This is a genomic window from Aetokthonos hydrillicola CCALA 1050 (assembly GCF_017591665.1).
In the GTDB taxonomy this organism is placed as follows: domain Bacteria; phylum Cyanobacteriota; class Cyanobacteriia; order Cyanobacteriales; family Nostocaceae; genus Aetokthonos; species Aetokthonos hydrillicola.
In genome coordinates, this window is sequence record NZ_JAAKGC010000034.1 from 1 (window position 1) to 57,671 (window position 57,671).

The window sequence follows — 57,671 nt, forward strand, 5'->3', positions numbered from 1 at the left end:
ATACGACCACATCGGATCCAGTAAGGGATCGTCTGGACGAAACCCCGCATACATCGGCAGCAGCTTGATGCCTTTCATGCCAAGCTCCTGATGCCCGCGTCGCATTTCTTTTTCCCAGCCTGGCTGAGTCGGATCGAGGCACAGAAAACCAATCATCGTATCGGAATGAGCGGTGACATAATCAGCCACGTATTGATCATCGACCCACTGTCCGCTGAGTTGTGCTTTCCCGCCGAAGACGATTGTCTTCGTGTCCGCAGGGCAGGTGGCACGGTAGTCTTCGTAGCGGACCGTCAGATCGACAATTTTTCCTGCTCGGGCGCGAGAGGCTTGCGCCAGAAAGTCTTCGCCAAAATGTTTGGGAAATTCCCACACGTGACTATGCACGTCGACGATCATTGTTGTTGCTCCACTACCTGGCCGAGAATTTCGAACAGTCGATCGACTTCCTGACGTGTTTCATCATCAAGGTGGAAGCCACGAGGGCCACGAACAATCGTGTTCTTAAAGATGCCTTGTTTGACAAGCAGATATTTTTCGATCGCAAGAAAGGCATCCAGTGAATGTTGCAGAGCGACCAGCGAAGAGATGGGCAAGGAAAGCTGATAAGCTCGATCAAAATCATCAGCCGATAAGGAATTCCACAATGCAACGATCCCCTGGATCAGGTCGGCGCCGGGCATCGTGCCAACGATCCCACGACGATAGGAGTCCAGGAGCGCAATTCCTCCGGTCCCTTCGAAAACTTTGGCTTTTCCTTGCGTTCCCTCACGGAGTTGAGAGAGTCGTGGACCAATCGGTGTCGCCTCAGGTTTGAACAGAACACGGTCCGGGCCGAATGCGTTCAGTAGGCTGGACTGAAATTCGATCGACATGGGACGTCCAACATAACCGCTGGCATCCTGGACGATGACAGGCAGAGGCGTTGCTTGAATAATCTGGTCAAAGTAGACCGAGAGCTCACTCTCAAGAGATGCGATCGATACGGGGGGAATCGCCATCAATGCTGTGGCGCCACATTCGTAGGCCTGTCTCGAGAGTTTCACAGCCGTGCGAGTACTCTCAGCTCCGACGCTGATCACAACGGCACCGCGGCTTTTCGCGAAGCGGCAGGCAATCTCTGCGAGCTGATGTCGTTCCGATTCACTCAGTCGGAGAACTTCTGACACCATCGCCATGACGATACCATCGCTGCCACATTCGAACAGCCAGTCGATTTCTCGCTCGAGTGTTTCCTCATCAATCGACTCGTCTTCATGAAACGGAGTCTGAAAGACCGGGAAAACGCCTTTCAGTAATTTCTTGTCGTTGCTGCTCATATCGTTTTACCTCGTGTATCAACGGGGATCGCTTCTAAACGCTGACCGGAATGCTGTAGCCACAAAGAGTCCGTGAGGTTCACACAGGGGCAGATGTGGTTGGGGATAATCGTGATTCGCTCCCCCAGCTTTGGCGACTCGCGGGACTCGCGTAGATCGAGTTCGCCGTGCTCTTCGCTGAGACGGGTCAGACGGAGATGGGGATATTCCAGACAGATCCCGTGACCGGATTCAGGCTGCGTCACATTGCGATCGCTTGTGAAGACTTTTGTCCCTGCATCGATGACGGCTTTCCCGGGGACCGATGTACTGACAACCGTGCAGACGATCGCAGCGGCACAGTCATCAGGCTGGCAGAAACCGGCACGCAGTGTATTGGCATCGTTGAAGAGATACGTTCCGGGGCGAATTTCTGTCTGGACAGGCACAAGGTGCGAGTGATACGCCGTCGGCGTGGAACCTCCGGAAACGATCGGCAGGGCGATTCCGGAACGACGACACAGATCTATAGTCTCTTGCAGCAGTGAATTGATCTGCTTGAGATTAGCGATCTGTTGGGCGCCAGTGCTCCAGACATGACCCGGATAGAAGAAAAGACCGTCAAGACGAAGGTGAGGGCTCCAACTCGTCACCTGACTGGCAAGTTCAAAGGCCGCGTGAGGAGTTTGCATGCCGGTTCGATGAAACCCAACATCCTGATCCACGAGAATGCCGATGCACGAGCCAGCCTGTCTCGCTGCTGACTCATAAAGGTCGAGTCCGTACTTGGAATCGATCGCGATCCTGACTGTTCTGCTGCGAGCCAGTTCCGCAAGTTGGGTTGCGCGATAGGGATCAATAGCAGGATAGGCGACAAGGATGTCCTCATCGACATCACCCATCACGATGGCTTCCCCGACCTTGGCGACCGTCAAGCCGCGAGCGCCGAGCTTCTTTTGCAGTCCAGCAAAGAAACGCGACTTATGCGTCTTCGTGTGCGGACGAATGCTGATATTTTCCTACCTTAGTTTATCTCGGATAAAATCCTAGAAATTGCACTCTAATATCTTTGCTCTAGCGTCCTGAGTTGACGAACAATGGGATCGATTAGCTGATATGGTTCGGCAAGAAATTGTGAACGGTGATACGGTTCCATTAGACGAAGTTTTTCCGGTCAAGCAATGAAATCGAGTGTTACCAAAGCATTTCGTAAACAGCTTAACCAACTTCCTGCAACGGTGCAAGAGCAGGCTGAAAAAGCCTACGACCTCTGGCGTGAAGATCCGTATCACAGCAGTTTACAATTTAAGCGAGTAAGTCAACGCCAGCCAATTTATTCTGCTCGTGTCAGTCTAAATTATCGAGTTTTGGGGTTTCTAGAGTCAGATTGTTACATTTATTGGTTCTGGATTGGGACGCACGATGAGTACGATGAGTTGATCAAAAGACTGTAAAAGAATAAAAAATAGAGATGCGATCATTATTAAAAACCCTAGAAGTGCTATTACAGGAACAGCTCTGGTATGGCAGGGAATCAAAGGAGACATAATCTCTGTGCCTAACAGTTTTAGTTCTATAGGACTCCTATTTGATTTTATAACTCGATTGAAAATGGGAAAAACGGGAGTTAAAATATCTAGTATACCGGAATTAATAATCAACAATAATGCCTAGAACCAAGTTCCAGCCAGATAATGAAGTCGCATACGACAAAGTCCCAGTTCAATTTAAGGTTTTGCCTGGGGTAAGAGAAAAACTTAAAACAGTTCCGAACTGGCAAAAACTGCTTAGAGCTTATGTCGACCAGTTAATATCCGAAAACCCTAGTCTAAACGATGAGTCATAACTTTGGGACATTTATTTTGTAGAGCGAGCATCTTGCTCGCTTAATTCATTCAGATATATCCAGAAATAATGTAAGGGCGTTTCCCTTTAGGGGTTCCCGCAGGGTAAGCCGTAGGCTACGCCCCTACATTCAATGTGTTTAACCAACGAGCTGTTTTTCCTGTACAACTTCGCCGTTAGCTTCTACGCTATCAGCTTCAGAAGGTGGAACTACCTGCCAGAATTTTGGTAAAAATTCTTGCCAGTTATCCAAGATGAGTTCTGCTTTTGGTGAATTTGTGCGTTCTACATGCGCTTGAATTAACTCTCGCAGTTGCCTTTCACCAGCTTTTGTGATGACTCGCTGTATCTTCACAATTTCCTTGTTTACTAATTCAGGGAAGCCACCGTCTTCATCTAAGAAATAGGCAAGCCCGCCAGTCATCCCGGCTGCTACGTTGCGTCCTACTTTTCCGAGAACAACAATCACGCCACCAGTCATATACTCGCAGCAGTGATCTCCTGCTCCCTCAATTACCGCTGTCCCTTTGGAGTTACGTACAGCAAAACGTTCTCCAGCTAAGCCGCTAGCAAACAAGACTCCACCAGTTGCACCGTAGAGACAAGTATTGCCAACTATCACGTTTTCTGAAGGTTCATAGGTAGCGTTAACAGGAGGCTTAATAATGATCTCCCCTCCGTTCATCCCTTTACCTACATAGTCGTTTGCTTCCCCTTCCAAAGTCAGAATCATTCCGGGAATATTGAATGCACCAAAACTTTGCCCAACACTACCTTTGAAGTTCAGGTTAATTTGTCCTTCAAAGCCATTGTCACCATACACAGAAGCGATCGCACCAGCTAACCTTGCACCCACTGTTCTATCAGTGTTGACAAGATTCAAACTCTTAGTAGCACTAGATTGCTGGCGAATTGCAGCTTGAATATCTGGATCAGCAAGCAATTGATCATCTAAAACAAAGCCGTTGCTGTGTACTTCTTCATGATTTAACCAGCTTCGGTTTTTGGTAGCATCTGGTAGTTGAACTAAACAATCAAGGTTTAGCCCTTGTACTTTAGTTAGATGAACATTTTCGCGCACTTTTAACAAATCCGCCCGTCCTACGATTTCTGATAAGGAACGGTAGCCGAGTTTTGCTAAAAGACTGCGTACTTCCTCAGCAATAAAATAGAAGAAGTTGACAACGTGTTCTGGCATACCAGTAAAGCGCTTCCGCAAATCTTCCCTCTGAGAAGCAACACCCACTGGACAGTTATTAGTGTGGCAAATCCGTGCCATGATACAACCTTCGGCAATCATTGCAATAGAACCAAAGCCGAATTCTTCTGCACCCATCAACGCGCCCATTACCACATCCCAGCCGCTCTTCAATCCACCATCTACACGTAGAATGACGCGATCGCGCAAGCTATTTTCCATCAACACACGATGGACTTCTGTTAAACCAAGTTCCCAAGGTGAACCAGCATGTTTAATCGACGATAGGGGTGAAGCTCCTGTACCGCCATCATGACCAGAGATCTGAATGATATCAGCATTTGCCTTTGCTACACCAGCAGCAATTGTCCCGATCCCGATTTCTGCTACCAGCTTCACCGACACCTGCGCTTTCGGACTAATTTGGTGCAAGTCAAAGATTAGCTGTGCTAAATCTTCAATAGAGTAAATATCGTGGTGCGGTGGTGGTGATATCAAGGTCACTCCTGGTTTAGAGCGCCGCAACATAGCAATGTATGGACTAACCTTTTTACCTGGTAGCTGTCCACCTTCACCTGGTTTTGCACCTTGGGCAATTTTGATTTCTATTTGTTTAGCACTAACTAAGTACTCTGGTGTAACGCCAAAGCGTCCCGATGCAACTTGCTTGATGGCGCTAGAAGCCTGATCTCCGTTTTTCAATCCTTTTAAGTGCGGTAAAGTCGGTGAGTGACCAGACTCATCTACATCATCTAAGATTGTGAAACGTATTGGATCTTCGCCACCCTCGCCGGAGTTAGACTTACCACCAATCCGATTCATTGCGATCGCCAGAGTTTCATGAGCTTCCCGTGACAATGCTCCCAAAGACATTCCTCCAGTACAGAAGCGCTTGACAATATCACTCACGGACTCTACTTCTTCAATAGGAATAGAAGTGCGATCGCCTGCAAGATCCAGCAAGTCACGTAACGCTGTTACGGGTCTGTCTTGTAAGTATTTCTTGTAAACTTCGTAATGATCGTATTTCTTACCATCCAAAGCTTTATGCAAAGCTTTTACCATCTCTGGGCTATTCATGTGATACTCACCACCAGGACGGTACTGAACAAAGCCGTAATTTTCTAGTTTCTTTGTGGTAAGTTCTGGGAAAGCTTTGCTATGGAAAGAAAGCACCTCACCAGCTAGTTCTTCCACACTTAAACCTCCCACACGGGAGATTGTGCCAGAAAATCCCAGATCTAACAAATCCCGACCAATTCCAATAGCTTCAAAGATCTGCGCACCTTGGTAACTAGAGAGCAGAGAAATTCCCATTTTAGAGAGAATCTTTAACAAACCTGCTTCTACTGCTTTACGGTAGTTTTTCACAGCCTGCTCTAAACTAATAGCAGGAATTTTAGTCCCAATCTCCATTAATTTCTGAGTTTTGGGATCAGACCACCAGTCGCGCACAGTTTCCAAAGCCATGTAGGGGCAAACAGCAGTAGCACCGTAGCCAATCAGACAAGCAAAGTGGTGAGTACTCCAGCATTGTGCAGTATCGACAACTAAAGATGCTTTGGTTCGCAATCCCTGACGAATTAAGTGATGGTGAACTGCACCTACTGCTAACAGAGGAGGTATATAGCTGTATTCAGTACCGATTCCAGTTGAAACAGAAGCTTCTCCAACAAGAGGGCGGTCACTCAAGATTAAAATCTTAGCTCCAGCGCGCACCGATTCAGCTGCTTGAGATTGCAAAGTTTCTACAGCGGCTTTCAAACCTTTTGGCCCGTGAGAAATGTCAAACAATGTTGACAAATCAGCCGTTGCAAATCCTGACTGCTTGATCTTCAATAAATCTGCACTGCTGAGTACAGGTGATTCTAGTTTTAGCCTACGAGCGTACTCTGGCTTCGGCTGTAATAAGTTCCCTCGCTCACCTAATTCTACTTTTAACGACATCACCAAGCTTTCTCTTAGGGGATCAATTGGTGGGTTCGTTACCTGAGCAAAGCGTTGTTTGAAATAGTCATAGAGCAGGTGAGGTTTTTCTGACAACACTGCTAAAGGAATATCATCCCCCATACAGAAAGTTGACTCTTTGCCTTCTATAGCCATTGGCTGAATGACCATTTCCACATCTTCTGTGGTGTATCCAAAGGCTATTTGGTGGCGAAGCAGTGTTTGTCTATCAATCTGTTGATAAACAGTGTGATGCCCGTTACTTTCACCAGTTGTCCCTAAAGACTGATCATTTACTAATTCTCGGCGGTACTGTTTTAACCATTCTCCATATGGATTGCTTTGGGCAATGCGCTGCTTGATCTCCCAATTTTTGAGTACTTCATTGGTTTCTAAATCTACAGCGATCATTTGGCCTGGTCCAAGCCTACCTTTCTCAATAATATTAGCTTCGGGAAAGTCAACTACACCTGCTTCTGATGCCACCACAATGTAGTCGTCATTAGTAATGACGTATCGTGCTGGACGTAGACCATTGCGGTCTAAAGTAGCACCAACTTTGCGCCCGTCGCTAAACACTAAAAGTGCTGGACCATCCCACGCTTCTTGCTGACCACTATAGTATTCGTAGAAATCAATGATTTCTGGGTAATCTCGTAAAGAAGGTTGATTCTGGTAAGCCTCTGGAACCATAATCATTAACGCTTCCAATGGGCTACGTCCAGAATGTACTAGTAATTCTAGTACGTTATCAAGGTTGGCTGAGTCACTGTTACCAATGTAGACAAATGGCTTGAGTTCATCTAAGCGAGGTTTCCCTTGGGAATCGTTCCACACTGGATGATCCAAAGAAGCTTCTCGTGCCATCATCCAGTTGATGTTACCTAATAAAGTATTAATTTCACCGTTGTGACCCAAAAGCCGCATTGGTTGAGCCAACTGCCACTTAGGCATTGTGTTGGTGCTAAACCGACGGTGATATACAGCAAAGGCGCTTGTGTAAGCCGGATTTTTTAAATCGAGATAAAACTCTCCTAAAACTGCTGAACGCACCATGCCTTTATAGACAATTGTGCGGCTTGAAAGAGAACAGATGTAAAATTCCTCTGACCAGCTACAATTTAAGCTGAGGATAGCTTTAAAAATTCGGCGACGTATAATATAAAGTTGCCTTTCTAGCTCATCGCCGCTTTTGTCTTTTGATGCTACAAAAACTTGTGAGATCTGGGGTTGATGCTCTCTTGCTTGCACACCCAGTAGATGAGGCTGTACTGGAACTACTCGCCAGCCCAATACAGTTAAATTTTCATCTTCTACCACTTGTTCAACTGTTGCTTTAGCTATTTGCGCAGCTTCTTGGTCTCGTGGTAAAAAGAGCATTCCCACTGCAATATTACTATTGGATGAAAGTTCTATACCTTGTAGAGAACACTCTTGTTGAAACAAATTCCAAGGAATTGCAGTCAGTATTCCCGCACCATCACCTGAGTCTTGATCTGCACTACAACCACCTCGGTGTTCTAAGCAGGTTAAAGCTGCTAAAGCTTTTGCGATAACTTCGTAATTTGCTTGATTTTGGCGATGCGCAATAAAACCAACTCCACAAGCGTCTCGTTCCTCAACCAACCATTTTTGACCCTGATATATATTGTTTGTTTGTTGCTGATGCATCCTTGTGTCATTCATAGCTATCCCTGAAGTCCTGAGTTATAAATCTTGTCACTGCTCGTGAGAAACATTTTCTAAATTTAGAGAAAAAAAATTTTAACGTCGGGGTTTGTTTTTCTTCCACCCGTGTTAAAATCATTGCGGTGTCTTTATGTATTTATGCTGCTTTAAGTAAACTTTCCTACGTAAATTCTGAACTTGTGTATTTTCCCAATTCCCTCTGACCTTATAAAGATGTTTACTGGCTAAAGTCCCTCTGGGTTTAGCTGGAATGAAACTCCCTCATAATGCTGCCCCGGCTGTTGTTGCCAAAAATCCCCCTGATTCAGCTACAAAATCAGCGTATTACACTATATGCCCATTTGACAATTCCTATGGTTTTTCTGGTTCTATTGGTCGTTACTGGATGTTGCAGGAATGCAAAAGCACTTAAGTAGCAAGCAGTAAGGACGGGAAATGTGAATCTCAATTATATGATCTTAAGTACAATTTCATTCAGTTTTGCATTGGTGTTAGTTAACACGCTCAATTCTTTTCAAATATAAGAAGCCCATATATCTATTATTATCACGTTCTTGCTCGTAAATCAAAGTCATGGTTTCCGAACATTTTTAGAGATTGAATAAGCTTATGTCTAGAAAAATGGTTTCGCAGAATACCTAGCCAATCATGGTAAAAATACGTAATTACTGGCAAGAGCAATATCTGACCAGTATCAAAAATCAAATTAATAGCTCTTTGCTCAAGTTTCTCGTACTGCCAATACTTCCAACATTACTATATTTAACAGCTATCTGTACTGCTAGGGCTGGGGAGGTTGTTTCTTTAACAGCTTCGCAAAGTTCCGAGAAAGAAATATCTTATGGTGATCAAATTTCTCTCAATGGTCGTATATTACCTGGGGCTTGGTTGCAGAACCGTAGCACAGGGGGTTTCAACACTCAAATTAGCGATGCTGCTGCTAGGCAATTAATTGGGGTGGTTTTATTAAACAGCGCTAATCCTCTCAAGCAACCAATACAATGGTTTTCGTCACTGACAAAGCCTGTGGTTTTAACCAGCTTGTTTGTAGGTGGATATCGCTACTTGGATATTACGGATTTTGCGAAAACAGCAGGATGGCAGTTGCAAGTTAATGGCAATACGTTGATGATTTCTAGTGCGATCGCAAAATTAACCGATATTCGTCAAGCTAAGCAAAATATAGGCGATGCCAATGGCAACCCGCCCTCTGAGCGTCTACGCATCGTTCTAGATTTAGATAAACCAGCTTTGTGGCGTCTAACAAAAGAGTCACCCGTAAAAGTAAGCGACTTGCCCGATTCCTCGAATACAGAGTGGACAATTGCCGTAGATGGAGTAGCTGATCCAACTTTAATAGGACGTGTAGCGGAGAAATCGTCTTTAGGTAAACAAGTCATTAAACAGCTAGAGGTGATTCAAAACCAAACAATCATTCATCTGAGTGTTCCGTTAGGTTTGTCTCCTCAAGTCAGCACTTTACCCAACCCCAATCGTCTCATTATCGATATTGCACCAGAGACGATGGTGCAACGAGATATAACTTGGGCACCAGGATTACGCTGGCGAGAGCAGCTGGTGAGTTTAGGTGAGCAACGCTTCCCCGTGGTTTGGTTGGAGGCGAATCCTCGTAGTTTTGGAATAAAATTAAAACCGATATGGGCTAATCCTAATACCCTTGTTGGTACTGCTCCTTTGATCAAAACTGCACAAAGTCAGTTAGCAGTAGCAGCAATTAATGGAGGTTTTTTTAACCGGAATAACCAATTACCTTTGGGTGCAATTCGTCGAGACAACCAATGGGTATCAAGTCCAATTCTTAACCGGGGGGCGATCGCGTGGAATGATGCTGGACAATTTTACATCAATCGTCTCACCCTTCTAGAAACTTTAATCGCGGCACCAAATGGAAATAGCCAACAAGTGCAGTTACCGATTTCTACTCTCAACAGTGGCTACATTCAAAATGGTATTGCCCGTTATACTCCTTCCTGGGGGCTAACTTATACTCCTCTAAGCGACAACGAAACTATTATCGTTATTCAAGATAACCAAGTCATTAGCCAATTACCAAACGTAAGATCAGGTTCAACCGCGATTCCCATTCCCCAGAATGGCTACTTATTGACCTTACGTGGTAGCGTTGTGACTAATGCTTCAACTCTACCTATAGGTTCTTCCGTCAAGATTATCAGTTCTACCAGTCCCTCTAATTTTAGTAGTTATCCTCATATAGTAGGAGCTGGACCACTATTATTAAAAAATGGCCAAATAGTGCTTGATGCTAAAGCTGAACAATTTAGTAATGCTTTTAGTTTACAAAAAGCAGTTCGTAGCGCCATATGCACCACTGCAACAGGAAGTGTAGTAATCGCCGCTGTACATAATCAAAATGGCAGAGTTGGCCCAACTTTAGCGCAACACGCCCAACTTATGAAGTTTCTGGGATGTGTCGATGCCTTAAATTTGGATGGGGGTAGTTCTACCAGTCTTTATTTAGGAGGTCAACTACTTGACCGTTCACCTAATACTGCTGCCCGTGTTCATAACGGAATTGGTATTTTTCTAGAACCGAGGGATGGGGGTTAGGGAGCAGGGGAAGCAGGAATTAGTCAAACATCCAATGCCCCATGCCCAATCTGGCAGGTTATTACTCATCAACTTTAAAGTTAATATAAGCCCTAAGAGAGTTTAATGAAGAATTTGTATAGACATATTATTTTTGGCAGTTATTGATTACACCCAAGCTTTTAATTCTGCTATCTTGGGCAAAGGTGGCGTAAATTACCTAAGAACTACAGGATAAATATATTACCGATTTTCATATATCAAAGCCTTAGATATCATAGGTTTTACCGAGTGAAATGGTACCTTTTTTACGGGTAGTTCCTAATTCTCACGGTTGCCACTTCGCGCCATATTTTTCATCAATTGTTTAGAGTACTGGGCGTTTCTCATCTACGAAAAACGTGTCAAAAACCGAGGTAACTATGGCTCAATTTCAAGAAGCAACACAAGTTAATACACTGCCTCTACCCCCATCCGTTACGCCCAAAGGCGTCGCAGCAACTGAACTACGTCCTTGGGGTTCTTTTACGATCTTAGAAGAAGGGCGCGGCTATAAAATCAAGCGCATTGAAGTTAAGCCCGGACACCGTCTCAGCCTACAAATGCATCACCATCGCAGTGAACACTGGATCGTGGTTTCTGGGACAGCTAGAGTCGTTTGTGGCGAAGCAGAAGTGCTGCTAAGCAATAATCAGTCAACTTATGTACCTCAATGTACACCTCACCGTCTTGAGAATCCTGGTGTAATTCCCTTGGTGTTGATCGAAGTCCAAAATGGGGAATACCTTGGAGAAGACGACATTATCCGTTATCAGGATGACTACGCCCGTACCGAAGATTCAAAGCAAAAATTGAGCGCTGTTGTATAGCAATATAACATCACAAAAAACAGGACTCATTGGTCACAAGTACCTGAGTTCTGTTTTTTTATGTTTAGTGTTAAGATCTATAGAAGGAAGACTCTGGAATAAGCTTGTCAAAAAGCACGGGATAGTTAAATATCCTGACATACCAAAGATAAACTTAACAAATATTCTCAATGATTCACCTGAGCACAGCAGCCGTTAGTGAGATAGAGCGAGTTATGTCAAAGCAGCAGCAAAAGCCGTTGTTTCGATTAGCGGTTAAACCTGGAGGCTGTTCTGGGCTGTTTTATGATATGGCTTTTGAATCAGTGGTAAACGATAATGATATCGTGCTTAACTCCCATGGAATTCAAGTAGTAATAGATACTCAGAGTTTCCAGCGCATCGAAGGCTTGCATTTGGATTATTCAGAAGATCTCATGGGTGGAGCTTTTCGTTTCCACAACCCGCAGGCAAGTACAACCTGTGGTTGTGGCAACTCCTTTTCGATAAATTAATAATAATTGACAGAAAAATATATAAACTGGTATAATGGTGATTTGTTAAAACTTAAATTCATACAACAGCTTCACGCGCTGTAACTCATGCCAACCATACAGCAGCTTATACGTAGTGAACGCGAACAAGCGCGTCAAAAAACCAAGTCCCCAGCTCTAAAACAATGCCCACAACGTCGGGGTGTTTGTACTAGAGTTTACACAACCACTCCAAAAAAGCCTAACTCAGCTTTACGCAAAGTCGCAAGGGTGAGACTAACTTCCGGATTTGAAGTCACCGCTTACATTCCCGGAATTGGTCACAACCTGCAAGAGCACTCGGTTGTAATGATTCGTGGTGGTCGGGTTAAGGACTTACCAGGCGTGAGATACCACATTATTCGTGGCACGTTAGATACAGCCGGAGTTAAAGACCGTAAACAAGGTCGTTCCAAGTATGGAACCAAGCGTCCGAAGAAGGCTTAGAGCAAGCTTACGAAAGAACGGAGCGGGGAGCAGAGGAGCCAGCACCGTGCTTTGGTTTCCAAAGTTAAGGCGACTGGTGTAAGTAGGGGAAGGGGTTCCTCATACCTCTAACCAAAAATCCTTTGCTCCTCTGTGCTGTGTTTACTTTAACGCTGAAGCCCCATCGAAATCAGAAGCCTATAGTTAGGCTACAATCGGTTAACCCTGGGTAGTTCAAACCTTGAATTTAGATTTAGATTTTGCTCTACAGTGGAAACTAAAGGCTTAAGCCAATAGATGAGAGCTAAAATTGCTTGGTCAAAAGCCAAGGCTCATTTGAGGAGAGATCCCAGAAGCGGAGAGTGAGAGACGAGGGAAACCTCACAACTTAAATCAGGGGAATCAACGGAGCAAAAATTTTTTTGCTTTTACCGATTAAGTTCGTTTGCTTTAAACCGTTGGCAAAGAGGTTAGTCGCCTTAAATGAGGAAAACAGGACATAGAACGGCTCGCCGTGTCTGCTTTTTTTCCAGTCTCCACCCCTGTAACTGTAGAAAATAAAAAATGCTGTAAGAGACAACAGCATTTAAACCTAGAGAGAAAGGTATATAATGTGTTGTCGCCTTGTTTGTCTATCTTTTATTGAAGGCAACAAGAAAAAAGGTCAGCGGTGCTGCAAAAGCAGTTAGTTAAAGTTGCCCAATATCATATAGCATATAGTCTCATTGTCAAAACCAAACTAAGGGTTAAGTATGTCTCGTCGTGGTGTTATTCAAAGACGCCCAGTTCCGTCTGACTCAGTGTATAACAGTCGTCTTGTTAGCATGATGATCCGACGGATAATGCGTCATGGCAAAAAATCACTTGCTGCACGAATTGTTTATAATGCGTTGAAAACGATTGAAGAACGCACTGGTGGCGATGCGTTGGAAACCTTTGAAAGAGCAGTACGTAATGCAACGCCTTTGGTAGAAGTAAAAGCTCGCCGAGTTGGTGGGGCTACTTACCAAGTACCAATGGAAGTTCGATCCGAACGTGGTACTACTCTGGCACTACGTTGGTTAGTACAATATTCCAGACAACGTCCTGGTCGGTCAATGGCAAGTAAGCTCGCGAATGAACTGATGGATGCTGCCAACGAAACCGGGAGCGCAATTCGTAAACGCGAAGAAACCCACCGGATGGCGGAAGCGAATAAAGCTTTTGCACACTATCGCTACTAAATTTAAAGACGCGAGATATCGCGTCTTTACACCGCTGGCTGCGATATATTGCGTATTACCAAAAAAAGACGGTTTTCCGTAAAAGTATAACATCTTTAACAAAGTGTAATATACAAGATATCATGAACCAAAACTATAGGAGGTAACTGTGGCACGTACCAACCCGCTAGAGAGAGTACGCAATATCGGTATTGCGGCGCATATAGATGCGGGCAAAACAACAACAACAGAGAGAATATTGTTTTACTCTGGAATAATTCATAAAATTGGTGAAGTTCATGAAGGAACCGCCGTAACCGACTGGATGGATCAGGAGCGGGAACGGGGAATTACTATTACAGCTGCTGCTATTAGCACCAGCTGGAAAAATCATCAAATTAACATTATCGATACTCCAGGACACGTTGACTTTACAATTGAAGTAGAACGCTCCATGCGGGTGCTGGATGGTGTAATCACAGTTTTATGTTCTGTAGGCGGTGTGCAACCCCAGACAGAGACAGTCTGGCGTCAAGCAGACCGTTATAAAGTGCCTCGCATCATTTTTATTAATAAGATGGATCGCACAGGCGCTAACTTCTATAAAGTTCATGAACAAGCGCGCGATCGCCTAAGAGCTAACGCTATTGCCATTCAGTTACCTATTGGAAGTGAAACCGAATTCAAGGGTATTGTCGACTTGGTTAGGATGTGCGCATACATCTATACCAACGATCAAGGAACTGATATCCAAGAAACCAGTATTCCCGAAGATATGGCTTCTCAGGTTGAAGAACACCGCACAAAACTTATTGAGGCGGTATCGGAAACTGACGATGACCTGATGAACAAATACTTCGAGGGTGAAGAACTTACTGAAGAAGAAGTACGCACAGCCTTACGTAAAGGCACAATTGCAGGTACTATTGTACCATTGCTTTGTGGCTCAGCCTTCAAAAATAAAGGTGTACAGCTGCTATTAGACGCGGTGGTTGATTATCTACCAGCACCCATCGACGTACCACCTATCCAAGGTGCATTACCCAACGGAGAAACGGTTGAGCGTCGTGCAGACGACGAGGAACCAATGTCAGCTTTGGCATTCAAGATTATGGCTGACCCCTACGGTCGCCTAACCTTCGTCCGCGTTTATTCAGGGGTGCTGAAAAAGGGTAGCTATGTTTTCAACGCCACAAAGAACAAGAAAGAAAGAATTTCTCGTTTGGTGGTCTTGAAAGCAGATGAGCGCCAAGACGTTGAGGAACTAAGAGCAGGTGATTTAGGAGCCGCTTTGGGATTGAAAGACACCTTAACAGGTGATACCCTCAGTGATGAAAATTCACCAGTTATTCTAGAGTCCTTATTCATACCAGAACCTGTCATCTCAGTGGCGGTTGAACCCAAAACCAAGAACGACATGGATAAGCTCTCCAAAGCTTTACAATCTCTTTCGGAAGAAGATCCAACCTTCCGTGTTCATGTCGATCCAGAAACTAACCAAACTGTGATCGCAGGGATGGGAGAACTACACCTGGAAATTCTGGTTGACCGGATGTTACGAGAATTCAAAGTAGAAGCGAATGTTGGTGCGCCACAAGTAGCTTACCGCGAAACAATCCGTAAGCCGGTTAATAGAGTCGAAGGTAAATTCATTCGTCAGAGTGGTGGTAAAGGTCAATACGGTCACGTCGTAATTGACTTGGAGCCAGGAGAACCTGGTAGCGGTTTTGAATTTGTCTCCAAGATCGTTGGTGGTGCCGTACCTAAAGAATACGTCTCACCAGTTGAAGCAGGAATGAAAGAAACCTGCGAATCAGGTATTCTAGCTGGATACCCCCTCATTGATATCAAAGCAACGCTGGTAGATGGCTCTTACCACGAAGTAGACTCGTCGGAAATGGCTTTCAAAATAGCTGGCTCAATGGCAATCAAAGAGGCAGCAATGAAAGCTTCACCCATCCTGTTAGAGCCTATGATGAAAGTTGAGGTAGAAGTTCCCGAAAACTTCCTTGGGGATGTTATGGGCGACCTCAATTCCCGTCGCGGGCAAATTGAGGGAATGGGATCTGAGCAAGGTCTTGCCAAAGTAACTGCTAAAGTCCCACTAGCAGAAATGTTTGGTTATGCTACTGATATCCGGTCGAAGACCCAAGGTCGGGGCATTTTCTCTATGGAGTTTAGCCACTACGAAGAAGTGCCTCGCAACGTGGCTGAAGCAATCATCGCTAAAAGCAAAGGGAACGCTTAATTAGAAAAGGAAATCAGCATTCATGGCACGCGCAAAGTTTGAAAGGAAGAAACCCCACGTTAATATCGGTACTATTGGCCACGTTGACCACGGTAAAACCACATTAACGGCAGCAATTACCATGACCTTAGCAGCCCTCGGACAGGCTGTAGCTAAGGGCTACGATCAAATTGATAACGCCCCAGAAGAAAAGGCACGGGGTATCACCATCAACACAGCTCACGTTGAGTACGAAACCGAGCAACGTCACTATGCTCACGTAGACTGTCCAGGACACGCTGACTATGTGAAGAACATGATCACTGGTGCTGCTCAGATGGATGGTGCAATTCTAGTGGTTTCAGCCGCAGATGGTCCCATGCCCCAAACCCGCGAACACATCCTGCTAGCAAAACAGGTCGGCGTTCCCAACTTGGTCGTCTTCTTGAATAAGGAAGACATGGTGGATGACGAAGAACTATTGGAATTGGTTGAACTGGAAGTACGCGAATTACTTTCAAGCTACGATTTCCCTGGTGACGACATCCCAGTTGTGAAAGGCTCTGGTCTACAGGCATTGGAAAAAATGACTGCTAGCCCCAAAACCCCGCGCGGAGAAGATAAGTGGGTAGATAAAATCTACGAACTGATGGATGCTGTAGACGCTTACATCCCTACTCCTGAGCGCGATGTGGATAAGCCCTTCCTAATGGCAGTAGAAGACGTGTTCTCCATCACAGGTCGTGGTACAGTAGCGACTGGTCGGATTGAGCGCGGTAAGGTTAAAATCGGCGATAACGTAGAGTTAGTGGGTATTAAAAATACTCGTAGCACCACCGTAACCGGGATCGAGATGTTCAAGAAGAGCCTCGACGAAGGTATGGCAGGGGATAACGCCGGAATACTGTTGCGCGGTATACAAAAAGCAGATATTGAACGAGGCATGGTGATTGCTAAGCCAGGTTCGATTACTCCACATACTCAATTTGAAGGTGAGGTTTACGTATTGACCGAAAAAGAAGGTGGTCGTAAGACTCCATTTTTCTCGGGTTACCGTCCTCAATTCTATGTGCGGACAACCGATGTGACTGGCACTATTAAAGAGTTTACCTCTGATGATGGTGCAGCAGCAGAAATGGTGATGCCCGGAGACCGTATTAAGATGACCGTGGAACTGATTAACCCCATCGCGATTGAGCAAGGAATGCGTTTCGCTATTCGTGAAGGCGGTCGGACTATCGGCGCTGGTGTCGTCTCCAAAATCGTCAAATAGTACATTTTTCCCATAACAAAAATGGAGCAGAGATGGTAGAATACATCTCTGCTTTTTTGAGCCAAAAGTTATTGGTTAGTGATTAAGTAAAACAGCTAATAACGCCAACCTATCTAAAATTTCATCTGAACCAGGACAATTAAAAATGGCAACGCTACAGCAGCAAAAGATTAGAATCCGCTTACAGGCTTTTGACCGCCGCCTACTTGATACATCTTGTGAAAAGATAGTAGACACAGCGAACCGCACTAATGCGACAGCAATAGGACCTATTCCTTTACCAACAAAACGCCGAATATATTGTGTGCTGCGATCGCCTCACGTGGATAAAGATTCACGGGAACACTTTGAAACCCGTACTCATCGGCGAATTATTGACATTTACCAACCTTCTTCTAAAACCATTGATGCACTGATGAAATTAGATTTACCATCAGGTGTAGACATTGAAGTAAAACTCTAATTTTAGATGCTCCCCCGCTCTAAAACACGGGGGTTTCTAGTCTTTGTTACTTCTCTATGAGTATGACTTTTGACTTTTGACTTTTGACTTTTGACTTTTGACTTGGAGCAAAGCGACTGACCCTCCCAAATTATTTCTGATAGAATACTAGATAGAATGCGGGAAAAGTAGATAAGAAAAAATTTTAAAGGTTAAATTTATACTAAGGTAACAATGACATTCTCTTCTAGAATTGCAGTTCGTGAATTACCTCTGTTCCCGTTGCCAGAAGTAGTTCTGTTTCCCACGAGACCATTACCTCTACACATCTTTGAATATCGCTACCGGATCATGATGAACACTATTTTAGAGAGTGATCGTCGGTTCGGGGTTTTGATGGTAGATCCAGCAAAAAGCACTATTGCTAATGTTGGCTGCTGTGCGGAGATTGTTCATTATCAGCGGTTACAAGATGACCGCATGAAAATGTGGACTTTAGGACAGCAAAGGTTTCGTGTACTAGAATATATTCGTGAGAAACCCTACCGTGTAGGATTAGTTGAGTGGATTGAAGATCATCCGCCTACTAAAGATTTACGACCTTTGGCAAATGAAGTAGAACAACTTTTACGGGATGTTGTACGGCTATCAGCCAAGTTAACCGAACAAGAAATTGAACTACCAGACGATTTGCCCGATCTACCAGTAGAATTGTCTTATTGGGTAGCAAGCAACCTCTACGGCGTTGCTGCAGAACAACAAGCACTATTAGAAATGCAAGATACTCCTGCTCGTTTAAAACGAGAAGCGGAAATTTTGACTTCTACTCGTAATCACTTAGCAGCTCGTACTGTTCTCAAAGATACGTTTAATTAAGCAAAGCCAACGCTGCAAGCAGGAAACCTTGCCTTAGATAACAGGTTTCCCATACCTTGCGCGTCTGGGCTCTTGAACAACTAAAAATACTACTACTCACTAATTGCTAGAACGTTGTAGCTACCAAAAATTTTTAAGATTTCGGTGTAGATTGCTAGATCCGATAAAGCAGCTTGCATTTTAGTTTCAGAGGCGTCTGCTTCTACATCAATAAAAAATAGGTATTCACCAAGCGATCGCTTTGTTGGACGAGACTGAATCTTGCTAAGATTCACACCCAGGTGGGCAAATGATTGTAGCGGGTTTACCAAAGCGCCGGGAACATTAGCAGGAACACTAAATGCTAGTGAAGTATGACTGGTACTTAAAGAAGAATTCTTATACAAAGGTGATTGGTCGCGTTGACTCACTACCCAGAAACGAGTACAGTTTTCTGGATAGTCGCTAATACCAGTGGCCACTATAGGCAAATTATAGAGATGTGCTGCTCTTTTTGACGAAATAGCTGCCGCTGTCAGATCATCCTTTAATTTCAGTAAAGCTTCTGTTGTAGAGTTACTAGGAATTAATTCTACTGTTGGAAGAAATTGCCCTAACCATCCACTACATTGCGCTAAAGCCTGCGGGTGCGAGTAAACTGTTTTGATGGTGTCTAAACTTGCCGCACACGAGATTAATGTATGAATGATCGGCAACACCAAAGCTAGCTGAATTTGCAAATCATCCAGTTGCCACATTGTATCTAAGGTCATGGTCACGCTACCTTCAATAGAATTTTCCACTGGCACAACAGCGATCAGTGCTTCACCTTGAGCAACAGCTTGCAGTGTTTGGGCAATGCTAGGATATGGACATAAGATAGCTTCAGAGTCGGTACTTTTTTTAAGCAAATTTACATAAGAAATCGCTGCTTGTTCTGCATAAGTGCCGGTTGGTCCTAAATGCGCGATCGAAAGGGTCATACTTAGCCTATGAGTTGTTATTTGTATTTTCCGTGGCTAAAATTTATTACTTAACATCTTTTTAGCCCTCTAACTAATGATAGATAACCCTAAAATAATCTAATTTATAGGCTAGTATAAGCAAAATTTATTAACTGGCTTCAATAAAAAATTAAAAAATTATAGAATTATAAAACAATCATTTTTATCTACTCATGTCTACCCGGTTTAGTGCTTCTCAATCGGTTGAAATTGCAGTACCCAAGCAGCCGATTCCGATTCAGCAATATTTACGTCAGCCTCAACGCTTAGTTAATGCTCTAGTTGATCCTAGCCGTGTACGTCAGCTTTCTGAGGAAGTTTTTCGCTTGAAAGTACGTCCTCTAAATTTTATGTCGCTCAGCATTCAACCTGCTGTAGACATGAGAGTATGGGCAGAATCAAATGGAACTATTTACGTACAATCAATAGATTGTGAAATCATTGGACTAGACTATATCAATCAGCGATTTGCTCTTAATTTGCAAGGGTATTTGTCTCCCTATCAGTTAAGCACTGGCACTCGTCTGAAAGGAAGGGCTGATTTAGAAGTGCAGGTGGATTTGCCCCCACCCTTTTGCTTCACACCTAAACCAATTTTAGAAACTACTGGCAACGGGTTGCTTAAAAGTGTTCTAATGACGGTTAAGCAAAGATTACTACACCATCTTTTGGCTGATTATAGTCGTTGGGTAACTACCCAAACAGACGGAACTGCAATGGGTGGCGAGTTGCCAATACCTAACCTTGAGTGAAGGTTTAGTGGATGGTGTTTTTACTTAACTTGGCAAGGACGAAAGGATTTACGATGTAATCGTGAGGAACCATATTTTTGCAACGCCATTAAATGCCGAGGACTTCCATAACCCTTGTTTCGCTCTAAGTCGTACATGGGGTATTTCGAGGCGAGACGAAGTATTAAATCGTCTCGCCATACTTTAGCAACAATACTGGCAGAAGCAATAGCAAGCGATCGCTCATCCCCTTTGACTATTGAAAATTGAGGGTATGGTAAATCTTTTACCAACTGATTCCCATCAATTAGACATAGAGCAGGCTGTACTTTCAACTTCAGAACAGCCCGCTTCATAGCCATTAGTGATGCTTGCAAGATATTTATTTGATCAATTTCAGCAGTTGAAGCAAAACCAATTTTCCAGTCGATCGCTAATGCACAAATTAGCTGTGCTAGCCGGGTTCTCCTTAGACTAGAGAGTTGTTTGCTGTCTTTGATTTGGGCTGCTATAAGTTCCGGTAAAGCATGGTCTGGTAATATTACGGCGGCTGCTACTACAGGACCAAACAAAGCACCTCGCCCTACTTCATCCACGCCTGCAATCAGTTCTTGGCAGCCTGATAGCGTGGACAATTCAAGCCAACTTGCTTCCTTGAAGGTTGTTGGCGACCAAAGAGCAGCAAATTGCTCTGTCTCTACCATAAATCTTACTAATTATCAAGACATATCTGTTTCTGTAGCAGAAGAACGACGACGACGACGACGGTTCAGCGACGAGGTGCTAGATTCACTGTCACTTTCATCCCCATCCCCAATTCCTTCTAACGCTGATACGTCCTGAGTTTGTGTTTTTATTATGGGGCTGGTTGGCTGAGCAAATACTGGTTCACTGTCAATAGTCCTTGTAGGCGAGCTAACAGTTGGGACTTCTGTAGTAGAACCATCACCAGGAAGAGTAACGTTAATAATAACAGACTTGGGATTTTTCAGTTCTCCACCCAATTTCACCAAGGGAGAGACTCCCATTAAGGCAAAAACATCCTGTTCCTCTGATGTCATTTCTACAGTTTTGATCTCAGGTGGTTCTACCACTGGTTTGACTGGATCTAATTTCGTAGTTTTAACACGCTCTACTTTCTCTACCCAGGGAACCTTATGAACGTTGGGTAACGATATGTCATCCCGTCCTCTAAATTCTGGTTCGCTGTCAATGTCCAAATCTTGCTCATTGGTAAAACCTAATGAGTTATTAGCAAGCCTTGGTTCTTCTTTGCCATTTGCTCCATTTATCCCTAAACGGCGACTTTGGCGAGTACGACGCTTTCTACTATCACCTAGTTCGTGATAACTCGGATGATTATCAAGATTTAGGGGATTGTAGTCACTTTCGCTATCATATGCTTCCCCAAATTGATCTTCAATTTCCTTCGTTTCCTTAATTTCTGGTAAACGAACAACCGGTACACGTGCTTCTCTCTCTCTTTGAGGTTGAGGTGTAAAGCGCTCTGGTAATTCTGATGGTGTTGGTAATCTGTTTTCTGTGTCTCCTGGTAAATGAACTATATGACCTAAACCACCACAAGTCGGACAAAGTTGACCAAACAATTCGTAAATATTTTGACCCTGGCGCTTCCGCGTAAGTTCTACTAAACCTAACTCGGTAAGTTGGGCAATTTGGGGACGAGCTTTGTCTGCTTTTAGCGATTTATTAAAATGCTCTAGAACATGCAGTTGATCACGACGAGACTCCATGTCGATAAAATCGACAACAATCACCCCAGCAATATTACGTAACCGCAATTGACGAGCAATTTCTGTTGCTGCTTCACAGTTTGTCCAAAGAACTGTCTCTCTAGCTGTTGCTGAGCGGGTAAAGGAGCCGGAGTTAACATCGATAACTGTTAATGCTTCTGTTGGTTCAATGATAATGTAACCGCCGGAAGGTAAATCTACTCTTGGCTTCAAGGCTTCTCGAATCGCAGCATTGATCCGGAAGTATTCTAAGATTGGTTGGCGATCGCGATGATGGTCGATTAACAATCCTTGTGGTGTTTGTCCACCACTCCAGTTTTGTAAATACTGTTTCACCCGCTTTAATCCGGTGCTGGAATCAACCACAATCCGGTTCACGTCTGCTCCGTACATATCCCGTAGCACACGCTGGATAAAGTCATCATCTCGATTAAGCAGTGCAGGCGCACGAGTAGATTGTGCTTCTTGCTGTATTGCTTCCCATTGCTTTTGTAGCGATTCTAGATCTTCTATAATCGCTTCTTCTGGTTTGCCTTCAGCTTCTGTACGAACTAGCAAACCCATTCCTGCTGGTTTGATTAAAATTGCTAGCGCGCGTAAGCGGTTCCGCTCACTTTCACTCTTAATCCGACGTGATAGATTGACACCTCGTCCATAGGGCATCAATACGACATAACGTCCAGGTAATGTAATGTTACCTGTTAGTCTTGGGCCTTTTGTACCTGTTGGTTCCTTCATGACTTGAACCAACACTTTTTGCTGTGGTGTCAACAATTCTGTGATTGCTGCTGCTGTACGCTTCAGTCTCAGGGGACCCAAATCTGTCACATGAATAAAGCCATTACGCTCTGGATCGCCTATATTGACAAAAGCCGCATCTATCCCAGGTAAGACATTTTCTACTACGCCCAGATAAATATCACCAATTTGATGATGACCAGTAGCAACAACAAGTTCTTGTATTTGATCTTCAGAAAAGACGGCTGCAATTTGATGCTGTTCCGCTATGATAATTTGTTTTGGCATTCAATTTCCTCAAAAATTAGCAGCACTAAGCTATATTGTGGGGGGCTTGTTATCTCCTGCACCCCTACAAGCCCTAAACGGCGCTGCTGGTAATAAAAATTGTGTAAATCAAACAGTTTACGCTTTGATTGCGCCTACCTGCATGATTATTCCAGAACAGCTGGATCTTATTTAGCCAATTAATTCATCTGTTCGTGGTTAACTTGTGATGCAGCATCCAAGGAAACAAAAATCCTGAGTTAGCTTTTGGCTCGGTACACCTGATTTTAAAACAAGTGAGTCGAGCCAAGAAAAAAACTACTTCTTTTTTTCATCCCCAGGATTCATCCTTGAGGTTCTACTTAGAACTTAAGCCGAAGCATCTCGTGACTCTACTCAAGACTCGAAGGCATAACTAAAAGTATGGATCGGGTAAAGAGCAGTTTTTGAAAAAAGCATAAAGTTCGAGAAGCCGACGGAGCTTATTTTTGGTGACTGATTCACAAAGCAGCTATGTAGCTATAAACAGAGAGTGTTCTTTTTCCTACCTTAGTTTATCTCGGATAAAATCCTAGAAATTGCACTCTAATATCTTTGCTCTAGCGTCCTGAGTACCAGGGTAGTGAATCAAATCAATCAACGCAACGCCAGAAACTTTCTCTTTATCTCATTTTAACGCAACCTTGTTAAAAATCAATTCCCATGCTTTAAAATCGGAAGATAACAATTACCAAATTACCATTAAGGGATTAAACCCTCCAAAACTAGGCGATTACGATGGATGTGCCGCAAATGAAATTCTGTACTTGCCACTTGTTCTAGCATAAACAGGATTTGTTCAGGGCGCAACATCGTACCATCTTGGCGATAAACACCCATGTAACGCAGTATTGCTGCTGACTCTTCTGGCTGTTCCTGGCTTGTTTGCAGTTTGAGAAATTCTAACTCGAACAAGCGATCGCGCAGATTTATCAACTGGGTGTTGCCAGATTTGGTTGTGCGTTCCCACCAAATCTCATTTTTTATTTTAATTGTATCAACCCAACCTTGCCATTGTGCAAGTGTTGCTTGTTCAACGCTAGCCACTGTAATCAGGTACTCTGCTGCCTTCAATGCTTGAGCGCAAGCAGGAGCTTTTAAATCCAAAGCCTCGACGCTGTATATAGGTATATCTTGCGGTAGTACCCCAGACAGCTGTTGTCGGAAACTCTCTGCATCTAAAGCTATTGTTAACTCAAAATCAACAATTTCGCCAGTACTGGTTGCACCCAATGGTAAAGCATTTGCGATAGAAATTCGAGGAGTCGGGTGAAACCCTCCAGTAAAAGCAACTGGTAAAGCCGCTCGTCGTACACTTCTATCAAACATCCGCATCAAATCCAAATGGCTTAGCAAAGCCATTTCTCCTTGTTTTCCAAACCACACACGTAGCCTTTGTGCTTTAGTTGTGTTTGGAATAAATTCGCCTGCAAAATCAGGGATAGGTGGTGGTTCAATCACCACATTATGACCAAAGTCAGTGCCACAAACTCCGCAATGAGAACAGCCTTCAAACGAGCAGTCGGGAACAGTAGCTGCTTCCAAGGCACGTTGCAAATCTTCTTGAAGCCATTTTTTCTCAATTCCGGTGTCGATATGGTCCCAAGGTAGAGGACTTTCCAGACGGAGTTGAGAAGATTGTGCTTCTTCTTTTTCTTCATCTTCCTCTACTTGGAAAAGGTTCCATTCCCCGTTTTCAACTTGGCGATATTTCCAGTCCAAACCAGCTTCGGTAATTGCTACTTCCCAAGCATGAAAAGCTGTGTCTAAACTTTCGTACCAGGAATCCATACCCGCACCCAATTCCCAAGCACGCCGTAGTACTGGTGCGAGTTGGCGATCGCCCCGCCCAATAAAATCTTCCATTGCTGAAATACGGACATCGGTGAAATTCACCTTTACTCCTCTCACACTGCGAAAAGCTTGTCGCAGTAAGTTTTGCTTACGCTTAAATTCTGCTGTAGATACCGAGTGCCATTGAAATGGTGTATGAGGTTTTGGGGTAAAGTTAGAAATCGTTAAATTAAACGAGAGTGGTTTTCTTCCTTTTCCTCGACATTCACGCTGGAGCCAGCTTACTGTTTCCGCAATGCCTAACACATCAGAATCAGTTTCACCTGGTAACCCAATCATGAAATATAACTTAATTTTATCCCAACCCTGCTCATAGGCTGTTTTCACACCCCTAAGCAGTTCTTCGTTTGTCAATCCCTTATTGACAATATCCCGCATCCTCTGAGTTCCTGCTTCTGGTGCAAAAGTCAGTCCCCCTTGACGCATTCCCCCAAGGATGTTAGCAATATTTTCGTCAAATCTATCTACCCTTTGACTAGGTAGAGAAAGGGTAATATTTTCATCTTTTAAACGATTTTTTATTTCTGTCCCTACTGCTGGAAGAGACAGGTAATCAGAGCAACTGAGTGATAACAATGAAAATTCATTGTATCCTGTTTCTCTCATTCCCTTCTCAATTGCTTGCACAACCTTTTGAGGTTCCACATCCCGCGCTGGGCGAGTGAGCATTCCAGGTTGACAGAAACGACAGCCGCGAGTACAACCGCGCCGAATTTCAATTGTCAAGCGATCGTGTACTGTTTGTACATAGGGTACTAAACCCACCGAATATGCTGGTATAGGGGTTGCAACTCGCCGTAGAATGCGTTTTGGTACATCTGGTCGGTTAGGCTGAACACTCCCGCTTTTCGACATTTCGTAAAATTGAGGCACGTACACACCTGGTACTTGTGCCAAATCGAGTAATAGCTCTTGGCGGTTATATCCTGCTTTTTTTCCTTCTTCCAAAACCAAGCCAATTTCTGGTAGTAGTTCTTCGCCATCACCTAAGGCGAAGAAATCAAAGAAATCAGCATAGGGTTCTGGATTCGATGTTGCTGTTTGTCCCCCAGCAAAAATTAGTGGGTATGAAAGTGATGAGCGAGCAGTACCTTCGCCATCTTTTTCCGCTTCCAATCGTTCCCTCCACGTCAAGGGAATCCCAGCCAAGTCCAACATTTCTAAAATGTTGGTTGCTCCTAGCTCGTAACTCAGACTAAAGCCTAATATGTCAAACTCTGTGAGCGATCGCTTTGACTCTACCGCAAACAAAGGTATATTCTCTGCCCGTAGTTTTGCTGCTAAATCTGCTCCAGGCAAGTAAGCCCGATCACATAGTTGGCGCGGTTGGGCATTTAAGATGTTATAGAGGATGACATGTCCTAAATTAGATGCACCGACTTCGTATACTTCTGGGTAAGTCAATACCCAACGTATTGCCACCGTATCCCAATGTTTACGCACTGCCAATAGCTCGTTACCTAGGTAACGAGCTGGCTTCAAAATATCCGATGTGATTAGTTTTTCAACTGCAACAGTCACGCTGGGTATCTTCTAGCTACTTTGATTTGAGCTAATTACTTCCAACTGTAGCATTAATTAGACTGTTTGTTCAGATCTTATCTGAGCGAAATCTGAAAATCCAGTGTTAAAAAAATTTAACAAATGGTATGGGCACTCAACCCATACCATTTTGGGCCAAAGATTTCGCTTCAACTCTTTGGCCCAAAATGGTATACAGTTAACACCTGTTAAATACGCTTCTGCTCAGAGGGGAGAAAAGAACTGAGTCATGATTTGTTGTAAATCCTAAACTCCCCAAACTCCCCACACCTCCCACGACGACTTCACGGTTTAATTAGGTGTAATTCCCTCCATGAAGCTTGTTGCTATGCCGTCAGATATATCAAATAGTGTATTAAGTTGAGTTAGCTCGAAGATAATTCTCAATGAAGGAGAAACCGAGCAAAAGGTAAGGCGTCGTTTTAATTGCTGAGCTAGCTTAAATGCAGATACTAATGCCATTAGACCAGCACTGTCTAATGACTCGACTTGTTGTAAATCTACTAATAAAAATTTATTTTCGTTTTGTGCTAATGCTGTTGTTAAGTGCCGCTCAGTCTCTAAGGCATTTGTCGCATTTAGACTACCTTTGAGAGAAATAACTGCAATTTCTGTGGATTTTACTACTGTTTGCATCATGACATCCTATTAAAGTTATTGAACTTTAAAGTTTAGATGTATTTGACCATAAACTGTTTTTTATTGCATCGGCCATTTGTCTTATCTCTCTTTGCTGAATCTTTACTCTTTTAGCTCCCTTATTTAAAGATTAATACAATAATTGACAAATGTATTACCATATACTTTTTTTCTTAAAAATATACAAAAAAATATTTTAGGTGATTAATCACTTGCCATACTTATAAACCTCTCTTATTCTAGAATTTGGTCTAAATCTATAAATCTAGTGTAGTTAGAAGCTTAGCGAGAGCTATAGTAAGTTGCTTATGCGTGATTTATATCACACGTAGTATGTTATTACGATCACGTGTCTCATTAAGCTTTCACTCGGATAATAGATGTTTAAACATACTTGGTTTGTTTATTATGAGAACTACTTACGCAATTCGTAAATTGGTTGAACAAGCTCTTCACATAAAAAAATTAACTCCTGAAATAGAAAATGAAATTAATTTAGAACTGACAGAAATGGGTTATATTTCAGATGTTGATTACGAAGCATTAGAACTACTAATGGCTGAGATGGACGCGGGGCGTATTCAATTGGTTCCTAGCCTGGGATGGTTATCCTAAATTCTGGATACCAGGACTTTGCTTAAAAATTAAGTTATATCAAAAAATTTCTTCAAATCAAACCTTAAGTAAGTATCTACGAGAAATTACTTGCTCTTCTACCATTGAGAACACATTGGAATTCTATCTGAGCGACAAAATAGGGTGTATAGGTTAGGGTAAGGAATACAAGAATAACCCTTGTGGATTAAAGCCAGGTAAAGAAAGGGTATATGTCAGGAATGAACCTGGAAAAATCATTCCCTGGCTTAGTAATTCTGTAGAGATGTTATACAATAGATTAATAACTGTTAAGCAAATGCTAAGCAGGAACTCGATTGTAGTACATGAACTATAGAAAGAGCAAAGAGCCGTGTCAGTTGAAACCCTTGAGAAGCGTTCCACATCCCGTAAGCTAGCGCCTCAGTATCGTGTTTTGCTCCATAACGATAACTACAACCCTATGGAGTATGTGGTAGAGGTATTACTAAATACAGTACCAAGCCTCACCCAACCTCAAGCCGTTAGCATTATGATGGAAGCCCATACAAACGGAATAGCTTTGGTCATTGTTTGTGCCCAAGAACACGCCGAGTTCTATTCCGAAACTTTGAAAAATCATGGTTTGACGAGCACCATCGAACCGGTGGAATAATACAACAGGAGTCAGAATTCAGAATTCAGGAGTCAGGAGGGCTTTGTGTGAAACTTCTAGGCATGTAAAATTGCTAATTGGTCTATTGCGGTTATCTCTTTTGCATGAAGATAAATTTTGTTCGTCATTTAGCACAGCAACCTGTCCCTGTAAGGTTAGGTTGCTTTGTCGCAGCTTTGTTAACATTATGGCTACCCGTAGCGGTGCCAATTTATATCCTAGTAAAGGATACTAATTTAGCTAGTATCTTGACAATTGTACTATTATATGTAGAATTTATTTTCTTACTGACGCTATGGGCTAAATACGTATATCATCAACACAAGGTTCTACGATATTACGGCTTAGAAACAACACGACAAAACGCTGTAGATTTACTCTGGGGCTTGGCTATTGGGACGATTAGCGTAACATTACTGTTTGGGATAGAGGGAGTTTTAGGTTGGTTAGTTTGGGAACAACCTCAATCCTATAATTTGTTCCGAAGAATAATTTTAGAAGGTTTAATAGTAGGTTTAGGTTTTGGGTTTGCTGAAGAATTGTTATTTCGTGGTTGGTTGCTAGATGAATTACAAAGGAATTACAACGCGGTTACAGCACTTTGGGTGGATGCGGTTACCTTCGCCACATTACATTTTATTAAGCCTTTAGAGGCAATTATTCACACACTCCCACAATTTCCTGCTTTAGTTTTACTCGGGTTAACGCAGGTATGGGGAAAGCGCTGGCGGAGGGGACGCCTTGGCTTACCAATTGGTTTACACGGGGGTTTAGTTTGGGGATACTACATTATTAATGTCGGGGGATTAGTTAAATACTCAGGGAAAGTCCCCGATTGGGTAACTGGGGTGAATCACAACCCTTTGCAAGGGTTGATAGGGCTAGTATTTTTGAGTGGGTTAGCGCTGTGGGTGAGGCTGCGTAAGTAAGCTGGTTGCGATAGTGTAGCAACCACCGGTGATTAATAAGTTTAACTGGTTGTCTAAACCATCTTTTCCAGAATTGTTCCCACCAGACAGGCACTATCTAGTTTAGTTCCATTGAAATTCGCGCCATCCAATTCAGCACACAGTAAATTGGCTTTTGTTAAACTTGCACCAGAAAGATTTGCTTGTCTTAAATCCGCTTCTTCTAAATTCGCTTCATTTAACAATGCTCCTTGTAAATCCGTTTGGCTTAAATCTGCGCCCTTGAGATTTGCACCAGTTAGGTTGGCACCTCGCAAGTCAGCACCTCGCAAGTCAACGCCTTCTAGATTGAGATTCGTCAAATTTGCACCACTTAGGAAAGCACCTGCAAAAGATACATCCTTAACTCTAGCTCCCATTAAGTTCGCACCTCGCAAATTGCTACCCCGGAAGTCAGCACCCGTCAAATCTGCTTGCATTAAGTTCGCTCCCATCAAATTCACCCGCAGCAAGTCAGTTTGGACAAGGATTGCGCCCGTTAAATTTGCCCCTTCTAAGTGTCCACCTTCGAGCTTTGTCTCTGTGAAATCCGTACCGACAAGGTGCGCACCAGCAAGATTGACGTGGCTTAAATCAATGTTTGATAAATCCTCGTCTTCTAAATCTGCTCCGGGTAACTGTTTGAGTTTTCCTGTTTTAATAGCTTCAATGTTCATAAGTAATAAAAAAATATTTTCTTCGTGACGGACACTTTCCTCGAAGGAATTAACCTCGAGTGTAAGCGTCCGTTTTTATCCTTGTTGAAAACACAGTGAACTGCAAAGGGACAAGAAACACGAATAAGTTACTTTATTGGTAAATTCAGCTTCACCGCAGTGGGTTCATTACCTAACCTGCCATCAAGTAGCCACATACTGGCGCTTACTTTAGGCATCATTAGGCTTAGATCAAGTCCCTGTTGAAGGCCCATAACTAACAAACTCAAGGTATCTACTAGTTTAGGGTCAAAACGACGCGATTGTTGCTGTTTACATTCTTCCAAAGCTTGAGTAAATATCTGCTCGCGACTTAATTCAGATGTTTTTTTCTCATTTACCCGCCATTGAAAGTCCGCAACTAGAGCCAGAATTCGTGATTCTAAAGGAATTTCATCTCCAGCTAAACCAGCTGGTTCTCCTGTGCCATCCCACCACTCGCTCTGGTGACTGATTATTTGTGCTACCGCCCGTAATCGCGGCATTGTTCGCAATACTTGTGTTCCTGGTATTAAAGGACACGTTAGTGGGCAGCTAGGAGCTTCCTCCTGGTGATGTAAAAAATTACTAGGAGTTAAAACACTTTCTGCTCTTTGCAGAGGATCTATGCGATGTAGTAAACTGGCAAGCCGCAAACGCTTGATTTGCCAGGCAGGAAGATCTAAAAGCTGTCCAATTGTGTCGCAGAGCGCTACAACTTCCTGTACTGCCATTGGGTTAGTAATATCCGCTGCATCAATTATTTGAGCCATCCGTAAAAATGCTTGGATTTCATTAGAAACCAAGTTGCCATCTAAAGCTTGATGGCGAGTTGCGGTTGGTACAGTTATGTTCCCTTGCCCAATTTGAAGATAATCCACTACTCGAGAGACAACTATATTTAAGTCTTCTGGTGTGGGAAAAGATGGCTGAATTTTCTGTGTTATGGCTATTAGCTTTTTCGCCAATTCTGGATTGTAGTCTTGGATATGGGCGATCGCTAACAAAGCTGTTTCTTTAACTAACTCTGGCTCAAACGTCCATAATCCATAAAATTTTCGTTCTACATCTGATCCAGGTAGTCCCGCAGAACCATAATCAGCTTCTGATAATTCTTGACAAATTACCATAGCTGTGAATTGCGGTGATAGGATAATTAAGTGCCATTCCTGAGCGACTGGATCAGTTGGATCTAATGACACTAATGCCACATTCGGTAGAGATGTTGTGGAATGTTCACTAAAACTAGTGTCGCGAGTCGCCATAATAGCAATTTGCTCAGAGTGCTGAGCTATCTCTGCATAGCGTTCCGCTTCTTGTAAAAACCATTTCCCTTGCTGGAAGGCTGCGATAACTAAAGGTTTTTTGTCTTCAGTTAAAATATGGTCTTCCAAGGCATGGCAGAGGGCGATTAGAGTATTTTTGTAGTAAACACCGAATTTTATTGGTCTTTTTGTATTGCGATGCGCTGCTTGTAGCAGTTGGAGGATGGAACCTTCTAACATGGGATTGGGGATTGGGGATTGGGTAATGGGGACTGGGAAAGAATTGAAAGCCCAATCCCTTTTACTTTGTTTATGGTGAATGAAGTTTTATGACACACTAGCCAATTGTTTTTCTTTTTTCGTTTCCATTGGTGCGGAAAGTGCTTCTTCTAAGTCAGCACAACCCAACCTTTGTTCTAATATTCTCATGACCTCCCGTCCGAAGTCATTAGGGTTTTGCTGCCATGCTTGTAAGCACACCTCACCAAAGAAGGAACCAAGGGGTTCTGGATTCCATAGTAATTTTTTAGCATTCCATGGCATGAGGTTCATTGGATCATACCCTGGTCTGAGAATTCCTTCACTGAAGGCATATTCTTCTAAATGGGTATGGGGTTGCAGTCCAATAAAGAAGATTGCAGGTTCAACTTTATCACTACCAAAGATACGTTCTAGTTCTCGGTGGTAGGCTACTGTTTGGCGAATGGTTTCTGGACGTTCGTCAATCACGTTAAATGAGTAGTTGACAGAAACTAAGTCATTAAACCCAGCTGCTTTTAAGTCACGACAGTTTTGCAAAACAGTTCGTAGATTGTAACCCATGCGCATTTTACGCACCAGTTCTTGAGAACCGCTCGTAATACCGATTTCAAAGTAGTTCATCCCAGTTTTTGCCATCAACTCGCACAACTGGGGTGTTAGGTTATCAGCGCGGATATATGCTGCCCAATGAATATCCGTCATCCCTGAATCTACGATCGCCTGCAAGAGTTCTACGGCATCATCAATATATTTTCGGGCTGGGATAAATTGGGCATCGGTAAACCAGAAGTTACGAACGCCACGTTTATATAATTGACGCATTTCAGCAACAACTTCTAAAGCTGGGTTAACCCGTACCTGTTTACCTTCGACAACAGTGTAAACACAATAACAGCAGTTGTGAGGACAACCACGTTTGGTTTGTACGCCAATGTAAAAGTCTTGATCTTGCAGGTAATAGCTAAAGCCAGACCAAATGGTTTCGATATAGTCGTAGTTACAAGCAGTTTTTTGTATTGGAGTGGGTTGTTCGTGAATTAGGCGATCGCGCGGTTGTGTTTCTCCCACCACATAACACCGTTCATCACTAAAGTCTCTTCCTGTCAAGAGTTTTTCTAGCAGTGTTTCGCCTTCTCCCACAGAAATGATTGTTTTCTTGGGTAAGCTTCTACCCAACTGCTTGTAAAATACGCTAACTGCGCCACCACCTACAACCAAGCGAGTATCTGGATGATATTTCCGAGCGCGTTTAAATCCTCGTTTGATTAATCCCACATTGCGCCACAGTTCTGTAAAGTAACTTACGAGGACGCGCAAGCCCCCTAAAGCTCCATGTAATTTCTTTAGAGGATTTTTTGCATAAAAGATTTCAAAAGAGTATTGTAGTGGATTACCACCACGCCCACCGACAGGAGCATAAATTTGGATATCACGCCATGAAAATACTAGTAGAGTAGGTTTAAATTCATCAATACATTCATCCAAAGCTCTGGCATAATCTAGTGGGGGTACAGTTCCCAGATCAAAAATACGCTGAACAATGGTCGGGAACAATTTATGGACGTGATCACTCAAATACACAACCCCTATCGGAAAAATAGGGTTGCAAGGAAGGCGAACATAGAGAATCCGGTTTTCCATACTTGGTGTCTTAGCTTGCATCTTTCATTTCCTTAAACAAAAGGAGCCCAAAATTTAATCTTAAATTAAGCTTTAGTTTTTCTGTTCTACTACCATATTACTTGACATTTGAATAAATTATTGATAATTCTTTATTTTTCATTGGTGTTTATGCAAATGACAAATATAGCTGTAGGTGTTAGGGAACTTTAAAAAGGGGAAATAATTTTGTATCCCAGAAAACGTCTTCGTCCCTTATACTCCTTGCAGCAATTGTATATTGCATTTTCTGGAACCTAATCAAGCGAAAATAATCAGGTGAACAGGAAAGTTATTTACGTCTTAAGGTGGATACATTTATCTGGTGAAACTTATTAAAGCTTGACTGAATTAAAAAGTAAAAATGAAAAGTTAAAAACCTTACTTCGTAGGGCTTCCATGCCGTCTTGTAGAAGCCTATATCCTCTTTACTACGAATCCTAGCTTTATTTCCAGTCCCGTTGTACTAGTAAATAAACTTATTTTTTCTTGCATAATCTATAAATGCAAAAAAGGCATAGATTTTTACAAAAATTTCATACCTTGATCGCATCTAAAGATAAAAATAATTCGCAGAAAACTTCAGTTAGTAGTCGAAGTTACAGCATGTGGGGATCACCAGTGTTAGGCTAGAAAGTGTAATATAAAATTGTGGCGTATAAATCCTTAGCAGTTATGGCTCAAATATTAGATCCTCTACCACCTGAGCAATCCGGCTCTACTCTCTGCTGCTACGTTAATGCCACGAGCAAAATACAGGTAGCTCGCATCTCAAATGTTCCCAATTGGTACTTTGAACGCGTCGTTTTTCCAGGACAACGGCTAGTCTTTGAAGCACCAACACAAGCTCAAATGGAGATTCATACAGGGATGATGGCAAGCGCAATATTGTCGGATACAATTCCGTGCGATCGCCTTGCAATTAACGAGCCTAGCAGTTATCAGCTCGTAAACGACATGGAACCAGTAAAGGACTCTTTCAATAAAAAACCAATTGCCCAGCTAATTAATACAAAAACCCAAGATTCCATAAAACCTTTAACAATTGCTGGTTTAGTATCCATTGATTAGAAAATATTTTTGCTCAATCTAAGGGCTGCTCTTCCTAGCAGTCCTTTTTTGTTGGGCATAGGGCATTGGGCATGGGGCAATGGGCATGGGGCAATGGGCATTGGGCATTGGGCATTGGGCATTGGGCATGGAGGAGGAAGGAAAATGTTAAAGTTTTATTGATTAAGCAAGTTCTATAAAACGCAAATTATAGTTACCAACTTACTTACCATTTGCTTCTCCCTTACTCCCCCTGCTCCTCTGCTCCCCATGCCCCATGCCCCATGCCCCATGCCCTTATAATTATGGATCTACCTTCTTTTTTCTGGTTATGGAGAATCGCAGCTTGGTCGATGGGCTTGTCTCTATTGGCGTATTTGCTGCTGGCAGTGACAGGTATTTGGATGTTTCGTGATAGAACATCCCGCCGCGAGCAACCTATCTGGTTGCGTTCTTTACACTATATGATTGGCGCTTGCATGGTCAGTTTAGTGCTGTTGTTGCTATTAATTGGCATTATTGGCACTTTCGGTCACTTTGGTTCTTTGGGACACTCACAACACTTATTTGCTGGCTTAACAGTAGTGGTACTTGTTTTGGTTTCTTTTGGAAGTTCCAGGCTCATCAGCACGAAAAAACCTTGGGCTAGAAGTATCCACATTGGAACTAATATTATTCTGTTTGTTGGTTTTGTTTGGGTGTCTCTAACAGGTTGGAGTGTAGTACAAAAGTACTTACCGTAGAAGTAAATTTATAATCGAAATTAAAAATGGCATCACCGTCTGTTTTTCCTCTGTCTCCTTTGGTTAGGATTACACTGTTAAGTCTATATATATCGCTTACGGTTCCGCTGCCTTTTTTATCTGATTTAACAGATGCACCCATACCACCAACATTGCTATGGGTGGGTATTGGCATAGGTTTAGTTGCTTTATACGCGGCGTTAAGTGAACGCGTAGTATTAGATGACCAAGGAATTCAAGTCGCTTACCCCAAGTGGGTACCACAATTTTTTCGGAAGGGTTGGTCATTATCTTGGACAGAGGTACAAGAGTTAAAACCTCGCACTACTGGTCAAGGAGGTTTGGTTTACTATTTTCTTAGCAATAATGGTAAAGCTTATTTACTCCCGATGCGTGTGGCAGGCTTTACACAACTTCTAAGGCAAGTACAGGCTAAAACGGGAATTGATACGACAGAGGTTTACTTATTGGCTCAGCCTTGGATGTACTTTATTTTATTAGCATTCACGTTGCTATTACTCTTAGTTGATGCGTGGACAATCTTTTCAGTTATCAGTGCACAGTAAACAGTTATCAAACGTTATGAGGGCTGTAACAACTGATGACTGATAACTGATGACTGATAACTGAGAAAGGAATAGTGCGTTGAATTTAGAAAATATAACTCCACAATCTCAATTACGGCTAGAGCAAGTTAATTTATTCACAAAGCTGAACACTCAAGCAAAAGACAATTTCCAAGGGCACCCAATATTGGAAGATATTTCTTTTGAGGTATTTCAAGGCGATCGCATTGCAATTGTTGGAGCAACTGGTGCAGGTAAAACCCAGCTACTACGTCTTCTAAACCGCCTAAGTGAACCGAGTAGCGGCAAAATTTATTTAGAAAATCAAGAATATACTCAGATCCCAGTTTTACAGCTACGCGCTAGCGTGATACTGGTACTCCAAGAGTCTAAGTTGTTGGGAATGACAGTTAAAGAAGCGCTGGCTTATCCACTGGTTTTACGTGGTTTACCTAAACAAACAATTCAGCAACGTTTGAGCGATTGGATAGAACAGTTACATATTCCTAATGATTGGTTAGAGCGAACGGAAGTACAACTTTCGGTGGGACAACGACAATTGGTGGCGATCGCGCGCGCTTTAGTTATCCAACCGAAAATTCTATTACTAGACGAACCAACTTCTGCTCTAGATCTCAGTACAGCTTCCCATGTAATACAGATCTTAAATCAACTTGCTCAAAGTCATCAAATGACGATTCTTATGGTAAATCACCAAATAGAAATAGTCAAAATGTTTTGCACACGAGTGTTACATCTACAACAAGGTCGTTTGTTAAGAAACCAAACAGCTTCACTTATAGACTGGAGGGACTTACAAGAAAATTTAATGCAAGCACAAGATGATTTTGGATTTTAGATTTTGTTGAGGGTTAGGGATTACCTTTGACCACTAGCCGTTGGACGTTGATTAATGAACCGTTCTTTGGGGGCTAGTTTTGCTTGTGACTGGGGGACATTAGCACTCAAAATCTCAATATTAAACCTATATCCTACGTTGCGTATAGTTTGAATTAAGCTAGGTTGTCTAGGATCAAGTTCAACTTTTTTCCGCAGTGATAAAACGTGTGTATCTATAGTACGTGGATTATCGATCACATCAGGCCATGCACGGCGTAATAATTCTGATCTAGACAAAGGTGTTCCGGCAGCTTGCGCCAAAACATAGAGCAAACTAAATTCTTGTGGCGTTAAGTCGATGAACTCTCCTTGAAAACGGACTCGACGCTGGACTAAATCGATTTGCAAAGCGCCATAATCTAGATATGCCGGTGCAACAGGTGTACGTTTACGGCGGATAAGCGCCTCTATTCGAGCAAGGAACTCTTGCATCCCAAAAGGTTTGCTGAGATAATCATCTGCTCCTGCCTTCAAACCTGTAACCACATCAGCTTCATTACTACGAGCTGATAGCATTAAGATTAAAGGCTGCTGTTGACGATGCAACCAGTGACAAAACTCAATACCGTCACCGTCAGGCAGATCGGCGTCGAGAATAACTAGTGTTGGTTGATTGCTTAAAAAAAGTTCCCTTGCTTGATAGATGCTTGCTGCTTGACACACTCGATAGTCTAGTTGTTGCAAGTGCCAGCCTAGCAAAGATCTGAGATGGGAATTGCCCTCAACAATTTCTATACAAACTGAACCCACGGTGACAACATTCCTTCGCGTGCATAACTTCCAAGGTAACAAAACCTATGTCTAAGGTTTTGTAACTCTTGCTACCTCTATTAAGAGATTCTGGAGATTTTGTGATTCTAAAACAGTTAAGTAGTATAACTAATGCCTTTGTGAGGCCAGTTTAGTACTATTATTAAATTTTTGTTATGTTTTTTTAAAAATTCTTGTTGTCATGGAGACATTGTAGGCAATGTTTACAGTGCTATTAAAAAGGTCGCTATTTGCCATAAAATTCTTACTTAACAAGCTATTTGCTTTCTAAAGTGGTTTTCTGATGGAAGATCCAACAAGGTTCGTAAGCCCATGAAGAAATCCCCTACTCTCTCTGGACAATTTTCCTTTTATCAGAGATATTTATAATCATAGCTGTCGGTTTATCACAACCACCATTTTTTCGATACAATCGATATAGATTGTAGCTGCTTTTGGTATTTCCCAAAGGAGAGATATTTGTTTTGAGTTAATGTCAATGTAAGAGTAATACTTCCTTTTTCAGTTTGAATAATTTACAATTCTCATTCCAAACAGTTTTCTCAAGCAGTTATGCTCCAAGACACACAAACCATCCGCTATTACCAAAGAATAACTGACGCCCTCGTCGAGTTATGGAATCGTGGTTATCGCACTGATGATATGCGGATGTATTTGGACGGCTATTTAGCTGCCCTGCGACACAGTAGTGCTATCGAACCTTTTTTAATACATCGCTTAGAGGAGGAAGTCACCCGCTACTTGTACGATGCATCAAACTTTGCGATGACGCAACCACAGCCAGACTACTATTAATCCCTAAAAAAGGTTAACTAGTTAAGGATAACCCCATCCTCCGATTTTTTAGGATGGGCACCGTTAGCGTCATTGATGCTATAGTTATTATCAGGAATAAGGGACTTGCTTCTTGAGGCACCGGTTATTAAGGCCTACTGACTCCAATTGTTGGATGAGTAGCTTAATAAGCTTAAGCCCTGATGCTTCATACGTGTTTACGCTGGAGTAATCCATTAGCAATGTCAACTAACGGAGACAATAATAGCATACTATTTAGTCAAGTCAACGCTCTATCTGTGTAAAACTTTAAAAACGTTTATTTACAAAAATTATCCCCCCAGAGATATTTTGGTCTTTCCAAACTGGCTGAGGGGATTTTGTTGTAATAGCTTTCGGCAAAACGTGTTTAGGAACCTGGTAGATTAACGTAATTTGGCAGTTGTTTAACTCGTTCAATCCAAGCAACTACATTTGGGTAAGCTTGTAAAGCAATCTTACCTTCAGAAGCAAGTGCAATATAAGGAAAGCAGGCTATGTCAGCAATTGTCGGGCGATCAACCTCTAGCCATAGGCGATCGCCCAAGTGAGCTTCCATCACTTTGAGAACTTCGTGTGCTGTTTGCTGTGCTAGGGAGATATCTAGAGGCTTATTTAGAAGGAAATATGCCCTAGCTGCCATAAAACTATTTTGGATTTCTTTAGCTGCAACAGATAACCATTTCAAGACTTGACTCATTGCTCCTGCTTCTGTTGGTAACCAGTCCTCACCTCCATAACGACGTGCTAGGTAAACAAGAATCGCTTGAGAATCCCAAATAACCTGCTCACCATCCTCAAGAACAGGGATTTGTCCAAATGGATTAATCTGTAGAAATTCAGGCGTTTTATGTTCACCTGCTTGCAAGTTGACTGCTATAGTCTGATACTCTTTTTCTAAAAGAGATAACATCAACCTTACCTTGTAGCAGTTTCCTGACCGAGGAGAACTGTAAAGTTTTAGCATAGGTTCCTATTTGATTAAATTGTAAGCATCTGTGGTAGCGAAAATATAACTCTTGCGGAACCTGTAGCAGGTACTATAATACCTTGGTTGGTACAAGCGGGAGTACCTTTAAACGATTATCCTAAACTGAGTAAATGGAGCGATCCGCCTTCAGGCGGCAGCGCTTCGCTATCGCTTGCAATCACGTCCAGCGTGGGAAACAACGAAAGCCACCCAAGAATCGATTGAACGCTTAAAATCGTTAATGGTAGCAAGAATGTCACAAGCAAGCCATTAAGCAAAAATGCCTCCCCAAAAGGAGGCATTAACATTAATCTTACGAAGCTAAGGCAATTGTGACAGTTTGTTGCAGTTCCCCTTTTTGATACATATCGATCAAAATATCAGAACCACCCACGAATTTACCATCAATATACACTTGAGGAATCGTCGGCCAATTGGAATATTCTTTGATTCCTTGGCGGATTTCTTGATCGTCTAGAACATTCACCGTTTCAAAGGGAACACCTAACGTATTAAGGATTTGCACAACGTTATTGGAGAAACCACATTGAGGCATTAACTTGGTTCCCTTCATAAAAACCAAGATTTTGTTAGCTTTTACTAAATTGTCGATTCGCTCTTTAAGTTCTGGAGTCATGAGCCTTTAAGTTCCTACTTTAAATTGAATAATTAGTCAATAGTCAGTTATCTTTTTGACTCTTGACTACTTTGCCAAACTTCAGGAGTATATGTTTTTAGTGCTAAGGCATGGATAGCCTCAGTAGCCATAGCTTGTCGCAATGCACCATATATTAACTGGTGCTGCTGGACTAGTCCCTTGCCTTCAAACTGCGATGAGACTACTGTAACTTGATAGTGGTCACCGCCACCAGTCAAGTCTTGCACCTGAACTTGGGCGTCTGGCAGTTCCGCCCGGATCATTGTCTCAACCTGCTGCGGACTAATCATCGCACTTCCTAAAAAACTTCTTATTTCCTATTGTATTCCAATTTCTATCAGGGATTTAAACCCTGATAGTGGATAGATTTTACACCAGATTTATGTACTTTATTTTTTCTTAGAAGGCGGAGCAGAGCTATTGATGCCACCAGGATTAAACGGTGCATCAACAAAACCTAACTCTAACAACTGCTGATAAGCTTTTTTGCCCAATTCCCGTGTTGGGTTTTGGCTCTTAATAATTTGTACTAACAAGGGTACAGCTAATTCCGGTTGGTTTTGCGCGCGGTGAACCAATGCTAATTGATAGGTTGCTTCGTCACGCATTTGAGCAGCATCCAGAGCCTTTTTTCTTTGAGAATCAGCCACTCTGTTGTCTATTCCAGAGAAGCTGGCGTTTAGCTGCTCATAAAAATTAGACAACTGATTAAAAACCTGACGGGCTTCTTGGAGTTTCTTAGCTGCTGCAGCATAGTTTTGAGAAGCAACTGCATTATTTGCGTCAGCCATGAGGCGTTTCCCACTATCAACACTTAAAATTCCACTACTTTCTCCTGACGGACGGAGATTATTTGGAGCATTGGGGTCAATAGGTTGTGGAATTGAATTACTTGGTAGCTTGCGCACCTCCTGAGCATGGACAGAAGATAGCAGACTAAGAGCTACTATGACTGAGATAGAAATGAAGCGAATTAAGGGAACAGTTGCAGCAAGGTTCATGGGATAAATGTGTGCGACAACTCAACACAACGGAGTATAGAAACTTCAGGTATCTTAACTCTGTTTTGTTGTTTAACAAAGTAGAAATATACACTAAGTTCTTCCTCTCTAGACAGAAAATCAACCAAATCAGGTTCCCATGCTTATCTTGCAGTTACAAAAATCACAGATCTAAAACCCAACGCCTCTACGTCCTGATTCCATGTCTAAAGCTAGACGATTGTAAACTACGATTGTTAAGTATCTCTGACTCATGATGACTTAATTTTTGGAGTCCCTTTGCTAAATCAGTCGTCAGTCTTTGAGCATCTTGTTTTAAGCAACCACTAGCATAATCTGAGACTTTAATAGGTGTTCCGATGTGAATATTAACATCCGTACCCCAGCTAGGATAAGGTTGACTGTAATTGATACCTATGGGCACGATCTTAACGCCCAGATCTGGATAACTCGATTCAGCACTCAAAGCCAAGCGCGCAATACCTGGTTTTAATGGGTGAAGTTTACCTTTATGGATACCACCTTCGGGAAAAATGACTAACATTTCGCGATCGTGAAGTATCTTAACTGCATGACGCAGAGTGTTGATGGATGGATGTTTAGGATCAACAGGAAAACCTCCCATTTGTCGGATTAACCAACCTTGTAAACCTTGGCACTCATCAATAGTGACCATGAATTGTAAATCTCTACCTGTCACGCAGCGCCCAGCAGCATAGGGTACAACTAATGCGTCCCAACGGGAGCGGTGGGTGGGCGCTAGAATAACAGGACCAGTTGTGGGTAGATTTTCTTGTCCAGTAACTTCTATGTGCCCAAAAAAGAATGGTAGAAGAAAACGACGCCCCAAGAAATACGCTAAAGGACTGAACCAGGGAGAAACCGCTGAGCTTCTAGGGGTTTTGTTAGCTTTTGCTAATGTATCGTTTTGAGTTTTGTGATGAATGTTAGAGGAAGAGAGTGGCGAAGTTATCACGACGGCTACTAAACTATGTTAAGTGAGATGTAATTAGATTCCTGTAGATCCACCCTAAATTTCTTCCTAAAATTGTGTCACATACTATGGACAGTTTTCTCTCTGTCCGTTAGATAGTTCTATTTCGTCGATTCGCAAACCAAGCCCTTATTTGTTCTCGACATGCAGACTCCATAATACCTCCAAGCACAAGTAAGCGGTGATTAGAAGCAGCACTATCAGGTATGTTGCTAACGGTACGAATTGCGCCAGTTTTTGGATCGTCCACTCCATAGACTAATCGTTTTATACGTGCCTGCACAATAGCACCCGCGCACATTGGACAAGGTTCTAAAGTGACATAAAGAGTGCATTCATTTAAACGCCAAGTTCCTAGTATGTTAGCAGCTTTCCGTATAGCAACAATTTCCGCATGAGCAGTAGGATCTTGGTCTCTCTCTTTTCTATTTTCACCCTCTGCAATCAAATTTCCGGATAAATTAACAACAACAGCACCTACAGGAATCTCTCCTTGCTCACCTGCTGCTTGCGCCAATTTTAAAGAGTGGCTTATCCATTCTCGATCTTTAAGGTATTCTGAATATTCAAGTGACATTTTATAGCAGCAGGAGTCAGTGCGGTGGGCGGCAATGCCCTCATTGGAGCATCTAGCGTTCAGAACTCAGGAGGAGCCAGTGCGCTGGTAAGGCAGCGCTCCCTTGCGGATTTCCCGACTTGTCAATTATCGTCCAATAGTCTCCATCCAGCCTGAATCATATTCTCCAATTCTTCTAAAGTAAAGTTGTTTATGGTTTTGATAAACTCCTGAAATTGAAGAAATTTATCCTCTGATTTATAGTCAGTTGGGTCTAGATTAAAAAAGTCACAAAAAATATAGAAATTGCCGGCTATTCTGATGTAAAAGCGGTTAATTCCACTAACAAAATCCTTGGTATTACTTTGAGATTTAGAAACAGTTTCTTGGTCTTCTTGCTCTTTACATTCATAAAGTCGATTAGCAGTGTTTCTGGTTCTTTTTGTGCGCACTTTCACTATTTTATAAACTTTTTCTTGACGCAATCGAGCGTAGCGTTTGCACCAATTCTTGTCCACGATTTTCTCCTTTTTTAGCTGCGTAATCGATGTTCACCGGCTCTATATGCTTTCACTCGAGAGCATCTTTTCACCAAGACAAAAACTAACTAACAGATCGGCGAAGAATTTGGCGTTTTCTCGTGCTGTTTGCATCAAGTATTCCAACGTAATGCTTGTGTATTAGAAGGTTTCTAAGTACTATGAGAGAAGCAATCAATAATTTGAGCATACTCCCGATCATTTTTCCGTTTAAACAAAAGAATGCTAAAGTTGCCTTAAATAAAGATTCACAATGACATTGATCACCGTAGTCGGTATATGATCCTCGTCATTGCTGGATGTGATCAGCATCGCTACCGTAAGGGAAAGCTCAGCTAGTACCGCAAGGCGGAATTCGCTCATTCAAAATTCTGTTAGGAATACAGCATAGGCTTTTCAGAGATTTTGAATGGTATGCTTATTTACGCCGCGCTGTACTAGTACAGCTAGTAAAATCATCCCAGTACCGATACTCTAGCCCCTAAAGGGGTTGCTGGTTAAGAAGGGTGTCCAGTCTATTTTGAGAGTCTAAATTGTAAAGGTCATCACAACCGCCAATATGCTGTTGATTGACGAAAATTTGTGGTACTGTGCGGCGTCCGTTAGCACGTTCCGCCATTTTGTCTCGGGCTATATTGTTACCGTCGATTTTGTATTCGGTGAAGTTTACGCCTTTCCACCACAAAAGCATTTTGGCTCTGATGCAGTAAGGGCAAGTTTGCCAGGTATAGATTTCCACGTTGGCTTTGATGCGCTCTGGATGGCGACCTAGAAGAGGATTGAGAAAGTTTAGCATATCGCTTATAAGGTTTATCTAGGGTATGTACGGTTTTTATCGAGAAAAAAATGTGCCATAATTGACACGTATAAAACTAGTTAGAAGCAAAACTTAACACAGACGGTACATGATACTTTTAGCCATAAGTATCCGCCCTTTGGTAGACTTTAAAACTGAAAGAGCAGATGAAACGACGCAAAATTAAGCAACTGAAAGGGCAGAGTTTGTGGAAAATACATTAGGGCTAGAAATCATTGAGGTAGTTGAACAAGCGGCGATCGCCTCCTCCCGTTGGATGGGTAAAGGCGAAAAAAACATCGCTGACCAAGTGGCTGTAGAAGCCATGCGGGAACGAATGAATAAAATTTATATGCGTGGTCGCATTGTAATCGGCGAAGGTGAGCGGGACGAAGCTCCTATGCTCTATATCGGGGAAGAAGTTGGCATTTGTACCCGTGAAGATGCCAAAACCTTCTGTAACCCAGATGAACTCGTCGAAATTGATATCGCTGTTGACCCTTGCGAAGGTACTAACCTTGTAGCGTACGGTCAAAACGGTTCAATGGCAGTGTTGGCAATTTCTGAGAAAGGTGGTTTATTTGCTGCACCAGACTTTTACATGAAAAAGTTAGCAGCACCAGCACCAGCACGTGGTCATGTTGATATCAACAAGAGTGCTACCGAAAACCTAAAAATTCTATCCGAGTGCTTAAATCGTGCTGTGGAAGAATTGGTGGTAGTGGTGATGGATCGTCCCCGTCACAAAGAACTTATTGCTGAAATTCGTCAAGCAGGTGCCAGAGTAAGACTGATCAGCGATGGTGATGTTTCGGCGGCAATCTCCTGTGCTTTCCAAGGTACGAATATTCATGCCTTAATGGGTATTGGTGCTGCACCTGAAGGCGTTATCTCAGCGGCTGCTTTACGCTGCTTAGGAGGGCATTTCCAAGGGCAATTGATTTACGATCCAGAAGTCGTGAAAACAGGTTTAATTGGCGAAAGTAAAGAAGGCAATATAGCAAGACTTAAAGAAATGGGTATTACAGACCCAGATCGAAGCTACAATGCTAATGAATTAGCGTCCGGCAATACGGTGCTATTTGCAGCTTGTGGTATTACTCCTGGAACTTTAATGGACGGAGTTCGTTTCTTCCCTGGAGGCGCAAGAACTCAAAGCTTAGTTATTTCCAGCCAGTCACAAACAGCCCGATTTGTCGACACAGTCCATATGTTTGATCAACCCAAGGTCTTGCATTTGCGTTAGGCAATAGATTTAGGGGCAGTGTAAATGATTTATTTACTATGCCCTATCCTCAAAGTCGAGAACTTAGGGATGATGGGGGAGATGGGGAAGTTGATCTCCCTCACCTCCCTCATATTGTTACGATTTCTTTATGATGCCAGATGCTTCAAGCCCTGGTTTCACAACTACCAATTAGCAAATTCTTTTTAGAAAATGAATATAGCAGTAGTCGGGTTAAGCCATAAAACGGCTCCCGTAGAAGTCCGAGAAAAGCTAAGCATTCCAGAACCACTAACCGAAAGCGCGATCGCTCAGTTAGTCAGTTATCCACATATTACAGAAGCTGCAATACTTAGTACTTGTAACCGTCTAGAAATTTACATCGTTGCTCATGAGACGGAACAAGGTATTCGAGAAGTCACTCATTTTCTAGCAGAGTATAGTAAATTGCCAATTTCGTCTTTGCGGCAACATTTGTTTATGTTGCTACATCAAGACGCAGTCATGCACTTAATGCGGGTATCAGCTGGTTTGGATAGTTTGGTACTTGGAGAAGGTCAAATTCTGTCTCAGGTCAAGAATACTCATAAACTGGGACAGCAATATAATGGTATCAAAACAATTTTGAATAAATTATTTAAGCAAGCAATTACAGCTGGTAAGCGAGTTCGTACTGAAACTAGTATTGGCACTGGAGCAGTCTCTATTAGTTCAGCAGCAGTAGAGTTAGCGCAAATGAAAGCCCAAAATTTAGCTGCTTGCAGAGTGACAATTCTTGGTGCTGGAAAAATGTCACGCTTGCTGGTACAGCACCTAATTTCTAAAGGTGCGGCACGAATTCGGATTTTAAATCGATCTATGGGGCGTGCAGAAGAATTGGCAAGGCAATTCCCTGAAAACTCAATCCAAATTCATCCGCTCTCGGAAATTATGTCAGTAATTAGCGAGAGTGATTTAGTATTTACTAGTACTTCTGCTACAGAACCAATTATTGACCGTGCCAAATTAGAAATAATTTTGGAACCTACCAAACCTTTGATGCTGTTTGATATTTCTGTACCACGCAACGTTCATTCCGATGTGAATGAACTGTCAAATGTGCAGGCGTTTAATGTGGATGACTTGAAGGCAGTAGTAGCACAAAACCACGAAAGCCGCCGCAAGATGGCGCAAGAAGCTCAAGCACTTTTAGAAGAGGAAGTTTCATCTTTTGATATTTGGTGGCGATCGCTTGAAACTGTCTCCACTATTAGCTGTCTGCGAAATAAAATGGAAACCATTCGCGAACAAGAATTAGAAAAAGCTTTGTCGAGATTGGGTTCTGAATTCGGTGACAAACATCAAGAAGTGATCGAAGCCCTTACAAAAGGAATCGTTAACAAAATTTTACATGAACCAATGGTGCAATTGCGATCGCAGCAAGATCTAGAAACAAGACGCAGTTGTATGGAGACTCTGCAAACGTTGTTTAATTTAGACGTAGAAGAGCAATATAGTTAATTTCAGCGCTGGGAATTGCTAATTGCTATAAAGTAGTAGTAATTAGCGATTCTCAGCATAGTATTGGCATACCGCGTTCTGCACGAACCTTTAGACAACCTATTATTGCATCCTTAATATTTTCGAGAGCTTGCTGTCGTGTTTCACCCTGACTTACACAGCCCGGGATACTCGGACACTCGACAATCCAAATTCCATATTCATCACGATCAAGCGTCACGCTAAACTTCATAAACTTTTCCTAACCCGAAAAAGTATAACTCATAATTACACATTTTATCTTTATAAAGATATAAAAGGGAAATTAACCCCAGAAGATGTGAAACGCTTTCATATCAGTTGGTTTAATTTGGTGTCTGGTACTACTACAGCTTGCTGAGGTTGAGGAGTGTTGGTAGTCAACCCTAAAGAATCAAGCCATTCTCTCATCGACTGCGATCGCTGTCTGGGTTCTAACTTCATACCAGTGAAAATTGCTCGGTTTGTGCGATCGCTAATTTGAGAATTAACTTCTTTGGGAGCTACTAAACGAGCATTGTCTATCTTGCGTTTCAATGCACTAACTGGTGTTTTTCCCGTTACAAGTACATACAGAGTTGCTGCCAAAGAATAAACATCGCTATATGCTCCTGTTTTGGCATTTTTAGAATAAATCTCAGGTGGTGTAAAGCCCTCAGCAGTTTCTTTAGTCCGGTTTGTCGTTAAGATATGGTCAAAGTCTAACGCTAAACCAAATAGGTGATGCCAAAGCGTCCCCTTCCTAGCTCCTTTTCAATTGTGTATTTACCACCTTGCAATTGATCACCTGCAACCCAAGCCATCTTGCAACTCCCAAAATACATAGATTAATTTTCACACAAGAGACTTGAAAATCTGATTTAGTTTTGTATGAGTATCCTGCATGGAGTGAACACTGAATTAGAACGTCGCTCAACTGCTTCCGACATTCTGAGCGCCAAGAAGAAAATGTACAATTATTGTAGTGCGGGCATCTTGCCCGCGTTCCATATACAAATTAAATGCTCAATAGCTTATAAACAGCTGAACACATCATTAGTTTGTAGTTGCACTTTAGTGCGCTAAAGCGCAACTACAAACTTTTCAATCTTCTATTTGAGAATCAGATGGATGATAAGATTTTTTCACGAATTTCTCGACTTATTATACTGCTGTTAGGATTTTGGTCTTTGTTTGATCTAGCCTCGCACCTAGCAGCAGACATTTTCTGGTTTCGTGAAGTTGGATATTTAGCAGAATTTTTATTGCGCTTGAAAACGCAGGTGAGTTTATGGCTGATCGCCTTTTTTACTTCATCTGCTTTTCTACTAGGTAATTTATCTATAGCCTCTCGCTTGAAGACAAAGGAAACAACAGGGGAAAGATTTGGAAAACTTTTATTGTCAACAAATTCTCAGAGGATATCTCAACGTCTTAATTCTGGACTAAGGTTGCACTGGCTTCTACCAATCGTGCTTGCACTGACTATCTTGGCTGGAGCAATATTAATTTACTATGCTCAAAAAGCCTTAAGCTTTTGGCATATAAATCTTACTTTGCTTACCGTTTTCCTACATGTACCACCCTGGTTACATGTTTTGGAGTTCATAAATTTAAAGCAAATTCCCATCCCGGTTGTAGAGTTAGGTTTACTATTTGCATTAACTACCGGAATTTTTATTAATCCTCAGTTTTTGTTAAGAGCGATCGCACTAGTAATAAGTTTGCTATTAGGGTTTCTAATATCTGAGAACTGGTTAGTGGTTTTAGAGTTTTTCCACGCTACCAGTTTTAACCGCACTGAACCACTATTTAACCAGGATATTAGCTTCTATGTTTTTCGGTTAACGTTTTGGGAGCTATTGGAACTTTGGTTAATCGGACTCTTCCTGTATGGTATGACATCTGTAGCGTTAATTTATTTACGCTCAGCCAATAGTCTAAGTGAAGGTAGATTTCCAGGCTTTTCTGTAGGGCAAAGAATCCATTTAAGTGCTTTGGGTAGCTTATTTATGTTGGCGATCGCGCTGCATTATAAAATCGCACGTTACCAACTTTTGTATGCTACCGTTGGTGTTAACTACGGTGCTAGCTATACTGCTGTTAACGTACAACTGCCAATTTATACTGGCTTAAGCCTTTTGGCAGTGGCGATCGCAATATATCCGATACTCCGAATAATTGTTTTATCCAAAGGTGTAAAAGCAAGTTTTAAAGGTATCAGTTATCCACGCCAACTGATCTACGTGGTGGGATTCTATATAACAGTTGCAGTTATTTCTGGTGATATCTTACCTGCTGCTGTGCAAAAACTTATCGTACAACCAAATGAACTGTCTCGCGAGCGACCTTATATTGAGCGTACCATTGCACTAACACGACAAGCGTTTAACCTAAATCAAATCGAGACAAAAACCTTTGATCCACAGGGTCAGTTAACAGCATCTGACTTACAACAAAATAACCTGACAATTCGTAATATACGTTTATGGGATAAACAACCGCTTTTAGAGACTAATCGCCAATTGCAACAAATCCGATCTTACTATAAATTCCCTGATGCTGACATTGACCGATACACCTTCAGGACACAAAAAGAACAAGGGAAATTAGGTGAGAGTGAAAAGCAACAAACCATCATAGCAGCAAGGGAGTTAGATTACAGCATTGTTCCTAAGCAAGCTCAAACTTGGGTAAACGAACATCTTATATATACTCACGGCTATGGATTTACGCTCAGTCCTGTAAATATCGTTGGTTCTGGTGGATTACCTGATTACTACGTTAAGGATATTGGTGATCGGCGCATAAAACAAGAAGGATCTTTGCAAATAGCAAATGAAGCAATCCGCGCCAGTCTTCCAATTGGGCAACCCCGAATCTATTATGGCGAAAATACTAACACCTATGTAATGACTGGGACAAAAACGCAAGAGTTGGACTATCCTAGCGGCAATGATAACGTCTATAACGTATACGACGGTAGCGGTGGAATAGAAATTAGTCCTTTATGGAAGCGTGTACTGTTTGCTCAGTATCTTAAAGATTGGCAAATGTTGCTAACTCAGAATTTTACATCGCAAACTAAACTACTATTTCGACGTAACATTTTAGAACGGGTAAGAGCGATCGCTCCTTTTTTACGCTACGATAGTGACCCTTATTTGGTAGTTGCAGATGCAGGGGGAAGCAATCTCAAACAGGAAAAGACTTATCTTTACTGGGTAATTGACGCTTACACCACCAGCAATCACTACCCCTATTCAGATCCAGGAAAAAATCAATTTAATTACATCCGCAATTCGGTGAAAGTTGTCATTGATGCATACAATGGGACTGTTAATTTTTATGCTGCCGATCCTCAAGACCCCATCATCAATACTTTAACAGAAATTTTTCCTAAATTAATCAAACCTTTATCATTAATGCCCTTTGCGCTCCAGAGCCATATTCGCTATCCACAGGAGCTATTTGAGATTCAATCTGAGAGATTACTAACCTACCATATGACTGAACCACAAGTTTTTTATAACAGAGAAGACTTGTGGGAAGTTTCTAACGAGATTTATGGCACTAAACCACAACAGGTAAAACCTTACTACCTGATTATGAAACTACCAAACACACAGTCAGAAGAATTCATTTTATTACTACCATTTAAGCCTGTACAGCGGGCTAACTTAATTGCTTGGTTAGCTGCACGTTCTGATGGGCAAGAATACGGTAAGTTGCTGTTATATGAGTTTCCTAAGCAGCAGTTGATCTATGGAACTGAACAGATTGAGGCTTTGATCAATCAAGATCCAGCAATTTCTCAGCAGATTTCTTTATGGAACCATCAGGGTTCAAAAGTTATTCAAGGGAATTTGTTGGTAATTCCGATTGAGCGATCGCTGCTCTATGTTGAACCACTATATTTAGAAGCGGAAAAAAATAGTTTACCTACTTTAATCAGAGTAGTTGTTGCTTACAATAATCAGATTGTGATGGCAAAAACTTTAGACCAAGCACTTGCTGCTATTTTTGAGCAAAAGAAACCTGTAACACCTACTATTATACGTCCTTTAGAGGATAAACCGACCGGTTTGCAATTGTTTCCAGGTTCTGGAAGCTGAGTGTAAATAGTCAATCAAAATTGTTTTTCCGTTTACTTTCTAATGCCATCCCCTTTTGACAAATAACTACAACAAAAAAATTTTCAATTCAATTTCTATCTGTATCTATGTCTTCAAAAGCATGTTCAAATGCGTGATAGCACTATAACAATAACCTATTTGATAAACTTAAATATACCCGCAAAAATTCTTCACTCAAACTTAAAATTCTGTATGCGAAAATGATATCAACCTCTTGCACATTTTGCTCCCACATGCAGATATTAAGTGATCTTTTATTAAGCATCTTCTATAGCACTTACTATGAAGAACAAAGCGTTATTGACCCCGTAACAGAAAAACCAATTTCAACAACTGTCAATTTGTTCCGGGTAAATCGCTTAACTGGAGCGATACATTATGTCAGAAGTTGGACTAAATCAACTCTTAATGTCCAACCTAACCAAAAGATAGTCTCAGCCTATGAGGCTAGCGACAAGATAATCATTTCAGCCACGCTTGAGGATATGTAAAGGCATATCAAAAGGCTTCTGAGTACTGCGTGCTAAAATTGGCGTTGCTTATTGTATTAAGATATTTTGCGCCGTTGTCTAACCGTTGTGCAGCTACCTCTACTTTAGATTCATTCTTCGATTAAGCAACGCCCTCTAATCTGAGACTTAGCAAGAAAATTGTGTATATTGGCATCTCATCGATTCAAAACATTCAATAGTTTGTAATTAGAAGTTCGTCTATATGCTTTCTTTTTAAAGAGTTACAATTAATATTACGTTTTGCCTTTACTTTTTTTATTCGATAATTCTCGTATGCAATTTCAAAGAAATTGTCCGATAAATCTTCATTTTTTGGGTCAGAGTTGCTCAAGATTAACTTTGCACCCTTTTTATCAAGTAATGTAAAAAAATCTCGCAGTCTTAATTGCTCTGAATCATCAAAAGTTTTTTGTGAATATGATGTAAAATTAGCTGTTTTACTAATTGGTCTGTATGGGGGATCGAAGTAAACGAGAGAATATTCATCAACAAAATCTTCACACAGAGTATAGTCACCATGTCGAATATGAGTTTTTTGTAGAACTTGAGAAACAGCTTTTAGGTTTTCTGAGTCACAGATAGTCGGGTTTTTATATTTACCAATCGGAACATTAAAATATCCTTTTGAGTTGACTCGAAATAATCCGTTAAAGCAAGTACGGTTTAAGAAAATAATTTGGGCTGTTCTCTCTGCCCATTTTTGACTATATTTATCAAAATTTATTTGATAGCGCTGTGAATTAAATTGCAACCTTATTTGATAATAATATTCTTTTCTTTCTTCTTCATTTAGAGATAAATATTGTTTTTGAATATCTGACAAAACAGAAATTAAGTCTTTTAGGTTGTGTTTGATTGTTTGATAAGCTAACACTAATTCTGGATTGATATCGGAAATAAAAAATTCTTCAATTGGATAGCATGCAGCTAAATATAAGAAGATAGCACCACCCCCGACGAAGGGTTCAATATATTTTTTGATTGTCCCCTTCATTAATTCCTGTGGAAAAAACGTATTTATTTGTTCAAGAAGTTGACTTTTACCCCCAGCCCACTTCAAAAACGGTTTTGCTTCCATTCGACACCCTTTTTTTCAGGATAACGGTTCGGGTTTAGTATAGCGCTTTTCAAAACTATAGAGTTTAGCTAACTTGTCGAGACTATTGCGTATATCAGAGTTTGGCTCTATCGGTAGTAGATGCTGGATTTTCATGGCTTGTGCATATTCCCCTTGGTTTCGATACAGTGCAACCAAATTGCTGAGACTTTGAGTAACATTAGAGTGTTGCTTCCCTAACAAGCGAAGTCTCAATTCTAAAGCTTGTTCATATAAATTTTTAGCTTCAGTGTAACGTCCTTGGAAATAGAACAATACACCTAAGTTGTTGTAACCATTAGCAACTAAGAGATGTTCTTTTCCAAACAGGCTTTCTAAAATTTCTAGGGCTTGCATAAATAGTTGTTTCGCTTCCATGTACCGTCCTTTGCTTGCATACAATATAGCTCGGTTGGTGATACTATTAGCTTTCTGTAGCTGAGTTAAGCTATTTGTGTTGTCAAGAAGATTGGTTGTAGACTCAGTTTTTTTTGAAACATTGTTTAGTTTACGCATTTATAAACAACCCGTAGTATGTGAATAATTAAATTGATTTTCTTTAGCCAGTAGTATCTCTTTGGTTAATTCACTAACCATAACTTTTTTTCATACAGTAAAAAGTTAGGTATTAACCCCATATCAGAGGATCATTTCTGTTGTTTTAGCAAGCTCGTAACACTCCTACACCTGCATTAAGTGGTTGGTATAGAAATGTTGGGTGATGCGTTGATAGAGAAAACACGTACCGTGATAATGACTGGATTATCAATAAAAAGTACAAAAACGGCGAGCTTTGCTGACTAATATCTAAAAGTGTTCTGCTTCACCAACACCTGGAACTCAAGTTGGATCTATGACGATAGTCAGTCAGTCTATTTGGTGTTTCCACAAGTAGAGCAACTAGCTACATTGATGCAACAAGGTTCCGCTCTGTGAGTCTTTACCACGGGAAGATAAAATGTTCAGCCGGGAAAGAGCCTTTTTTGATTACTTGTGAATGCCTTATAAGAGACACCAAGTTAAATTTAAGTAATACTTAGTATTTTGTCTGTAGTTGATTGTACGGATTTTTCTTAGAAACTTCTTCCAAATTTCCGAAAAAATACGGTTTTTTTATAAAAAAATAATATTATTCGAGGGGTTTAAGACCACGGCTAAATTTTCGATTTAGCCGTTTGCAATTAGTGGCGGGTTTGAATACACCACTAATTGATTCTGACTCCTGAATTCTGACTCCTGAATTCTTCTTCAATCTGATTTACCTAAATAAGCTTCTAAAACTTTCGAGTTGCGCTGAATTTCTTGTGGCGTGCCTTCAGCAAGATTTTTACCTTCAGCAAGCACCCAAACGCGATCGCACAACGACATAATGACATCCATATTGTGTTCAATAATCAGAAATGTCATACCCGCCTTATTCCAAGCCTCAATCCTCGTACAAATTTCATCGATCAGTCTGGGATTTACCCCTGCGGCTGGTTCATCCAACAAAATTAATTTGGGGTTAGTCATCAATGCTCGTCCCAGTTCTAGCAACTTACGTTGTCCGCCTGATAATCCTCCTGCATAATCGTGTGCTTTTTCGCTTAATCCTACAGACTCTAGCAGAAACATAGCCCGTTCTCGCAGTTTCTTTTCTTCAATTGCTATCTGGGTTTGTTGAAGTTGGACTAGCCAAAAGTTCTCACCAGTTTGTTTTTGTCCTGCTAGCAGCATATTTTCTAGCACAGATAAGCGTGATAAAGTACGAGCTACCTGAAAGGTACGTACTAATCCTTGCTGAGCAATTTGGTGAGGTTGTAAGCGTTCAATAGGTTTACCGTGAAAAATCACTCTCCCACGATCTGAACGGATGAAGTTAGATATTAGGTTAAATAAGGTCGTTTTTCCTGCTCCATTAGGACCTATTAAACCAGTAATGCTACCACTGTTTACTTGGATTTCAGCATTTTCTACCGCCTTGACACCATCAAAGCTTTTAGAAAGTCCATTTGCTGAAAGTAATGGAAAGTCGGATGATTGGTTATTTACCAAGGGTAAGTTCCTCCTTTTTACCTAAAATACCTTGAGGACGCCAAATCATCAGCCCCATTAAGATTAAACCTATAACCATAATGCGAAATGCACCTAAACGTGCTTCATCAAGGGGGACGATTTTTGGCAAGACTTCACGAGTTAGAGCATCGTAAGCAAAGAAAATTACTGCCCCTAAAATTGTACCAACGTTATTACCCGAACCACCTAAAATGACCATGATCCAAGTGTCAAAGGTAAGCTGCGGTTGGAAATTATCAGGGTAAATGGCGCTAAGTTGCCACGCAAAGAATGCTCCAGCAATACCTGCGATCGCGCCTCCTAGCATTAGTGATTGCATTTTGTACCAAAAGACGTTTTTCCCCATTGCTTTGGGAACTTCTTCATCTTCGCGAATCGCTTTAAGAATTCGACCCCAAGGCGATCGCACTAAAATTTCTAGTCGCCAGAAGACAAAGGCTAATGAAAGAAGCAATAGTAACATTAAACCAGCTTTTGGGTTGTAGTCATATAGTGCGATCGCGCCAGAAATATAAATTGCCACTGACAATAGCCCAAGCAAAATTCCTACAACCAACCGAGATATAAATTCTTGCCGATTCATAAATTTTTTCTTGGGCGATGGTTGTGAAAATTTAATCCAGCGCCATAACTGCCACAAAGTTAATCCTGCAAGTATTGTTAATAATCCAATCATTAAGAGTTTAACAAACAAATTTGGTGTAAAAGTGGCTAGGGGTATAGGATAACTTTGTACCCCAAACGCACCTGATGTCCAAGTATCACCTACAGGTAAATCTTGGTTATTAACAACTAAACGAATCAGTTCGCCGACACCAATAGTAACAATTGCTAGGTAATCTTCCCGTAAACGCAGAGTTGAAAAACCAATTACCAATCCTAACAACGCTGCTGCTACAGCGCCAAGTAGCGCCGATATAAATAGAGGGACACCCTTTAGGCTTAACAACACTGTTGTATATGCCCCTAATGTCATAAAGGCAACAGGACCAAAGTTAACTAAGCCTGTAAAACCCCACTGCAAGTTAAGCCCCAAACCAAACAGGGCAAAAATTGATGTAGAAATAGCCAAGAAAATTAGATAGTCAACCATAGAAATTTTTTAGGGGATAGGGGTTGGGGCAATACTGCTCGGATAAGCAGGGGAGGCAGGGGAGACAAAAATTCCCCCCTGCTACTCCTGCTTGCCTCGACCAAGAAATTCTTTAACCGAGCAGTATTGGGAGTTGGGGGATAGGGTTTAGAGGTTGTGGGTTCGGGGTTGAGTGTAAAAAATAATTCCTACACCTACTCCCTATCCACTAATCCCTACTCCTTACTACCTACTCTCTACCCCCCATTTTATAAGTAAGTCCGCTGAAAACCCCGTATCTTTAGTGTGGGTTCGCGCGTAACATGAAATTTAGACAACGGAGTTACAGGGGTTTGAGACAACCCCTGTCGCGCATAAAGTGAAATCGGCCTTGAGGTAAGGGTTTTAGCCTCCTACCCAATTCGCGTTAAAGATGTAATTTTCCAACGTTGATGAAACGATATAATAAGGGTGACTGAGCTTCTTTGAGGATAGCGATCGCAACTGAAAGATTGATGAATGCCCGTCTTTCGAGGTTTCATGAGAAGAATTCAGTTTATGCGCGAATTTCGTGGACTGAAACCCTTATAAATTCGTTTTCAGAATTTCAACTTATGCGCGAACCCACATTATACTACGTCGAATACGTCAAACAGTGAGAATTGCAAAGTAAATATAAGCGCATAAAGTGAAATTTTGAGCAGGATCATCTGAATCAATGAGTTTTTGTTTACATTCATTGACTTTACAGCAGTCAGTGTAACTTCTGACTGCTTTCCTCTTAAACCATCGCTCTTCAGTTCAGTATTACCGTCTGTTTTTTATCTGTTATTCTATCCGTACTTTCCTTCTGTCTGAACTTTTAGTCCAAACTCCAGAAATTTAATAATTTAGAGCATGAACCCCTTTGCTGCCTTAAACTGCCCTGTAAAACTAGATGCCGAACAGCTTAGAGTTAATCCCTTAAAACATACATAATCAAAACAAAGTTAAAGGGGGGATATCTATCAACAGGAAGTAGGCCAGGCTTTAGAGATGTGATTAGACAAATTATAGGATCTCCTACCACAATAACGATTGCTAGAGCTAGTGTTATGAGCCCCACAAAAGGGAATATTCGTGATATATATGAACAAAAGATCCCGATAGGAGCAAGAAAGAGAAGATATTGAAAAGGAAGCGTTAGTAGAGCTAGTGCGAATGTATTAAACATTAATAAACACACTAGAAGCCAAACCACTGAAGCTGCTACCGAGCGTGCAACATTCAATATTGCAGTTTCTTTCCAAGCGACCTCACTAAGCGAGAAACTTGACATAATTCTTCCTCTGGTTGTATATTTTTTTATTCTTTTTCAAATCTCTACTCAGATCAAAACTGCTCGACGATTTCTAGCCGTTGAAGTTGATCCAATAATCGGTTGCCCTGATGCTGAAACGGCTCTTTCTTTCCCCCAACTTCTAATGGCATCAATCTGTTCAGGACTTGTCTTAGACAACGGTACAATGTTTTTGAAACTTGATTCAAAAAGCTCAGGGGTAATGATAGTATCCCCGTCAATAATTGATGCTTTAACTACATCGCGGACTGCTGCTTCAATATCTGCACCAGCAAAACCTTCCGATAGTTCAACTAAAGATTGTATTAGGTTTGAGTCAACTTCTTTTTTCAATCCCCTCTTGATGTATATCTTGATAATTTCTTCCCTTTCTTGTGACGATGGTAAATCTACAAAAAATAGTTCATCAAAACGTCCTCTTCTCAGAAGCTCAGGTGGTAGTTTCGAAACATCATTTGCGGTTGCAACTACAAAAACTCTGGCACGTCCCTCTTGTAACCAGAAGAGAAATTGACCTACTAACCGCGCACCAACCCCGCCATCATTGGCTTGCATTGCCCCAGCTAATCCTTTTTCAATTTCATCAATCCACAATACACAAGGAGCAACATGATCGGCGGTGCTTAAAGCATCCTTGAGTCGTCCTTCACTTTGCCCAATGTATGCGCCTTGAATCGTAGACAAGTCCAATCGGTAAAGAGGTAATTCCCAGCTTGCTGCAATAGCTTTAGCAGACAGAGATTTTCCACAACCCGGTACTCCTACCAATAACACTCCTCTAGGTGGACGTATACCTCTTGCTCTAAGATCAGCGGTGAGAAGTGGTTTTTCTCGATCTAGCCACTGTTTAAGTCCAGAAAGTCCACCGACATTTAATTGATTTTCTCTAATCTCAACTTTTTCTAGTCCCGAAATGTCAGCAAATATCATATCCTTGACATGCATTAATTCTACGATGTCTGACTTCAAGACTTTGCCGTTGGCTAATAGAGAGACAATACTGTTTTCAGCTTCAATTCTTGTAACGCCTGCTAGTATAGCTGCTGCTCGACGTTCGTCCTCAAGATCCCACTCTATAGTCATTTGACCTCGATAAGGATCTAACTGCTCTTTGATAATTATTAACATTTCGTCTTCTGTTGGAGGATCGAGGGTTAATGCAAAACCCAGTCGTTGTAATTGCCCCCAAATAGGTTTTGTTGTAATAACAACTAAAACTCCACCAGTTTCTGTAGCAAGCATTACTAAATCCGATACTTGACGAGCAAAAGCAGAATCATCCTCAAGATCGGTAACTTCTGTAAACACAAAAGTTAGGTTTTGTTTTTGACCAATTTGGTGACTCGCAAAATCGAGGGCACCAGCTACAGAATGATCGTCATTAACT

At 41.8% G+C, this 57,671-nt stretch carries 51 protein-coding genes (1 of these 51 running past the window's edge); 23 read left to right on the top strand and 28 right to left on the bottom strand.

Annotation, left to right across the window (positions count from 1 at the left end; genetic code table 11):
* From G4P69_RS18150 to G4P69_RS40255, 3 genes are all read right to left on the bottom strand, one after another.
* Positions 1-399 (bottom strand): amidohydrolase family protein (locus G4P69_RS18150; RefSeq protein WP_208350800.1); only part of this gene is annotated, 399 nt, incomplete at its 3' end.
* Positions 396-1,319, bottom strand: coding sequence for a dihydrodipicolinate synthase family protein (locus tag G4P69_RS18155; protein WP_208350801.1), 924 nt, complete (start codon positions 1,317-1,319; stop codon positions 396-398). The genes G4P69_RS18150 and G4P69_RS18155, both read right to left, overlap by 4 nt.
* On the bottom strand, positions 1,316-2,311 hold the full coding sequence (locus tag G4P69_RS40255) for an alanine racemase (protein WP_313890549.1): 996 nt from the start codon (positions 2,309-2,311) through the stop codon (positions 1,316-1,318). Before G4P69_RS40255 ends, G4P69_RS18155 begins: the two co-directional genes overlap by 4 nt.
* Positions 2,312-2,479: 168 nt before the next feature.
* On the opposite strand from G4P69_RS40255, the gene G4P69_RS18165 reads away from it, so the two are divergent.
* Positions 2,480-2,752: a type II toxin-antitoxin system RelE family toxin gene (locus G4P69_RS18165; RefSeq protein WP_208340325.1), complete on the top strand. Its 273-nt coding sequence runs from the start codon at positions 2,480-2,482 to the stop codon at positions 2,750-2,752.
* A gap of 212 nt (positions 2,753-2,964) precedes the next feature.
* Positions 2,965-3,144 (top strand): hypothetical protein, encoded by a 180-nt coding sequence (locus tag G4P69_RS18170; protein ID WP_208340326.1) that lies wholly within the window; start codon positions 2,965-2,967, stop codon positions 3,142-3,144.
* Between the two features lie 138 nt (positions 3,145-3,282).
* On the opposite strand, the gene gltB is transcribed toward G4P69_RS18170, so the two are convergent.
* A complete protein-coding gene (gene gltB, locus G4P69_RS18175; protein WP_208340327.1) occupies positions 3,283-7,974 on the bottom strand; it encodes a glutamate synthase large subunit in 4,692 nt (1,563 codons plus the stop codon).
* 651 nt (positions 7,975-8,625) lie between these two features.
* Here gltB and G4P69_RS18180 point away from each other — a divergent pair.
* The 9 genes from G4P69_RS18180 to G4P69_RS18220 all read left to right on the top strand — a co-directional run bounded on the left by G4P69_RS18180 (position 8,626) and on the right by G4P69_RS18220 (position 18,372).
* Positions 8,626-10,566: a phosphodiester glycosidase family protein gene (locus G4P69_RS18180; RefSeq protein WP_208340329.1), complete on the top strand. Its 1,941-nt coding sequence runs from the start codon at positions 8,626-8,628 to the stop codon at positions 10,564-10,566.
* A gap of 401 nt (positions 10,567-10,967) precedes the next feature.
* Positions 10,968-11,414: a phosphomannose isomerase type II C-terminal cupin domain gene (locus tag G4P69_RS18185; RefSeq protein ID WP_208340330.1), complete on the top strand. Its 447-nt coding sequence runs from the start codon at positions 10,968-10,970 to the stop codon at positions 11,412-11,414.
* A 170-nt stretch (positions 11,415-11,584) separates the two neighbouring features.
* Complete coding sequence (locus G4P69_RS18190) at positions 11,585-11,908, top strand: HesB/IscA family protein (protein ID WP_208340331.1); 324 nt, start codon at positions 11,585-11,587, stop codon at positions 11,906-11,908.
* Positions 11,909-11,995: 87 nt separating this feature from the next.
* Positions 11,996-12,373: a 30S ribosomal protein S12 gene (gene rpsL, locus G4P69_RS18195; protein WP_208340332.1), complete on the top strand. Its 378-nt coding sequence runs from the start codon at positions 11,996-11,998 to the stop codon at positions 12,371-12,373.
* A gap of 731 nt (positions 12,374-13,104) precedes the next feature.
* Entirely contained in the window at positions 13,105-13,575 is a 471-nt protein-coding gene (rpsG, locus tag G4P69_RS18200; RefSeq protein WP_208340333.1) for a 30S ribosomal protein S7, read from the top strand.
* A gap of 148 nt (positions 13,576-13,723) precedes the next feature.
* Entirely contained in the window at positions 13,724-15,802 is a 2,079-nt protein-coding gene (gene fusA / locus G4P69_RS18205) for an elongation factor G (protein ID WP_208340334.1), read from the top strand.
* 22 nt (positions 15,803-15,824) lie between these two features.
* Positions 15,825-17,054 (top strand): elongation factor Tu, encoded by a 1,230-nt coding sequence (gene tuf, locus G4P69_RS18210; RefSeq protein WP_208340335.1) that lies wholly within the window; start codon positions 15,825-15,827, stop codon positions 17,052-17,054.
* Between the two features lie 145 nt (positions 17,055-17,199).
* On the top strand, positions 17,200-17,517 hold the full coding sequence (gene rpsJ / locus G4P69_RS18215; protein ID WP_008232935.1) for a 30S ribosomal protein S10: 318 nt from the start codon (positions 17,200-17,202) through the stop codon (positions 17,515-17,517).
* A gap of 213 nt (positions 17,518-17,730) precedes the next feature.
* Positions 17,731-18,372 (top strand): LON peptidase substrate-binding domain-containing protein, encoded by a 642-nt coding sequence (locus tag G4P69_RS18220; RefSeq protein ID WP_208340336.1) that lies wholly within the window; start codon positions 17,731-17,733, stop codon positions 18,370-18,372.
* Between the two features lie 92 nt (positions 18,373-18,464).
* Here G4P69_RS18220 and pheA read toward each other — a convergent pair whose 3' ends face one another.
* Positions 18,465-19,334, bottom strand: a complete 870-nt coding sequence (gene pheA / locus G4P69_RS18225) for a prephenate dehydratase (RefSeq protein ID WP_208340337.1) — start codon at positions 19,332-19,334, stop codon at positions 18,465-18,467.
* Between the two features lie 194 nt (positions 19,335-19,528).
* On the opposite strand from pheA, the gene G4P69_RS18230 reads away from it, so the two are divergent.
* Positions 19,529-20,107: a DUF1997 domain-containing protein gene (locus G4P69_RS18230; RefSeq protein ID WP_208340338.1), complete on the top strand. Its 579-nt coding sequence runs from the start codon at positions 19,529-19,531 to the stop codon at positions 20,105-20,107.
* A 20-nt stretch (positions 20,108-20,127) separates the two neighbouring features.
* Here the strand turns inward: G4P69_RS18230 and G4P69_RS18235 are convergent, their stop codons facing one another.
* From G4P69_RS18235 to G4P69_RS18250, 4 genes are all read right to left on the bottom strand, one after another.
* Positions 20,128-20,790, bottom strand: a complete 663-nt coding sequence (locus tag G4P69_RS18235) for a ribonuclease HII (RefSeq protein WP_208340339.1) — start codon at positions 20,788-20,790, stop codon at positions 20,128-20,130.
* 15 nt (positions 20,791-20,805) lie between these two features.
* Complete coding sequence (locus G4P69_RS18240; protein ID WP_208340340.1) at positions 20,806-22,866, bottom strand: Rne/Rng family ribonuclease; 2,061 nt, start codon at positions 22,864-22,866, stop codon at positions 20,806-20,808.
* A gap of 720 nt (positions 22,867-23,586) precedes the next feature.
* The gene (locus G4P69_RS18245; RefSeq protein WP_208340341.1) at positions 23,587-26,259 is read right to left on the bottom strand and encodes a TIGR03960 family B12-binding radical SAM protein; all 2,673 of its coding nucleotides are present in this window, start codon (positions 26,257-26,259) and stop codon (positions 23,587-23,589) included.
* Positions 26,260-26,571: 312 nt separating this feature from the next.
* The gene (locus tag G4P69_RS18250; RefSeq protein WP_208340351.1) at positions 26,572-26,916 is read right to left on the bottom strand and encodes an STAS domain-containing protein; all 345 of its coding nucleotides are present in this window, start codon (positions 26,914-26,916) and stop codon (positions 26,572-26,574) included.
* A gap of 411 nt (positions 26,917-27,327) precedes the next feature.
* On the opposite strand from G4P69_RS18250, the gene G4P69_RS18255 reads away from it, so the two are divergent.
* From G4P69_RS18255 to G4P69_RS18265, 3 genes are all read left to right on the top strand, one after another.
* Positions 27,328-27,534: a hypothetical protein gene (locus G4P69_RS18255; RefSeq protein ID WP_208340342.1), complete on the top strand. Its 207-nt coding sequence runs from the start codon at positions 27,328-27,330 to the stop codon at positions 27,532-27,534.
* Positions 27,535-27,886: 352 nt separating this feature from the next.
* Positions 27,887-28,168, top strand: coding sequence for an ATP-dependent Clp protease adapter ClpS (gene clpS, locus G4P69_RS18260; protein ID WP_208340343.1), 282 nt, complete (start codon positions 27,887-27,889; stop codon positions 28,166-28,168).
* A 104-nt stretch (positions 28,169-28,272) separates the two neighbouring features.
* The gene (locus G4P69_RS18265) at positions 28,273-29,097 is read left to right on the top strand and encodes a CPBP family intramembrane glutamic endopeptidase (protein ID WP_208340344.1); all 825 of its coding nucleotides are present in this window, start codon (positions 28,273-28,275) and stop codon (positions 29,095-29,097) included.
* Positions 29,098-29,150: 53 nt separating this feature from the next.
* Here the strand turns inward: G4P69_RS18265 and G4P69_RS18270 are convergent, their stop codons facing one another.
* From G4P69_RS18270 to G4P69_RS18280, 3 genes are all read right to left on the bottom strand, one after another.
* Entirely contained in the window at positions 29,151-29,792 is a 642-nt protein-coding gene (locus G4P69_RS18270; protein WP_208340345.1) for a pentapeptide repeat-containing protein, read from the bottom strand.
* A gap of 128 nt (positions 29,793-29,920) precedes the next feature.
* Positions 29,921-31,315, bottom strand: a complete 1,395-nt coding sequence (locus G4P69_RS18275) for a DICT sensory domain-containing protein (RefSeq protein WP_208340346.1) — start codon at positions 31,313-31,315, stop codon at positions 29,921-29,923.
* A gap of 87 nt (positions 31,316-31,402) precedes the next feature.
* Entirely contained in the window at positions 31,403-32,998 is a 1,596-nt protein-coding gene (locus G4P69_RS18280; RefSeq protein WP_208350803.1) for a photosystem II high light acclimation radical SAM protein, read from the bottom strand.
* A 672-nt stretch (positions 32,999-33,670) separates the two neighbouring features.
* Here G4P69_RS18280 and G4P69_RS18285 point away from each other — a divergent pair.
* The 4 genes from G4P69_RS18285 (at position 33,671) to G4P69_RS18300 (ending at position 36,213) form a co-directional block, all read left to right on the top strand.
* Positions 33,671-34,066, top strand: a complete 396-nt coding sequence (locus tag G4P69_RS18285) for a DUF1830 domain-containing protein (protein ID WP_208350805.1) — start codon at positions 33,671-33,673, stop codon at positions 34,064-34,066.
* A gap of 284 nt (positions 34,067-34,350) precedes the next feature.
* Positions 34,351-34,788, top strand: coding sequence for a DUF4079 domain-containing protein (locus G4P69_RS18290; RefSeq protein ID WP_208350806.1), 438 nt, complete (start codon positions 34,351-34,353; stop codon positions 34,786-34,788).
* Positions 34,789-34,814: 26 nt separating this feature from the next.
* Positions 34,815-35,354 carry a hypothetical protein gene (locus tag G4P69_RS18295; RefSeq protein WP_208350807.1) on the top strand — a complete coding sequence of 180 codons (540 nt, stop codon included), beginning with the start codon at positions 34,815-34,817 and terminating at the stop codon, positions 35,352-35,354.
* A gap of 79 nt (positions 35,355-35,433) precedes the next feature.
* Complete coding sequence (locus G4P69_RS18300) at positions 35,434-36,213, top strand: ABC transporter ATP-binding protein (protein WP_208350810.1); 780 nt, start codon at positions 35,434-35,436, stop codon at positions 36,211-36,213.
* Positions 36,214-36,233: 20 nt separating this feature from the next.
* Here the strand turns inward: G4P69_RS18300 and G4P69_RS18305 are convergent, their stop codons facing one another.
* The gene (locus G4P69_RS18305; RefSeq protein ID WP_208350812.1) at positions 36,234-37,004 is read right to left on the bottom strand and encodes a response regulator transcription factor; all 771 of its coding nucleotides are present in this window, start codon (positions 37,002-37,004) and stop codon (positions 36,234-36,236) included.
* 573 nt (positions 37,005-37,577) lie between these two features.
* Between G4P69_RS18305 and G4P69_RS18310 the strand changes: the two genes are divergently transcribed.
* Positions 37,578-37,820 (top strand): DUF6761 family protein, encoded by a 243-nt coding sequence (locus G4P69_RS18310; protein WP_208343413.1) that lies wholly within the window; start codon positions 37,578-37,580, stop codon positions 37,818-37,820.
* Positions 37,821-38,208: 388 nt separating this feature from the next.
* On the opposite strand, the gene G4P69_RS18315 is transcribed toward G4P69_RS18310, so the two are convergent.
* The 8 genes from G4P69_RS18315 to grxC form a co-directional block, all read right to left on the bottom strand.
* The gene (locus G4P69_RS18315; RefSeq protein WP_208343415.1) at positions 38,209-38,805 is read right to left on the bottom strand and encodes a glutathione S-transferase family protein; all 597 of its coding nucleotides are present in this window, start codon (positions 38,803-38,805) and stop codon (positions 38,209-38,211) included.
* A gap of 316 nt (positions 38,806-39,121) precedes the next feature.
* A complete protein-coding gene (gene grxD, locus G4P69_RS18320) occupies positions 39,122-39,445 on the bottom strand; it encodes a Grx4 family monothiol glutaredoxin (RefSeq protein ID WP_208343417.1) in 324 nt (107 codons plus the stop codon).
* A gap of 47 nt (positions 39,446-39,492) precedes the next feature.
* Positions 39,493-39,756 carry a BolA family protein gene (locus G4P69_RS18325; RefSeq protein WP_208343419.1) on the bottom strand — a complete coding sequence of 88 codons (264 nt, stop codon included), beginning with the start codon at positions 39,754-39,756 and terminating at the stop codon, positions 39,493-39,495.
* 99 nt (positions 39,757-39,855) lie between these two features.
* A complete protein-coding gene (locus tag G4P69_RS18330) occupies positions 39,856-40,467 on the bottom strand; it encodes a hypothetical protein (RefSeq protein ID WP_208343421.1) in 612 nt (203 codons plus the stop codon).
* A gap of 187 nt (positions 40,468-40,654) precedes the next feature.
* Positions 40,655-41,413 (bottom strand): lysophospholipid acyltransferase family protein, encoded by a 759-nt coding sequence (locus tag G4P69_RS18335; protein ID WP_310833664.1) that lies wholly within the window; start codon positions 41,411-41,413, stop codon positions 40,655-40,657.
* Positions 41,414-41,552: 139 nt separating this feature from the next.
* The gene (tadA, locus tag G4P69_RS18340; protein ID WP_208343422.1) at positions 41,553-42,038 is read right to left on the bottom strand and encodes a tRNA adenosine(34) deaminase TadA; all 486 of its coding nucleotides are present in this window, start codon (positions 42,036-42,038) and stop codon (positions 41,553-41,555) included.
* 122 nt (positions 42,039-42,160) lie between these two features.
* Positions 42,161-42,535: a hypothetical protein gene (locus G4P69_RS18345; RefSeq protein ID WP_208343424.1), complete on the bottom strand. Its 375-nt coding sequence runs from the start codon at positions 42,533-42,535 to the stop codon at positions 42,161-42,163.
* A gap of 502 nt (positions 42,536-43,037) precedes the next feature.
* Positions 43,038-43,352, bottom strand: coding sequence for a glutaredoxin 3 (grxC, locus tag G4P69_RS18350; RefSeq protein WP_208343426.1), 315 nt, complete (start codon positions 43,350-43,352; stop codon positions 43,038-43,040).
* 208 nt (positions 43,353-43,560) lie between these two features.
* Between grxC and glpX the strand changes: the two genes are divergently transcribed.
* On the top strand, positions 43,561-44,598 hold the full coding sequence (gene glpX / locus G4P69_RS18355) for a class II fructose-bisphosphatase (RefSeq protein ID WP_208343434.1): 1,038 nt from the start codon (positions 43,561-43,563) through the stop codon (positions 44,596-44,598).
* Positions 44,599-44,790: 192 nt separating this feature from the next.
* A complete protein-coding gene (locus tag G4P69_RS18360; protein ID WP_208343436.1) occupies positions 44,791-46,077 on the top strand; it encodes a glutamyl-tRNA reductase in 1,287 nt (428 codons plus the stop codon).
* Positions 46,078-46,129: 52 nt separating this feature from the next.
* Here the strand turns inward: G4P69_RS18360 and G4P69_RS18365 are convergent, their stop codons facing one another.
* Positions 46,130-46,309 carry a type II toxin-antitoxin system HicB family antitoxin gene (locus G4P69_RS18365; RefSeq protein ID WP_208343438.1) on the bottom strand — a complete coding sequence of 60 codons (180 nt, stop codon included), beginning with the start codon at positions 46,307-46,309 and terminating at the stop codon, positions 46,130-46,132.
* Between the two features lie 98 nt (positions 46,310-46,407).
* Positions 46,408-46,683 carry a protein kinase family protein gene (locus G4P69_RS39305; protein WP_243902507.1) on the bottom strand — a complete coding sequence of 92 codons (276 nt, stop codon included), beginning with the start codon at positions 46,681-46,683 and terminating at the stop codon, positions 46,408-46,410.
* Between the two features lie 518 nt (positions 46,684-47,201).
* On the opposite strand from G4P69_RS39305, the gene G4P69_RS18375 reads away from it, so the two are divergent.
* Positions 47,202-50,189, top strand: a complete 2,988-nt coding sequence (locus G4P69_RS18375) for a UPF0182 family protein (protein ID WP_208343440.1) — start codon at positions 47,202-47,204, stop codon at positions 50,187-50,189.
* 705 nt (positions 50,190-50,894) lie between these two features.
* Here the strand turns inward: G4P69_RS18375 and G4P69_RS18380 are convergent.
* From G4P69_RS18380 to G4P69_RS18400, 5 genes are all read right to left on the bottom strand, one after another.
* The gene (locus G4P69_RS18380) at positions 50,895-51,800 is read right to left on the bottom strand and encodes a DNA adenine methylase (RefSeq protein ID WP_208343442.1); all 906 of its coding nucleotides are present in this window, start codon (positions 51,798-51,800) and stop codon (positions 50,895-50,897) included.
* A 15-nt stretch (positions 51,801-51,815) separates the two neighbouring features.
* The gene (locus G4P69_RS18385; RefSeq protein ID WP_208343444.1) at positions 51,816-52,334 is read right to left on the bottom strand and encodes a tetratricopeptide repeat protein; all 519 of its coding nucleotides are present in this window, start codon (positions 52,332-52,334) and stop codon (positions 51,816-51,818) included.
* Between the two features lie 732 nt (positions 52,335-53,066).
* Positions 53,067-53,852, bottom strand: a complete 786-nt coding sequence (locus tag G4P69_RS18390) for an ABC transporter ATP-binding protein (RefSeq protein ID WP_208343447.1) — start codon at positions 53,850-53,852, stop codon at positions 53,067-53,069.
* Positions 53,842-54,966 carry a branched-chain amino acid ABC transporter permease gene (locus tag G4P69_RS18395; RefSeq protein WP_208343449.1) on the bottom strand — a complete coding sequence of 375 codons (1,125 nt, stop codon included), beginning with the start codon at positions 54,964-54,966 and terminating at the stop codon, positions 53,842-53,844. Before G4P69_RS18395 ends, G4P69_RS18390 begins: the two co-directional genes overlap by 11 nt.
* 1,345 nt (positions 54,967-56,311) lie before the next feature.
* A protein-coding gene (locus tag G4P69_RS18400; RefSeq protein WP_208343456.1) for an AAA family ATPase crosses the window boundary here: on the bottom strand, positions 56,312-57,671 show its 3' portion. Its footprint extends 191 nt past the window's final position; the window shows 1,360 of its 1,551 coding nt (coding positions 192-1,551); its start codon lies off the right edge, out of view; its stop codon occupies positions 56,312-56,314.

Bases quoted from the DNA above. Each gene is read 5' to 3' on its own strand.
- G4P69_RS18385 (WP_208343444.1), bottom strand. From the start codon at position 52,334: ATGCGTAAACTAAACAATGTTTCAAAAAAAACTGAGTCTACAACCAAT.
- G4P69_RS18330 (WP_208343421.1), bottom strand. From the start codon at position 40,467: ATGAACCTTGCTGCAACTGTTCCCTTAATTCGCTTCATTTCTATCTCA.
- G4P69_RS18180 (WP_208340329.1), top strand. From the start codon at position 8,626: ATGGTAAAAATACGTAATTACTGGCAAGAGCAATATCTGACCAGTATC.
- G4P69_RS18155 (WP_208350801.1), bottom strand. From the start codon at position 1,319: ATGAGCAGCAACGACAAGAAATTACTGAAAGGCGTTTTCCCGGTCTTT.
- G4P69_RS18295 (WP_208350807.1), top strand. From the start codon at position 34,815: ATGGCATCACCGTCTGTTTTTCCTCTGTCTCCTTTGGTTAGGATTACA.
- rpsL (WP_208340332.1), top strand. From the start codon at position 11,996: ATGCCAACCATACAGCAGCTTATACGTAGTGAACGCGAACAAGCGCGT.
- G4P69_RS18270 (WP_208340345.1), bottom strand. From the start codon at position 29,792: ATGAACATTGAAGCTATTAAAACAGGAAAACTCAAACAGTTACCCGGA.
- gltB (WP_208340327.1), bottom strand. From the start codon at position 7,974: ATGAATGACACAAGGATGCATCAGCAACAAACAAACAATATATATCAG.
- grxD (WP_208343417.1), bottom strand. From the start codon at position 39,445: ATGACTCCAGAACTTAAAGAGCGAATCGACAATTTAGTAAAAGCTAAC.
- rpsJ (WP_008232935.1), top strand. From the start codon at position 17,200: ATGGCAACGCTACAGCAGCAAAAGATTAGAATCCGCTTACAGGCTTTT.
- G4P69_RS18255 (WP_208340342.1), top strand. From the start codon at position 27,328: ATGAGAACTACTTACGCAATTCGTAAATTGGTTGAACAAGCTCTTCAC.
- G4P69_RS18325 (WP_208343419.1), bottom strand. From the start codon at position 39,756: ATGATTAGTCCGCAGCAGGTTGAGACAATGATCCGGGCGGAACTGCCA.
- G4P69_RS18275 (WP_208340346.1), bottom strand. From the start codon at position 31,315: ATGTTAGAAGGTTCCATCCTCCAACTGCTACAAGCAGCGCATCGCAAT.
- G4P69_RS18280 (WP_208350803.1), bottom strand. From the start codon at position 32,998: ATGCAAGCTAAGACACCAAGTATGGAAAACCGGATTCTCTATGTTCGC.
- G4P69_RS18360 (WP_208343436.1), top strand. From the start codon at position 44,791: ATGAATATAGCAGTAGTCGGGTTAAGCCATAAAACGGCTCCCGTAGAA.
- G4P69_RS18240 (WP_208340340.1), bottom strand. From the start codon at position 22,866: ATGCCAAAACAAATTATCATAGCGGAACAGCATCAAATTGCAGCCGTC.
- tuf (WP_208340335.1), top strand. From the start codon at position 15,825: ATGGCACGCGCAAAGTTTGAAAGGAAGAAACCCCACGTTAATATCGGT.
- G4P69_RS18220 (WP_208340336.1), top strand. From the start codon at position 17,731: ATGACATTCTCTTCTAGAATTGCAGTTCGTGAATTACCTCTGTTCCCG.
- G4P69_RS18190 (WP_208340331.1), top strand. From the start codon at position 11,585: ATGATTCACCTGAGCACAGCAGCCGTTAGTGAGATAGAGCGAGTTATG.
- G4P69_RS18185 (WP_208340330.1), top strand. From the start codon at position 10,968: ATGGCTCAATTTCAAGAAGCAACACAAGTTAATACACTGCCTCTACCC.
- G4P69_RS18380 (WP_208343442.1), bottom strand. From the start codon at position 51,800: ATGGAAGCAAAACCGTTTTTGAAGTGGGCTGGGGGTAAAAGTCAACTT.
- G4P69_RS18315 (WP_208343415.1), bottom strand. From the start codon at position 38,805: ATGCTAAAACTTTACAGTTCTCCTCGGTCAGGAAACTGCTACAAGGTA.
- rpsG (WP_208340333.1), top strand. From the start codon at position 13,105: ATGTCTCGTCGTGGTGTTATTCAAAGACGCCCAGTTCCGTCTGACTCA.
- grxC (WP_208343426.1), bottom strand. From the start codon at position 43,352: ATGCTAAACTTTCTCAATCCTCTTCTAGGTCGCCATCCAGAGCGCATC.
- G4P69_RS18395 (WP_208343449.1), bottom strand. From the start codon at position 54,966: ATGGTTGACTATCTAATTTTCTTGGCTATTTCTACATCAATTTTTGCC.
- G4P69_RS18170 (WP_208340326.1), top strand. From the start codon at position 2,965: ATGCCTAGAACCAAGTTCCAGCCAGATAATGAAGTCGCATACGACAAA.
- tadA (WP_208343422.1), bottom strand. From the start codon at position 42,038: ATGTCACTTGAATATTCAGAATACCTTAAAGATCGAGAATGGATAAGC.
- G4P69_RS18250 (WP_208340351.1), bottom strand. From the start codon at position 26,916: ATGCAAACAGTAGTAAAATCCACAGAAATTGCAGTTATTTCTCTCAAA.
- G4P69_RS18310 (WP_208343413.1), top strand. From the start codon at position 37,578: ATGCTCCAAGACACACAAACCATCCGCTATTACCAAAGAATAACTGAC.
- G4P69_RS18165 (WP_208340325.1), top strand. From the start codon at position 2,480: ATGAAATCGAGTGTTACCAAAGCATTTCGTAAACAGCTTAACCAACTT.
- G4P69_RS18265 (WP_208340344.1), top strand. From the start codon at position 28,273: ATGAAGATAAATTTTGTTCGTCATTTAGCACAGCAACCTGTCCCTGTA.
- G4P69_RS18365 (WP_208343438.1), bottom strand. From the start codon at position 46,309: ATGAAGTTTAGCGTGACGCTTGATCGTGATGAATATGGAATTTGGATT.
- G4P69_RS18290 (WP_208350806.1), top strand. From the start codon at position 34,351: ATGGATCTACCTTCTTTTTTCTGGTTATGGAGAATCGCAGCTTGGTCG.
- G4P69_RS18285 (WP_208350805.1), top strand. From the start codon at position 33,671: ATGGCTCAAATATTAGATCCTCTACCACCTGAGCAATCCGGCTCTACT.
- G4P69_RS18375 (WP_208343440.1), top strand. From the start codon at position 47,202: ATGGATGATAAGATTTTTTCACGAATTTCTCGACTTATTATACTGCTG.
- G4P69_RS18230 (WP_208340338.1), top strand. From the start codon at position 19,529: ATGTCTACCCGGTTTAGTGCTTCTCAATCGGTTGAAATTGCAGTACCC.
- G4P69_RS18235 (WP_208340339.1), bottom strand. From the start codon at position 20,790: ATGGTAGAGACAGAGCAATTTGCTGCTCTTTGGTCGCCAACAACCTTC.
- pheA (WP_208340337.1), bottom strand. From the start codon at position 19,334: ATGACCCTTTCGATCGCGCATTTAGGACCAACCGGCACTTATGCAGAA.